48 protein-coding genes and 2 pseudogenes are annotated in these 52,299 nt (G+C 69.0%); 21 read left to right on the forward strand and 29 right to left on the reverse strand.

Features of this window, described 5'->3' with window-relative positions; genetic code table 11:
- Positions 1-232: pseudogene (locus A5659_RS06765) on the forward strand (DNA mismatch repair protein MutT); the annotation flags it as partial.
- Here A5659_RS06765 and A5659_RS06770 read toward each other — a convergent pair.
- Entirely contained in the window at positions 204-878 is a 675-nt protein-coding gene (locus A5659_RS06770; protein ID WP_082975938.1) for an NUDIX hydrolase, read from the reverse strand. The pseudogene A5659_RS06765 and the gene A5659_RS06770 overlap by 29 nt on opposite strands.
- 140 nt (positions 879-1,018) lie before the next feature.
- Here A5659_RS06770 and glnX point away from each other — a divergent pair, with 140 nt between their 5' ends.
- Genes glnX through A5659_RS06785 form a run of 3 tightly spaced genes read left to right on the forward strand, consistent with a single transcriptional unit; the run spans position 1,019 to position 5,609 of the window.
- The gene (glnX, locus tag A5659_RS06775) at positions 1,019-2,338 is read left to right on the forward strand and encodes a protein kinase G-activating protein GlnX (protein ID WP_066872410.1); all 1,320 of its coding nucleotides are present in this window, start codon (positions 1,019-1,021) and stop codon (positions 2,336-2,338) included.
- Positions 2,338-3,315, forward strand: coding sequence for a glutamate ABC transporter substrate-binding protein (locus A5659_RS06780; protein ID WP_067139438.1), 978 nt, complete (start codon positions 2,338-2,340; stop codon positions 3,313-3,315). The genes glnX and A5659_RS06780 overlap by 1 nt, the downstream gene beginning before the upstream one ends.
- Complete coding sequence (locus A5659_RS06785) at positions 3,315-5,609, forward strand: serine/threonine-protein kinase PknG (RefSeq protein WP_067179967.1); 2,295 nt, start codon at positions 3,315-3,317, stop codon at positions 5,607-5,609. The genes A5659_RS06780 and A5659_RS06785 overlap by 1 nt, the downstream gene beginning before the upstream one ends.
- A 155-nt stretch (positions 5,610-5,764) precedes the next feature.
- Here A5659_RS06785 and A5659_RS06790 read toward each other — a convergent pair whose 3' ends face one another.
- The 4 genes from A5659_RS06790 to fgd form a co-directional block, all read right to left on the reverse strand.
- Positions 5,765-6,613: an endonuclease domain-containing protein gene (locus A5659_RS06790; RefSeq protein WP_067179971.1), complete on the reverse strand. Its 849-nt coding sequence runs from the start codon at positions 6,611-6,613 to the stop codon at positions 5,765-5,767.
- A gap of 76 nt (positions 6,614-6,689) precedes the next feature.
- Positions 6,690-7,853 (reverse strand): acetate kinase, encoded by a 1,164-nt coding sequence (locus tag A5659_RS06795; protein ID WP_156748879.1) that lies wholly within the window; start codon positions 7,851-7,853, stop codon positions 6,690-6,692.
- Positions 7,850-9,916, reverse strand: a complete 2,067-nt coding sequence (gene pta, locus A5659_RS06800) for a phosphate acetyltransferase (RefSeq protein ID WP_067179974.1) — start codon at positions 9,914-9,916, stop codon at positions 7,850-7,852. Before pta ends, A5659_RS06795 begins: the two co-directional genes overlap by 4 nt.
- Positions 9,917-9,942: 26 nt before the next feature.
- Positions 9,943-10,953, reverse strand: coding sequence for a glucose-6-phosphate dehydrogenase (coenzyme-F420) (fgd, locus tag A5659_RS06805; RefSeq protein WP_007768513.1), 1,011 nt, complete (start codon positions 10,951-10,953; stop codon positions 9,943-9,945).
- Between the two features lie 119 nt (positions 10,954-11,072).
- Here fgd and A5659_RS06810 point away from each other — a divergent pair, with 119 nt between their 5' ends.
- Positions 11,073-11,819 (forward strand): MBL fold metallo-hydrolase, encoded by a 747-nt coding sequence (locus tag A5659_RS06810; RefSeq protein ID WP_066872395.1) that lies wholly within the window; start codon positions 11,073-11,075, stop codon positions 11,817-11,819.
- Between the two features lie 181 nt (positions 11,820-12,000).
- On the opposite strand, the gene A5659_RS06815 is transcribed toward A5659_RS06810, so the two are convergent.
- Genes A5659_RS06815 through A5659_RS06825 form a run of 3 tightly spaced genes read right to left on the reverse strand, consistent with a single transcriptional unit; the run spans position 12,001 to position 13,771 of the window.
- Positions 12,001-12,504, reverse strand: coding sequence for a GNAT family N-acetyltransferase (locus A5659_RS06815; protein ID WP_066872543.1), 504 nt, complete (start codon positions 12,502-12,504; stop codon positions 12,001-12,003).
- Between the two features lie 6 nt (positions 12,505-12,510).
- A complete protein-coding gene (locus tag A5659_RS06820; protein ID WP_067179977.1) occupies positions 12,511-13,392 on the reverse strand; it encodes an SAM-dependent methyltransferase in 882 nt (293 codons plus the stop codon).
- A 7-nt stretch (positions 13,393-13,399) separates the two neighbouring features.
- Positions 13,400-13,771 (reverse strand): DUF3054 domain-containing protein, encoded by a 372-nt coding sequence (locus A5659_RS06825; protein ID WP_067179979.1) that lies wholly within the window; start codon positions 13,769-13,771, stop codon positions 13,400-13,402.
- A 137-nt stretch (positions 13,772-13,908) separates the two neighbouring features.
- Here A5659_RS06825 and A5659_RS06830 point away from each other — a divergent pair, with 137 nt between their 5' ends.
- From A5659_RS06830 to A5659_RS06850, 5 genes are all read left to right on the forward strand, one after another.
- Positions 13,909-15,093 carry an acyl-CoA dehydrogenase gene (locus A5659_RS06830; protein WP_067140420.1) on the forward strand — a complete coding sequence of 395 codons (1,185 nt, stop codon included), beginning with the start codon at positions 13,909-13,911 and terminating at the stop codon, positions 15,091-15,093.
- Positions 15,094-15,103: 10 nt separating this feature from the next.
- A complete protein-coding gene (locus tag A5659_RS06835; protein ID WP_066872384.1) occupies positions 15,104-16,252 on the forward strand; it encodes an acyl-CoA dehydrogenase family protein in 1,149 nt (382 codons plus the stop codon).
- Positions 16,252-16,923 (forward strand): TetR/AcrR family transcriptional regulator, encoded by a 672-nt coding sequence (locus A5659_RS06840; RefSeq protein ID WP_067179982.1) that lies wholly within the window; start codon positions 16,252-16,254, stop codon positions 16,921-16,923. Before A5659_RS06835 ends, A5659_RS06840 begins: the two co-directional genes overlap by 1 nt.
- Entirely contained in the window at positions 16,920-17,546 is a 627-nt protein-coding gene (locus tag A5659_RS06845) for a hypothetical protein (protein ID WP_066872379.1), read from the forward strand. The genes A5659_RS06840 and A5659_RS06845 overlap by 4 nt, the downstream gene beginning before the upstream one ends.
- 868 nt (positions 17,547-18,414) lie before the next feature.
- A complete protein-coding gene (locus A5659_RS06850) occupies positions 18,415-19,794 on the forward strand; it encodes an NAD(P)/FAD-dependent oxidoreductase (protein ID WP_067179985.1) in 1,380 nt (459 codons plus the stop codon).
- On the opposite strand, the gene A5659_RS06855 is transcribed toward A5659_RS06850, so the two are convergent.
- The 6 genes from A5659_RS06855 to A5659_RS06880 form a co-directional block, all read right to left on the reverse strand.
- Entirely contained in the window at positions 19,791-21,017 is a 1,227-nt protein-coding gene (locus A5659_RS06855; protein ID WP_067179988.1) for an O-succinylhomoserine sulfhydrylase, read from the reverse strand. The genes A5659_RS06850 and A5659_RS06855 overlap by 4 nt on opposite strands.
- A gap of 17 nt (positions 21,018-21,034) precedes the next feature.
- Positions 21,035-21,475, reverse strand: a complete 441-nt coding sequence (locus A5659_RS06860; RefSeq protein ID WP_066879951.1) for a rhodanese-like domain-containing protein — start codon at positions 21,473-21,475, stop codon at positions 21,035-21,037.
- A gap of 172 nt (positions 21,476-21,647) precedes the next feature.
- Positions 21,648-22,904, reverse strand: coding sequence for a formate-dependent phosphoribosylglycinamide formyltransferase (gene purT / locus A5659_RS06865; RefSeq protein ID WP_067179991.1), 1,257 nt, complete (start codon positions 22,902-22,904; stop codon positions 21,648-21,650).
- A 97-nt stretch (positions 22,905-23,001) separates the two neighbouring features.
- Entirely contained in the window at positions 23,002-23,649 is a 648-nt protein-coding gene (locus tag A5659_RS06870; protein ID WP_066872365.1) for a PaaI family thioesterase, read from the reverse strand.
- Positions 23,646-24,944 carry an adenylosuccinate synthase gene (locus A5659_RS06875; protein ID WP_067179994.1) on the reverse strand — a complete coding sequence of 433 codons (1,299 nt, stop codon included), beginning with the start codon at positions 24,942-24,944 and terminating at the stop codon, positions 23,646-23,648. The genes A5659_RS06870 and A5659_RS06875 overlap by 4 nt, the downstream gene beginning before the upstream one ends.
- Positions 24,945-25,047: 103 nt before the next feature.
- Positions 25,048-25,956, reverse strand: a complete 909-nt coding sequence (locus A5659_RS06880; RefSeq protein WP_369829362.1) for a histidine phosphatase family protein — start codon at positions 25,954-25,956, stop codon at positions 25,048-25,050.
- Positions 25,957-26,364: 408 nt separating this feature from the next.
- On the opposite strand from A5659_RS06880, the gene A5659_RS06885 reads away from it, so the two are divergent.
- Genes A5659_RS06885 through A5659_RS06895 form a run of 3 tightly spaced genes read left to right on the forward strand, consistent with a single transcriptional unit; the run spans position 26,365 to position 28,672 of the window.
- Positions 26,365-26,943 (forward strand): peptidase M50, encoded by a 579-nt coding sequence (locus A5659_RS06885; RefSeq protein ID WP_231997760.1) that lies wholly within the window; start codon positions 26,365-26,367, stop codon positions 26,941-26,943.
- Between the two features lie 9 nt (positions 26,944-26,952).
- Positions 26,953-27,735, forward strand: a complete 783-nt coding sequence (locus A5659_RS06890; RefSeq protein WP_066872353.1) for a site-2 protease family protein — start codon at positions 26,953-26,955, stop codon at positions 27,733-27,735.
- Positions 27,736-27,775: 40 nt separating this feature from the next.
- Positions 27,776-28,672 carry a cation diffusion facilitator family transporter gene (locus A5659_RS06895; RefSeq protein WP_066879941.1) on the forward strand — a complete coding sequence of 299 codons (897 nt, stop codon included), beginning with the start codon at positions 27,776-27,778 and terminating at the stop codon, positions 28,670-28,672.
- Between the two features lie 4 nt (positions 28,673-28,676).
- On the opposite strand, the gene A5659_RS06900 is transcribed toward A5659_RS06895, so the two are convergent.
- Positions 28,677-29,090: a DUF3151 domain-containing protein gene (locus tag A5659_RS06900; protein ID WP_066872538.1), complete on the reverse strand. Its 414-nt coding sequence runs from the start codon at positions 29,088-29,090 to the stop codon at positions 28,677-28,679.
- A 120-nt stretch (positions 29,091-29,210) separates the two neighbouring features.
- On the opposite strand from A5659_RS06900, the gene A5659_RS06905 reads away from it, so the two are divergent.
- Positions 29,211-30,080 carry a hypothetical protein gene (locus A5659_RS06905; RefSeq protein ID WP_066872347.1) on the forward strand — a complete coding sequence of 290 codons (870 nt, stop codon included), beginning with the start codon at positions 29,211-29,213 and terminating at the stop codon, positions 30,078-30,080.
- A gap of 76 nt (positions 30,081-30,156) precedes the next feature.
- Here the strand turns inward: A5659_RS06905 and fbaA are convergent, their stop codons facing one another.
- Positions 30,157-31,191, reverse strand: a complete 1,035-nt coding sequence (gene fbaA / locus A5659_RS06910; RefSeq protein WP_067179999.1) for a class II fructose-bisphosphate aldolase — start codon at positions 31,189-31,191, stop codon at positions 30,157-30,159.
- Between the two features lie 141 nt (positions 31,192-31,332).
- Between fbaA and A5659_RS06915 the strand changes: the two genes are divergently transcribed.
- Positions 31,333-32,025 (forward strand): DedA family protein, encoded by a 693-nt coding sequence (locus A5659_RS06915; RefSeq protein ID WP_066872341.1) that lies wholly within the window; start codon positions 31,333-31,335, stop codon positions 32,023-32,025.
- Positions 32,026-32,046: 21 nt separating this feature from the next.
- Here A5659_RS06915 and A5659_RS28885 read toward each other — a convergent pair whose 3' ends face one another.
- From A5659_RS28885 to clpB, 8 genes are all read right to left on the reverse strand, one after another.
- Positions 32,047-33,399: a 3-oxoacid CoA-transferase gene (locus A5659_RS28885; RefSeq protein ID WP_066872339.1), complete on the reverse strand. Its 1,353-nt coding sequence runs from the start codon at positions 33,397-33,399 to the stop codon at positions 32,047-32,049.
- Positions 33,396-34,529, reverse strand: coding sequence for a glycoside hydrolase family 76 protein (locus A5659_RS06925; protein ID WP_066872336.1), 1,134 nt, complete (start codon positions 34,527-34,529; stop codon positions 33,396-33,398). Before A5659_RS06925 ends, A5659_RS28885 begins: the two co-directional genes overlap by 4 nt.
- A gap of 50 nt (positions 34,530-34,579) precedes the next feature.
- Positions 34,580-35,227, reverse strand: coding sequence for an RNA methyltransferase (locus A5659_RS06930; RefSeq protein WP_066872333.1), 648 nt, complete (start codon positions 35,225-35,227; stop codon positions 34,580-34,582).
- The gene (locus A5659_RS06935; RefSeq protein WP_067140393.1) at positions 35,224-36,138 is read right to left on the reverse strand and encodes a hypothetical protein; all 915 of its coding nucleotides are present in this window, start codon (positions 36,136-36,138) and stop codon (positions 35,224-35,226) included. Before A5659_RS06935 ends, A5659_RS06930 begins: the two co-directional genes overlap by 4 nt.
- A 36-nt stretch (positions 36,139-36,174) precedes the next feature.
- Positions 36,175-36,714, reverse strand: coding sequence for an orotate phosphoribosyltransferase (pyrE, locus tag A5659_RS06940; RefSeq protein ID WP_066872534.1), 540 nt, complete (start codon positions 36,712-36,714; stop codon positions 36,175-36,177).
- Complete coding sequence (locus A5659_RS06945; RefSeq protein ID WP_067180020.1) at positions 36,701-37,477, reverse strand: SDR family oxidoreductase; 777 nt, start codon at positions 37,475-37,477, stop codon at positions 36,701-36,703. Before A5659_RS06945 ends, pyrE begins: the two co-directional genes overlap by 14 nt.
- A gap of 57 nt (positions 37,478-37,534) precedes the next feature.
- Positions 37,535-38,416 (reverse strand): trehalose monomycolate transport factor TtfA, encoded by an 882-nt coding sequence (gene ttfA, locus A5659_RS06950; RefSeq protein ID WP_066879922.1) that lies wholly within the window; start codon positions 38,414-38,416, stop codon positions 37,535-37,537.
- A 155-nt stretch (positions 38,417-38,571) separates the two neighbouring features.
- Complete coding sequence (clpB, locus tag A5659_RS06955; RefSeq protein WP_066872325.1) at positions 38,572-41,118, reverse strand: ATP-dependent chaperone ClpB; 2,547 nt, start codon at positions 41,116-41,118, stop codon at positions 38,572-38,574.
- 123 nt (positions 41,119-41,241) lie between these two features.
- Between clpB and A5659_RS06960 the strand changes: the two genes are divergently transcribed.
- Genes A5659_RS06960 through A5659_RS06970 form a run of 3 tightly spaced genes read left to right on the forward strand, consistent with a single transcriptional unit; the run spans position 41,242 to position 43,798 of the window.
- The gene (locus A5659_RS06960; RefSeq protein ID WP_197497942.1) at positions 41,242-41,679 is read left to right on the forward strand and encodes a DUF3060 domain-containing protein; all 438 of its coding nucleotides are present in this window, start codon (positions 41,242-41,244) and stop codon (positions 41,677-41,679) included.
- Positions 41,680-41,711: 32 nt separating this feature from the next.
- Entirely contained in the window at positions 41,712-42,884 is a 1,173-nt protein-coding gene (locus tag A5659_RS06965) for an FAD-binding oxidoreductase (RefSeq protein WP_067180002.1), read from the forward strand.
- 2 nt (positions 42,885-42,886) lie between these two features.
- Positions 42,887-43,798: an aldose 1-epimerase gene (locus tag A5659_RS06970; RefSeq protein WP_067180005.1), complete on the forward strand. Its 912-nt coding sequence runs from the start codon at positions 42,887-42,889 to the stop codon at positions 43,796-43,798.
- A 135-nt stretch (positions 43,799-43,933) separates the two neighbouring features.
- On the opposite strand, the gene A5659_RS06975 is transcribed toward A5659_RS06970, so the two are convergent.
- The 5 genes from A5659_RS06975 to A5659_RS06995 form a co-directional block, all read right to left on the reverse strand.
- A complete protein-coding gene (locus A5659_RS06975; RefSeq protein ID WP_066872316.1) occupies positions 43,934-44,329 on the reverse strand; it encodes a heat shock protein transcriptional repressor HspR in 396 nt (131 codons plus the stop codon).
- Positions 44,329-45,507, reverse strand: a complete 1,179-nt coding sequence (gene dnaJ / locus A5659_RS06980) for a molecular chaperone DnaJ (protein WP_066872313.1) — start codon at positions 45,505-45,507, stop codon at positions 44,329-44,331. The genes A5659_RS06975 and dnaJ overlap by 1 nt, the downstream gene beginning before the upstream one ends.
- Positions 45,508-45,553: 46 nt before the next feature.
- The gene (gene grpE, locus A5659_RS06985) at positions 45,554-46,189 is read right to left on the reverse strand and encodes a nucleotide exchange factor GrpE (protein ID WP_066872309.1); all 636 of its coding nucleotides are present in this window, start codon (positions 46,187-46,189) and stop codon (positions 45,554-45,556) included.
- Positions 46,186-48,048, reverse strand: a complete 1,863-nt coding sequence (gene dnaK / locus A5659_RS06990) for a molecular chaperone DnaK (protein WP_066872307.1) — start codon at positions 48,046-48,048, stop codon at positions 46,186-46,188. Before dnaK ends, grpE begins: the two co-directional genes overlap by 4 nt.
- A gap of 130 nt (positions 48,049-48,178) precedes the next feature.
- Positions 48,179-49,120: a LysR family transcriptional regulator gene (locus A5659_RS06995; protein ID WP_067180008.1), complete on the reverse strand. Its 942-nt coding sequence runs from the start codon at positions 49,118-49,120 to the stop codon at positions 48,179-48,181.
- An 87-nt stretch (positions 49,121-49,207) separates the two neighbouring features.
- On the opposite strand from A5659_RS06995, the gene A5659_RS07000 reads away from it, so the two are divergent.
- The 3 genes and pseudogenes from A5659_RS07000 to A5659_RS07010 all read left to right on the forward strand — a co-directional run.
- Positions 49,208-50,692: an aldehyde dehydrogenase gene (locus A5659_RS07000; RefSeq protein ID WP_067180011.1), complete on the forward strand. Its 1,485-nt coding sequence runs from the start codon at positions 49,208-49,210 to the stop codon at positions 50,690-50,692.
- 5 nt (positions 50,693-50,697) lie between these two features.
- On the forward strand, positions 50,698-51,648 hold the full coding sequence (locus tag A5659_RS07005) for an amidohydrolase family protein (RefSeq protein WP_067180014.1): 951 nt from the start codon (positions 50,698-50,700) through the stop codon (positions 51,646-51,648).
- A 134-nt stretch (positions 51,649-51,782) separates the two neighbouring features.
- Positions 51,783-52,133 (forward strand): annotated as a pseudogene (locus A5659_RS07010) (hypothetical protein); the annotation flags it as partial.
- Positions 52,134-52,299 lie beyond the last annotated feature (166 nt).

Raw genomic sequence — 52,299 nt, forward strand, 5'->3', positions numbered from 1 at the left:
GGCCGACCTGCCGCTGCACCCGGGCTTCGCGGCCAGCTGGCAGCGGCTGCGCACCGCGCCGGCGGTGCTGCCGCTGGGCGACGGCGACGAGCGACGGCGATACCTGCCGCGCACGATCGAGATCGAGACCGGCGTCTTCGTCTGGTGCATGCCCGGGCCCCCGTCGGAGGCCGACCAGGCGCCCTCGCAGCTGGCCCGCCGGATCAGCGCGCTGCTGCCAGCGCCGAACTGAGCCGCGTGGCCGCGGCCCGCGGGTCGGCGGCCGCGGTGATCGCACGCACCACCACGATGCGCCGGGCGCCGGCGTCGAGCACCTCGGGCAGCCGGCGCTCGTCGATGCCGCCGATGGCGAACCACGGCTTGTCGGTTCCCAGCCCGGCGGCCACCTTCACCAGCGGCAGCACCGCCGGCGCGGTGCGCAGCCGCTGCCAGCTGGCCGCGAAGCCCGGGTGCAGCGGCAGGTCGGCCACCTCGTTTTCGGCGACCCAGCGCATCTCGGCGCTTTCCCGGTTGGGCACGGTGTGCAGCAACTCGTCGGCGTCGGCGATCACGGTGGTGTAGCTCCACTGCGTGCCGGCGATGCCGGCGACCTCGGCCGTGACCACCGTGGCGCGCACCGCCAGCCGGTCGCCGAGCAGCCCGGCCTCCTCGTTCGCCTCGCGGACCGCCGTCTCCTCCGGCGTTTCGTGGCTGTCCCGGGCGCCGCCCGGCAGTCCCCAGGTGCCGCCCTGATGGCTCCACACGGCGCGATGCTGCAGCAGCACCGCGGGCGTACCGTCGGACTGCGGGGCCCGCAGCAGCAAACCCGCCGCGCCGTACCGGCCCCAGTAATGGGCGCCGCTGTCGGAGATCACCCAACCGTCACCGTCGCCCTGCACCGATTCAGGATATGCAGACTTGGTTGGGGCGTCGCCAATTGCGTCTGCCTCCACCCATCCACCCGAACATGCTCTTAGACTTCGCTTATAGAGGTCCGTGCAGCGAAATCGAGTGGCCGAGAGATGAGGGCTGATCAAACGTGACGGTTGAGCTGGCACACCCGTCGACCGAGCCGCAGGGATCGCGGTCGCCGGCCGAACCGGCTCATCCCCGCTGGTGGTTCATCTCCACGACGCCGGGACGCATCTTGACCATCGGCATCGTGCTGGCCGCGCTCGGCGGCATCAGCGCCTTCGCCACCTCGACCACCATCAACCACCGGCAGCAGGTGCTGACCACGGTACTCAACCACACCGAGCCGCTGTCGTTCGCCGCCGGCCGGCTCTACACCACCCTGTCGGTGGCCGACGCCGCGGCGGCGACCGCGTTCATCGCCGAGGCGGAACCACAGCCGGTGCGCCAGCGCTATGAGCAGGCCATCACCGACGCGTCCGTCGCCGTGACCCGGGCCTCGAGCGGGCTCACCGACGAACCGCTGGTGCAGCTGTTGGGCCGGATCAACGCCGAGCTGGCCGTCTACACCGGCCTGATAGAAATCGCCCGGACCAACAACCGGGAGGGCAATCCCGTCGGCTCGTCGTACCTGTCGGAGGCTTCGGGCCTGATGCAGTCGACGATCCTGCCCGACGCGGCGCGGCTGTATCAGGCGACGTCGGAGCGGGTGGACGCGGAAACCACCGCGTCGACGCAGATCCCGGCCCCGGTGATCATGGTGGTCGGCGCCACCGTGATCTTCGGCGCGTTCTCGCACCGCTGGCTGGCGCGGCGCACCCGCCGCCGAATCAACCCGGGGCTGGTGGTGGGCGCACTCGCTATTCTCGTCATGGTGGTTTGGGTTGGAACTGCGCTGACCATTTCTACGACGGCCAGTCGTAGCGCGAAGGACACTGCCGCGGAATCCCTCAAGACCGTCACCAACGTCGCGATCACCGCCCAGCAGGCGCGCGCCGACGAAACCCTGTCGCTGATCCGCCGCGGCGACGAGGAGAAACGCAAGCAATCCTTCTACCAGCGCATCGATTCCATGCACCGCCAGCTCGACCAGTACATGTCCCGCAGCGACGCCGTCGACAAGCCGGACCTCGAGGGCGCCGACCAGCTGTTGCTGCGCTGGCGGCAGGCCAACGACCGGATCACCTCCTACATCTCGGTGGGTAACTACCGGGCCGCGACGCAGGTGGCGCTGGGCAGCAGCGAGGAAGACTCCACCCCCGCGTTCGACAAGCTGGAAGACGAGCTGGTCAAGGCCATGGATCAGGGCCGCATCACGCTGCGCAACGACGTCATCAACGCGCGCAGCGGACTGTCCGGCGCCCAGGTGGGTGGCGTGGTGCTCAGCCTCGGCGCCGCCATCGCGGTGGCGCTGGGCCTGTGGCCGAGGCTGAAAGAGTATCGATGATGCTCGGCCTGCGGATGCTTCGCCGGGCGGGCGCCGCGACCGCCGCGGTGGTGGTGCTGGCGGGTTGCGGGCACACGGAGTCGTTGCGGGTGGCCAGCGTGCCGACGTTGCCGCCGCCGACACCGGTCGGCATGGAGCAGTTGCCGCCGCAGCCGCCGCTGCCGCCCGACGGCCCGAACCAGAACTGCGACCTGACCGCCAGCCTGCGGCCCTTCCCCACCAAGGCGGAGGCCGACGCCGCCGTCGCCGACATCCGCGCCCGCGGCCGGCTGATCGTCGGCCTCGACATCGGCAGCAACCTGTTCAGCTTCCGCGATCCGATCACCGGCGAGATCACCGGTTTCGACGTCGACATCGCCGGCGAGATCGCGCGCGACATCTTCGGGGCGCCCTCGCACGTCGAGTACCGGATCCTGTCGTCGGACGAGCGGGTCACCGCGCTGCAGAACTCCGAGGTCGACATCGTGGTGAAGACCATGACCATCACCTGCGACCGGCGCAAGCTGGTGAACTTCTCGACCGTCTACCTCGACGCCAACCAGCGCATCCTGGCCCCGCGCGACTCGTCGATCGTCAAGGTCTCCGACCTGTCCGGCAAGCGCGTCTGCGTCGCCAAGGGCACGACGTCGCTGCACCGCATCCAGCAGATCGATCCGCCGCCGGTCGTGGTGTCGGTGGTCAACTGGGCCGACTGCCTGGTGGCGATGCAGCAGCGCGAGATCGACGCGGTCAGCACGGATGACTCGATCCTGGCCGGGCTGGTCGAAGAGGATCCGTATCTGCACATCGTCGGGCCCAACATGGCCACCCAGCCCTATGGCATCGGGGTCAACCTGAACAACACCGGACTGGTGCGGTTCGTCAACGGAACCCTGGAACGGATCCGCCGGGACGGTACGTGGAACACGTTGTACCGCAAGTGGTTGACGGTGCTGGGTCCCGCGCCGGCCCCGCCCACGCCGAGGTATCTGGACTGATGGCCGAGCCGGACAAGCAAACCGAGCAGCCGGAATCCGACCCGGAAGACGTGGCGGACGTGGCGCCGGGCACCCAGCCGGCCGACGTCCAGACCGGCGCGGCGACCGGGCGGCTGCAGGCCACCCAGGCGCTGTTCCGTCCCGATTTCGACGACGACGACGATGACGACGACTTTCCGCACATCTCGCTGGGCGCCCTGGACACCGATCCGCAGGACCGCTTGACGGTCGCGACGCGATCGCTGCCCGCGGTCCGCCAGCTCGGCGGCGGCCTGGTCGAGATCCCGCGCGGACGCGACATCGACCCGCTCGAAGCCCTGATGACCAATCCGGTGGTGCCGGAATCCAAGCGCTTCTGCTGGAACTGCGGAAAACCGGTGGGCCGGTCCAGCAAGAAAGCCAAGGGCACGTCGGAGGGCTGGTGCCCGTCCTGCGGCAGCCCGTATTCCTTTCTGCCGCAACTTAATCCCGGCGACATCGTCGCGGGCCAGTACGAGGTCAAGGGCTGCATCGCCCACGGCGGTCTGGGGTGGGTCTATCTGGCGGTCGACCACAACGTCAACGACCGGCCGGTGGTGCTGAAGGGTCTGGTGCACTCCGGCGACGCGGAGGCCCAGGCGATCGCGATGGCCGAACGACAGTTCCTCGCCGAGGTGGTCCACCCGCAGATCGTGCAGATCTTCAACTTCGTCGAGCACAAGGATCAGCACAACAATCCGGTCGGCCTCATCGTCATGGAGTACGTCGGTGGGCAGCCGCTCAAGCACGGCAAGGGTGAGAAGCTGCCCGTCGCCGAGGCCGTCGCCTACCTGCTGGAGATCCTGCCCGCGCTGAGCTATCTGCACTCCATCGGCCTGGTCTACAACGACCTGAAGCCGGAGAACATCATGCGCACCGAGGAGCAGCTCAAGCTGATCGACCTGGGCGCGGTGTCGCGGATCAATTCGTTCGGATACCTCTACGGCACACCGGGATTCCAGGCCCCCGAGATCGTGCGGACCGGGCCGACGGTGGCCACCGACATCTACACGGTGGGCCGCACACTGGCCGCGCTGACGCTGAATTTGCAGACGCGCAACGGCCGCTACGTCGACGGCCTGCCCGAGGACGACCCGGTGTTGACCACCTACGACTCCTTCCGCCGGTTGTTGCGCCGCGCCACCTCCCCCGACCCGCGGCGCCGGTTCGGCAGCACCGAGGAGATGTCGGCGCAGCTGATGGGAGTGCTGCGGGAGGTGGTCGCCCACGACACCGGCATCCCGCGGCCCGGCCTGTCGACGATCTTCTCCCCCAGCCGCTCGACGTTCGGGGTGGACCTGCTGGTCGCGCACACCGACGTGTACCTGGACGGCCAGGTTCACTCGGAGAAGCTGACCGCCCGCGAAATCGTTACGGCACTGCAGGTTCCGCTGGTCGATCCGGCCGACGTCGCCGCCCCGGTCCTGCAGGCGACGGTGTTGTCCCAGCCGGTGCAGACGCTCGATTCGTTGCGCGCGGCCCGGCACGGCACGCTGGACGCCGACGGCGTGGAGGTGTCCGAGTCGGTGGAGCTGCCGCTGATGGAGGTCCGCGCGCTGCTGGACCTGGGCGACGTGGCCAAGGCCACCCGCAAGCTCGACGACCTGGCCGAGCGGGTGGGCTGGCAATGGCGGCTGGTGTGGTACAAGGCCGTCGCCGAGCTGCTCACCGGCGACTACGACTCGGCCACAACGCATTTCACCGAAGTGCTGGACACCTTCCCCGGCGAGCTGGCGCCCAAGCTGGCGCTGGCCGCCACCGCCGAGCTGGCCGGCGACGTCGACGACCACAAGTTCTACGAGACGGTGTGGAAGACCAACGACGGGGTGATCTCGGCGGCGTTCGGGTTGGCCAGATCACTGTCCGCCGAAGGGGATCGGGCCGCCGCGGTGCGCACGCTGGACGAGGTGCCCGCCACCTCCCGGCACTTCACCACCGCGCGGCTGACCAGCGCGGTGACGCTGCTATCCGGCCGCACCAAGAGCGAGATCACCGAGGAGGACATCCGCGACGCGGCGCGGCGGGTGGAGGCGCTGCCGCCCACCGAGCCCCGCGTGCTGCAGATCCGCGCCCTGGTGCTCGGCTGCGCGATGGACTGGCTGGAGGACAACAAGGCCAGCACCAACCACATCTTGGGCTTCCCGTTCACCGAGCACGGGCTGCGGCTCGGCGTCGAGGCGGCGCTGCGCAACCTGGCCCGCGTCGCCCCCACCCAGCGGCACCGCTACGCGCTGGTGGACATGGCGAACCGGGTTCGCCCCACCAGCACGTTCTAGCGGTTCGCGTTAGGCGCGACTCGGGGCCCGGTTGGGCGCCCGTTTGGGCGCGGCATCCGGCCCGCGTCCCGTCGAGTGTGAATCGTGGGCGTTGAGTGTGAACCCTGGGCGGCGACACGCCGACAAACCACACCGTAGTTTCACACTGAAAGCCGCTATTTCACAGTCGATTTCGTCAACGCTGCACGCACCCGGTGGATGATCGCGGCGGGCCGGTCCTCCGCGACGACCCGGACGACGATCCACCCCAGCCGCTCCAGCGTTTCGATCCGGCGAATGTCCTTGACGTACTGGCGTCGGTCGGTGCGGTGTTGGTCGCCGTCATACTCGACGCCGACCATGGCGTCCGGCCAGCCCAGGTCCAGGTAGGCGATCGGCAGGCCGTCGGCCCCCAGCGCCGGGATCTGGGTCTGCGGCCGCGGCAGTCCCGCGTCGATGAGCAACAGCCGCAGGTAGCTTTCCCGGGGCGACTGTGCGCCCGCGTCGACCAGCTCGAGCGCGGCCTCTAACGCCCGCAGCCCGGGCGAGCGAGGGTGCGCCATCGCGACCCGCAGCACGTCGTCGACCTTGAAACCCGTTGCGCGCGCGAGGGCGTCGAGCCGCACCACGGCGGACCGCACCGCGCCCCGCCGCCCGATGTCGAAGGCGGTTCGCTCCGGTGTGGTGACGGGCAGACCGTCCTGGCGCTGAGTCTCACCGGCATACAGCGTTTCCCGATGCGTCAACACGCCGTTCGGGGGACGGGTGTTGGGATGGATCAGCTCAACAGGCACGCCGTCGGGGATCCATTCGGCGCCGTGCAGCGCCGCCGCGGCCGCTCCCGCGATGACCGCCCTGCGGCCCGACCACAGCCAGGCCGCGCGGATGCGCACCCGCAGCGACGGCTCCACGTGTGCGGGCACGTACACGTTCGGAAACACCGCGCGGTAGGCCGCCCGCAGCTGGTGGCGACTCAGCCTTCCCGACGCCAGCTCCTCGCTGCCGATAAACGGCACTTGCCTCATGCCGCGAACCATCTCACGCCGAACGCGGTCCGCGGGCGCGTCTGTGCACAGGCCCCGAGCGCACGGTATCGGCTACTTACCCGCCTAACACGCTCACGCAGTCGCGGGCGATGGCCAGTTCTTCGTTGGTCGGGATCACCAGCACCGCGATCGGTGAGTCGTCGGCCGAGATCTGGCGCGCCCCCTTGCCGCCGCCGAGATTACGGCGCTGGTCGAGCACGATGCCTAGTTCTTCCATGCCGGCCATCGCGTCGCGGCGCACCGCGGCGTCGTTCTCGCCGATCCCGGCGGTGAAGCTGATGACGTCGGTGTGCCCCAGCACCGCCAGGTAGGCGCCGACGTACTTGCGCAGCCGGTGGGTGAACACGCTGTAGGCCAATTGCGCTGCCTGGTCACCGGATTCGATCATGGTCCGCAGCCGGCGAAAGTCGCGCTGACCGGACAGGCCCAGCACGCCCGACCGCTGGTTGAGCATGGACTCGATGTCGTCGACGCCCATGTCGGCCGTGTGCGACAGGTAGCCGACGACGCTGGGATCGATATCGCCGCTGCGGGTACCCATCACCAGCCCCTCCAACGGGGTCAGCCCCATCGAGGTGTCCAACGGCCGGGAACCGGCGATCGCCGAGGCGGAGCAACCGTTACCCAAATGCAGCACGATCTGTTTCAGGTCGCCGACGGGCCGCTCCAGGAAGGCGGCGGCCTGCTCGCTGACGTAGCGGTGCGACGTGCCGTGGAACCCGTATCGGCGGATCTGATACCGCTGAGCGAGGTCGCGGTCGATCGCGTAGGTGGCTGCCGCCGGCGGCAGGTCGTGGAAGAATCCGGTGTCGAAGACCGCGATGTGGGCGATGTCGGGCAGCAGTTTGCGCGCGACCTCGATCCCCTTGAGCGCGGGCGGATTGTGCAGCGGGGCCAACTCCGACAACTCGTGCAGCCGGCCGATCACCGCGTCGTCCAGCAGCGTGGGCTGATAAAAGGCGTTGCCGCCGTGCACCACTCGGTGCCCCACCGCGACGATGCCGCTCGTCTTCAGGTCGATACCGTCATCGGCCAACGCGTCGAACGCGTGGCGCAGCGCGGCGTCATGATCGGGAACCGACGACGATTCCTCTCCGATCCGCTCCACCAGGCCCGTCGCCTTGGCGGCGCCCGAATCCGGGTCGACCACTTGGTATTTCAGCGACGACGAGCCGGAGTTGATCACCAGCACCAGGCGGGAGCCACTCGTTTCCGTCACGGCCGCCCCTGCGCCTGGATCGCGGTGATGGCCACGGTGTTGACGATATCTTCGACCAGCGCGCCCCGCGACAGATCGTTCACCGGCTTGCGCAGGCCCTGCAGCACCGGCCCGATGGCGAGCGCGCCGGCACTGCGCTGCACCGCTTTGTAGGTGTTGTTGCCGGTATTGAGGTCGGGGAAGATCAGCACCGTGGCCCGGCCGGCCACCGGCGAGTCCCGCAATTTGGTGGCCGCGACCGACGGTTCGATCGCGGCGTCGTATTGAATAGGCCCCTCCACCGGCAGGTGGGGGTCGCGTTTGCGCACCAATTCCGTTGCCGTCCTGACCTTGTCGACGTCCGCACCGGTGCCGGAGTCGCCGGTCGAGTAGGACAGCATCGCCACCCGCGGTTCGATGCCGAACTGGGCGGCGGTGCGTGCCGAGGAGATGGCGATGTCGGCCAGCTGCTCGGGCGTCGGGTTCGGGATGATCGCGCAGTCACCGTAGGCCAGCACCCGATCCGGCAGGCACATCAGGAAGATGCTGGACACCGTCGAGACGTCCGGGACCGTCTTGATGATCTCGAATGCCGGCCGAACGGTGTGCGCCGTGGTGTGCGCGGCGCCGGACACCATGCCGTCGACATGGGAGTTCTGCACCAGCATGGTGCCGAAATACGTGGCGTCGCGCATGGCCTCGCGGGCCTGCTCGACCGTGACACCCTTGGCCTTGCGCAACTGCGCGTACTGGTCGGCGAACTCGTCGCGCAGCGGGCTACTGCGCGGATCGATCACGGTCGCGTCGCCCAGGTCCACCCCGAGTTCTCCCGCGCGCTGGCGGATTTGGGCTTCGTCGCCCAGGATGGTCAGGTCGGCGACGCGGCGCTGCAGCACCCGGCCCGCCGACTGCAGAATGCGGTCGTCGTCGCCTTCGGGTAGCACGATGTGCTTGCGGTCCGCGCGTGCCTGCAGCGTCAGCTGGTGAATGAACATCTGCGGCGTGACCACGGTGGGAATCGGAATCGCAAGCTGGGCAAGCAGATCGGGGACGTCGACGTGGCTGTCCATCAACTCCAGCGCGGTGTCGATCTTGCGCTGCGAGGTCGCGGTGACCCGGCCCCGGGCCGACGCCGCCGCGCTGGCGGTGTCGTAGGTGCCCAGCGCGGTGGCGACGATGGGCAGGCGCAGCCGAAGCCCGGCGACCAGGTCGGCGATGGACGGATGCAGTTGGAAACCGCCGTTGAGCACGATGCATGACAGCGACGGAAAGCCTTCGGCCGCATGGGCACTGGCCACGGCGAGTACTACGTCCGAGCGGTCGCCGGGGGTGATGACCGCCATGCCGTCGCGCAGGCGTTCCAGGACGTGGTCGGCGGTCATCCCGGCGACCAGCACGCCGGTGACCTCGCGTTCGCGCAGTGACTCTTCGCCGCTGACCGGCGCCCCGCCGACCGCCTTTTCCAGCTCGGCCACCGTCGGCGCGGACAGCAGCGGCGCGTCGGGCAGCACGTAGCTGCGCTGGGCGAATTTGCGCAGGGCCTGCGCGACCTCGGTCAGCTCGGCCGGCTCACAGCGGTTGGCCACCACGGCGGCGGTGTGGGCGTGCTGAGCGTCCAGCTCGGCCAGGCAGACCTCGACAACGCTGGCGACCTCGGCGGCCGTGCGCCCCTTGCCACTGACCGTCAGCAACAGCGGCGCACCGAGATTGACCGCGATGCGCGCGTTGGTCGAAAGCTCCGCGGGCCGGGTCACGTCGGTGTAGTCGCTGCCGACGATCACCACCACGTCGCACGCCTCGGCCACCGCGTGGTAGGCGTCGACGATGGCGGCGATGGCCGCGTCACCGTCGGCGTGCAGCTGCGCATAGGTGACGCCGACGCATTGCTCGTAGGTCAGACCCGCGGTGGTCCGCGACAGCAACAATTCCAGGATGTAGTCGCGGTCCTCGCCGTCGTCGGAGCGCGTAATCGGGCGGAACACACCGACTTTGGCGACCGTGGCGGTCAACCGGTGCAGCAGCCCCAGCGCGATCGTCGACTTGCCGGTCTCCGGCTCGGGGGCCGCGATATAGATCGCTGTCACTGGACGGGCACGGCGCCGCAGACCGCTTAGGCCAGCCGCCGCAACCGCGGCGCCAAGTCCTTCTCGAAGAGCTCCAGGAACCGGCGCTGGTCATGGCCGGGCGCGTGGAACACCAGGTGGTTGAGGCCCCATTTCACGTACTGGCCGACCTTTTCGACCGCCTCGTCGGGATCCGACGCCACGATCCAGCGCTTGGCCACCTGCTCGATCGGCAGCTCGTCGGCGGCCTTCTCCATTTCCAGCGGGTCGTGAATGCTGGTCTTCTGCTCGGCCGTCAGCGACAGCGGCGCCCAGAACCGGGTGTTCTCCAGCGCCTTGTCCGGGTCGGTGTCGTAGGAGATCTTGATTTCGATCATCCGGTCGATGTCGTCGGGATTCTTGCCGGCCGCCTCCGCACCCTCCTTCATGGCCGGCATCAGCTTGTCCTTGTACAGCTCCTCGCCCTTGCCGGAGGTGCAGATGAAGCCGTCGCCGGCGCGGCCCGCGTACTTGGCCACCTGGGGACCGCCCGCGGCGATGTAGATCGGGATGCCACCCTCGGGCACGTCGTAGATGGAGGCGCCCTTGGTGTGGTAGTACTCGCCCTCGAAGTCCACCCGGTCGCCCAGCCACAGCTCGCGCATCAGCCGCACCGATTCGCGCAGCCGGGCATAGCGTTCCTTGAACTCCGGCCACTCGCCCTCGTAACCGGTGGCGATCTCGTTGAGCGACTCGCCGGTGCCGACGCCCAGGAAAATGCGGTCCGGGTACAGGCATCCCATCGTGGCGAACGCTTGCGCGATGACGGCGGGGTTGTAGCGGAAGGTCGGGGTGAGCACCGAGGTGCCCAGCACCAGCCTCTTGGTGCGCTCGCCGACGGCGGTCATCCAGGCCAGCGAGAAGGGCGCGTGTCCGCCCTCGTGCCGCCACGGCTGGAAGTGGTCACTGACGGTTGCGCTGTCCATGCCGTGCCCCTCGGCGGCGACAGCGAGTTCGACGAGCTCGCGCGGTGCAAATTGTTCAGCGGACGCTTTGTATCCGAGTTTCAGTTCAGCCACTCGTTCTTTCTACTCCTGTGCTGACGGTCGCGACCCGCTACGCCCGGCTTCGCCGCGCTTGCGATCGCTCCTGTGCTGACGGTCGCGACCCGCTGCGCCCGGCTTCTACACTCGCGGGCATGGGATCGGCGCCAACCCTCGTCCAAGTGACCGACACGGTCTACCTCGCCCGGGGCGAGGCCGTTAACTGGACGCTGGTCGTCGACGGCACCGGCGTGCTGCTGATCGACGCCGGATATCCCGGCGACCGCGAGGACGTGCTGTCGTCGCTGCGGGAGCTGAGCTACGGCCCCGGTGACGTGCGGGCCGTCCTGCTCACGCACGCCCACATCGACCACCTGGGTTCGGCGATCTGGCTCGCCAACGAATACGGCACCGCCGTGTACTGCCACGCCGAGGAAGTGGGCCACGCCAAACGCGAATACCTGGAACAGGCGTCGGTTTTCGATGTGGCCCTGCGCATTTGGCGGCCGCGCTGGGCGGCGTGGGGCCTGCACGTGTTGCGCAGCGGCGGCCTGATCCGCGACGGCATCCCCTCCACCCGGCCGCTGACCGCCGAGGTGGCCGCCGGGCTGCCGGGGCACCCGCGGCCGGTGTTCACCCCCGGGCACACCAGCGGGCACTGCTCGTACGTGGTGGACGGGGTGCTGGTCAGCGGCGACGCGCTGATCACCGGGCACCCACTGCTGCGTCGGGGTGGGCCGCAGCTGCTGCCCGCGGTGTTCAGCCACAGCCAGCAGAACTCGCTGCGCAGCCTGGACGCGCTGGCCCTGCTGGACACCGAGGTGCTGCTACCCGGTCACGGCGACGTGTGGCGCGGCCCGATCCGGGAAGCGACTGCGCGCGCCATCTCGCTGGCTCAGTAGTGGAGAGGCGTTGTGCCGGTTGCTAAATCGATCGCATCGGGCTTTGATCGTGAATCCTGGGTCTTCAGTGTGAACCTACGGCGGGTGTTGTCGGCGTGTCGCCGCCAAGGATTCACACTGAAAACCGACGATTCACACTCGACCGGCGAGGGCGAGGACCGGCGCGGGCGCCGAACTCAACTCAAGCCAGCCACTTCTCGAAGGCGATCGGAATGAACGGGCCCCACGACGGCAGCGGATCCGGTGTTATCCGGGTGTATCCCGTCGCGTCATAGAGCGCCTCGGCCTCCGGCTGCCGGTTCCCGGTGATCAGGTAGAGCCGCCGATACCCACGCGCCAGGGTTTCGGCCTCCAGCGCCGCCAGCAGCGCCTTGGCGTAACCGCGGCGCCGGTGCCTGGCGTCGGTCCAAATCCGCTTGAGCTCGGCGGTCTCGGCGTCGTACCGGCGAAACGCGCCGCCCGTCACCGGCTCGCCGTCCACCACGCCGATCAGCAGTCCGCCATCCGGCGGCGCCAACTCGGCCTCCGGCACGGGCAGCCAGGTCAGGTGGGTGCTCGGCGTCCCGCCGTACCGTTGCGCATACTCGACGGCCAGTTCGGCCAGCAGCGGTTGCGCCAGCGGGTCGTCGTGAGTGGCCGACACGAACCGCAGTCGGCCGCGGGGCGTGGTTGATTCCGGCATCACCAAGGCTCAAACGCGTGTCGCGGTGACGTATTCCGGGATGAACTCCGAGTCGCCGGCTCCGGCGCTTCGCCGCCTGCCCAGGCCCAGCGCACCCAGCAGTTCGGTGAGGCCGCGCCCGGCGGTCTCCCAGCCATTGGACGCCAAATACTCTGGCACGTAATGGTATTCGCCCGGATAGGTCAGGCTGGCCAGGTCGACGTCCAGACCGCGCTGTCGCCAGCCGTCGACGAATGCACGCTCGGCCCCGAGCTGCAACGGATTCCAGGTGGGCATGTGATCGGCGGTGAACCGGCTACCGGCGGCGCTCGAGGCGGTGACGGCGTCGAGCACATGGTTCTGCTCGTCGGGCGGCAGGTAGCCGACGAGCAGTTGCTCGGCGACCCAGACCGTGGGCTGGGCGGCGTCGAACCCGACCCGGCGCAGCGCCGCCGGCCAATCCTGGCGCAGCTCGATGCCGACCGCACAGCGGTGGGTGGCCAATGCGGCGTCCAGCCCGCGCAGCACCTCGGCTTTGAAGTCGAGCACCTGCGGCCGATCGATCTCGTAGACCGTGGTGCCCTTGGGCCACCACAGCCGGTACGGCCGGGTGTCGAGGCCCGACGCCAGGATGACCACCTGCCGGATGCCCGCCCGGCCGGCGTCGGCCAGGAATTCGTCCACGAACCGCGTGTGCGCCGCCAGCGCGTCCATCAGCGCCGTCATGGCCGGGTCGTCGCCCTCGTCGGCCGCGAACACGTGATCGGTGATCGCGCGGGTGAGGTAGTCGATCCCGACGGCGCACAACAGCGGCTCGGCGAAGGGATCGTTCAGCAGGCCCTGGTGGGTGGCCACCGCCCGCGCGGCCGCGGCGAAAGTTGCGGTCACCGCCACGTCAACCGTCTGCGCCATGGTCGCCTCAGACGCCGGAGCGCCGCCGCAGGGCCAGCCCGGCGGCCACTCGCCAGCCCAACAACAACAGCGCGGTGACCGTCGTCGCCACCACCACGAAACTCACCGCCACGCCCGCGAAGGTCGCCTTGCGCAACAGCATGCCGACGAGCACCGTGCACAGCCACACGACGACCCCGGTCGGCGCCACCGCGGTCGGCCGGCGCCACGCGCGGGAGACGAGCCACCCGACGACGGTGCCGGTGAGAAACGGCCACGCCGTCACGGCGACGCCGGTGATGTTGAGACCTTCGTCGTGGCTGCGGCGACCCACGGCGCAGAACACCAGCACGCCGATGACATCCACCGCGAGCCAGGCCGGCCGCCGGAGCCTAAGCATGCAGCGAGACTACCGGGACGTCGCATGATCCTTGACCGCGCAGCCGCGGTGAACTTAAATTCGTCAGCAATGAATCCCCATTCACTCCGCCGGTCCGGCGGTGGTAACCGGCGGCCCGACGGTGGCAGGCTGAGGACATGAGCACTCAGACACCGCCCGCCTTCGACCGCGACGACCCGCTCGGCCTCGACGCCTCGCTATCCAGCGACGAGCTGGCGGTGCGCGACACCGTCAGGGAATTCTGCGCCGAGAACGTGCTGCCGCACGTGGCGGAGTGGTTCGAGATCGGCGACCTCCCGGTGCGCGAACTGGCCAAGGGCTTCGGTCAGCTCGGGCTGCTGGGCATGCACCTGGAGGGGTACGGCTGCGGCGGCGCCTCGGCCGTGCACTACGGGCTGGCGTGCGTGGAGCTGGAGGCCGCCGACTCCGGTCTTCGGTCGATGGTCTCGGTGCAGGGTTCACTGGCCATGTTCGCGATCTGGAATTTCGGGTCCGAGGAGCAGAAGCAGGAATGGCTGCCCGGCATGGCCACCGGTGAGCTGCTCGGTTGCTTCGGGTTGACCGAACCCGACGTCGGCTCCGACCCCGCCGCGATGAAAACTCGGGCGCGCCAAGACGGTTCGGACTGGGTGCTCAACGGCCGCAAGCTGTGGATCACCAACGGCTCGGTGGCCGACGTCGCGGTGGTGTGGGCCACCACCGACGATGGGATTCGCGGCTTCATCGTGCCCACCAAGACACCGGGCTTTTCCGCCAACACGATTCATCACAAGCTGTCGCTGCGGGCCTCGATTACCAGCGAGTTGGTGCTCGACGACGTGCGGGTGCCCGCCGAGGCGATGTTGCCCGAGGCCAAGGGGCTGCGCGGGCCGCTGTCCTGTCTGTCCGAGGCCCGTTACGGAATCATCTGGGGCTCCATGGGAGCGGCGCGCTCGGCGTGGCAGGCCGCATTGGATTACGCCACGCAGCGCACCCAGTTCGGCCGGCCCATCGCCGGATTTCAGCTGACCCAGGCCAAGCTCGTCGACATGGCGGTCGAGCTGCACAAGGGCCAGCTGCTCTCGCTGCACCTCGGCCGCCTCAAGGACAGCGTGGGCCTGCGCCCCGAGCAGGTCAGCTTCGGCAAACTCAACAACACCCGCGAAGCGATCAAGATCTGCCGGACCGCACGAACCATATTGGGCGGCAACGGGATATCGCTGGAATACCCCGTGATCCGGCACATGGTGAACCTGGAATCGGTGCTGACCTACGAGGGCACACCGGAGATGCACCAGCTCGTCCTCGGCCAGGCGTTCACCGGCAGCGACGCCTTCCGCTGACGACAGACCCATGGCCGCACGCCTCGAGTACACGTCCGAGCATCACCAGTTCCGGGAATTGGTACGCGATTTCGTGCACCGGACGGTCGTGCCCAATCACGAGAAGTGGGAACGGGACGGCCAGTGGGATCGCGCGCTGTTCATCGAAGCCGGAAAGCTCGGACTGCTGGGCTTTTCCGTACCCGAGCGCCTCGGCGGCCCGGGCGTGGCCGACTTCCGCTACAACGCGATCGTCATCGACGAGTTGCAGCGGGCGGGCGCGGCCGCCGAGGCCATCGCCTTCACGCTGCAAAACGACGTGGTGCTGCCCTACCTCACCGACCTGACCACCCCAGAACAGCAACGGCGCTGGTTGCCCGGCGTGGTCACCGGCGAGACGGTGCTCGCCATCGCGATGACCGAGCCCGGCACCGGCAGCGACCTGGCCGGGATCCGCACGACGGCGGTGCCCGACGGTGACGACTACGTCGTCAACGGCGCCAAGACCTTCATCTCCAACGGGCAGATCGGCGACCTCTTCGTCGTCGCGGTGCGCACCTCGCCGGACCGTCACCACGGCCTGTCGCTGCTGGTCGTCGACCCCACCACACCGGGGTTCTCCCGCGGCCGCAACCTGGAGAAGATCGGCCTGCACGCCCAGGACACCAGCGAGCTCACCTTCACCGACATGCGGGTGCCCAGGGCCAATCTGCTCGAGGACGAGGGCAAGGGCTTCTACCAGCTGATGAAGAACCTGCCCCAGGAGCGGCTCGCGCTCGGGGTGGGGGCGGTGGCCGCAGCGGAAGGCATCCTCGCCCAGACGCTGGACTACGTGCGGGACCGCACCGCGTTCGGCTCACCGATCGCCAGCTTCCAGAACAGCCAATTCGTCCTCGCCGAACTGGCCACCGAAATCGACATCGCCCGCACCTATCTCGACGACTGCCTGGCCCAGCACCTGGCCGGCGAGCTGACCGCCGCGCGCGCCGCGCGGCTCAAGTGGTGGACCACCGACCTGCAGGTGCGCACCGCCGACCGCTGCCTGCAGTTGCACGGCGGCTACGGCTACATGCGCGAATACGGCGTGGCGCGCGCCTTCGTCGACGCCCGCATCCAAACCATCTACGGCGGCACCAACGAGATCATGAAGACGATCATCGCCAAGGACCTGGGCATCTGATGGCCGTCGACTACAGCGAGCTGCCCGTCGAGGAGGCGGTGCGCGCGGCCCGGGCCGACTCGCGACGCCGCCAGGTGCTCGACGCCGCGGTCAAGGTCATGGGCCGCAACGGGTTTCACCAGATGTCCATGCAGGACCTGGCGCGCGAGGCCAAGGTCTCCGTCGGCCTGATCTACAAGTACTTCGGCGGCAAGGAGGACCTGCTGCTCGCGACGATCGTGCGGATCCTCGACGCGTTCCGCGACCAACTGGCACCGGTCATCGCGGCCGCCGGCGACGACGTCGTCGACCAGCTGACCGCGGGCGTGCGCCGCTATATCGAGATCGTCGACGAGAACCTCGACGGCGTGGTGCTGACCTACCGGGAGAGCCGCACCCTCGGGGGACCAGGTCGCACGCAGATCAAGGACCTCGAAATCGCCACCGCCGCACCGCTGCGCACGGTGATCGAGGCCGGCATCGCCCGGGGCGCCTTCCGCGACGTCGACGTCGATCTCACCGTGTTCGACGTCATGCTGCTCGCCCGCGGCTGGGCGCTCAAGCACTGGCATTTCGGGACGAATTACAGCCTCGATGAGTACATCGCGCTGCAGACGCGCCACCTGCTGACCGGACTGATTGCCGACGACCGCCGCGCCGACTACGCGGACGTGCTGAAATACAAGTCATGAAACTCACCGCGCGCCGGCTTCGCAGCACGATCGCGCTGCTGACCCTGGGCGCCGCCACCGGCCTGCCCGCGGCGGGCGCCGATCCCGCCGCGGCCCTGCCGGCGATGACCTCCAGCGGCAGCGGGCCGATCATCGGCGGCGGCTCGACGGCCGGGCAGGGAATCTCCCAGCAGCTCTTCAGCTTTGGCAAGCCTGACGTGGTGCAGGAGGTGGACGGCTCGGACGCGGCGCAGTTCATCAACGCCGCGGCCGGGGTCGCCAACCAGCAGCTGGCGGGCCCCTTCTCGCTGCTGCGCCGGGCGTTGACCTGCCAGACCAACAATGCCGGATTCGGCGCACGCGCCTACCGGCGCAACGACGGGCAGTGGGGAGGCGCGATGTTGGTCGCGGCCAAGAGCGCCACACCCAACGTCGACGGCCTGATCGCCTGTGCCAAGACCAACTGGCGCAGGTCGGCGGCGGGCGGTGAAGCCGCGATGTGCAACAACGGCTGGACCACGCCCACGTCATACGAAAGCCGCCGTGGCGAGACGTATTACATCCTGCTGGCCGGCACCGCCGCCGACTTCTGCAGCGACCTCAACGCCAAGTACAAGACCGACGCCAACGCGTGGCCGTTCTAGGCCGACGCGGGTGCCGCCGCCCGGCGGTGAAACCAATTGTCGGCCCGACGGTTTCGCCGCGACCCGGACACCGCCGGTTTGGGCGCACTTTTGAATTCATGTCCAGTGTGCGCGCACCGGCCCCGAGCAGCGGTTGAATAGCGCTCCAATATAGCCTCGCCGGGATAGCGGCGCAGAATATTTCTATTTCTCACCGCCGCCGGATTTTGCTGAAATTCCATTGCCGCCAAGGCGGCCGCATACCGCCCGTGACGCCGAATCATCCGTTTGACGAATCGTGCCGCAATATTCACGAAATCCGTTATCTGGGAGTCATTGACGACGTATGCTCCTCAGCATCGGGCATCAGGAAATTCTCTCCCGACGAAGGGGGTTCTTATGTCACGTCGCACTAGCAAAATCGTCCTCGCCTTGGTCCTCGCTCTCGCAGCACCGATGGCGTCGGCTTGCACGGTTCCGTTAACCGTCGACTGCTCGCCAGCCGTCTGCACGCTGTAGCAGCAGTACCGAAAAGCCACAAAGCAATTTGTGGCTTTTCGTTCGCACAACACTTCGCATAGCGAAGACCAACGGGTGACCGGCCGGGGCCGCGACACGGGTCGCTGGCTCGGCGCGACTCCGGCCGGGATCCTGCACCGCACAAAGCATTTCGGGTAGGTGTGCGGCGCCTTGACGCGCGTCGACACCCGGAGGTTCTCCAGACCCGTTGCCTTGCAACGGGTCTGGTCATGCGGCGCCCGCCGGTCTGGTGTGGCTGTCGTGCGCGGCGCTGCCGTTCCATCGGATGCTCGCCTTTCTGCGGGGTGGCGTCGTACGGTGGACATGCGCTGGGAAGATCGACACCCAGGCCCACGCAGAAGGGACAGGCATGTCGCGCCATCGTGTCGTCATCATCGGAAGCGGCTTCGGCGGACTGTCCGCGGCCAAGGCGCTCAAGCGCGCCGACGTCGACATCACCGTGATCTCGAAGACCACCACGCATCTTTTTCAGCCGCTGCTGTATCAGGTGGCCACCGGCATCCTGTCCGAGGGCGACATCGCGCCGACCACCAGGCTGATCCTGCGCCGCCAGCGCAACGTCCGGGTGCTGTGGGGCGAAGTCTCGGCCATCGACCTCACCGCCAGGACGGTCACATCCCACCTGATGGGCATGGAGACGGTGACGCCCTACGACAGCCTGATCGTGGCCGCCGGCGCACAGCAGTCCTACTTCGGCCACGACGAATACGCCGCCTTCGCGCCCGGGATGAAGAGCATCGACGACGCCCTGGAGTTGCGCGGCCGCATCCTGGGCGCCTTCGAAGCGGCCGAGGTCGCCACGGATCCGGCCGAGCGCAAACGCCGCCTGACCTTCGTGGTGGTCGGGGCCGGGCCCACCGGGGTGGAACTGGCTGGCGAGATCGTGCAGCTGGCCGAGCGCACCCTGGCCGGGGCCTTCCGGACCATCACCCCCAGCGAATGCCGCGTCATCCTGCTGGACGCGGCGCCCGCGGTGCTGCCGCCGATGGGGCCGAAACTCGGCCTCAAGGCGCAACGCCGGCTGGAGAAGATGGACGTCGAGGTGCAGCTGAACGCGATGGTGACCGCGGTCGACTACATGGGCATCACGGTCAAGGAGCAGGACGGCGGCGAGCGCCGCATCGAATGCGCGTGCAAGGTGTGGGCGGCGGGGGTGCAGGCCAGCTCCCTGGGCGCGATGCTCGCCGAGCAGTCCAGCGGAACCGAAACCGACCGCGCCGGAAGGGTGATCGTCGAACCCGACCTCACCGTCAAGGGCCACCCGTACGTCTTTGTCGTCGGCGACCTGATGTCGGTGCCGGGCGTCCCCGGCATGGCGCAGGGCGCCATCCAGGGCGCCAAATACGCGGCGACCGTCATCAAGCGCGCGGTCAAGGACGACGACGACCCCGCCGAACGCAAGCCGTTCAAGTACGTCAACAAGGGCAGCATGGCGCTGATCTCGCGCTACAGCGCCGTCGCGCAGGTCGGCAAGGTGGAGTTCGCCGGGTTCATCGCCTGGCTGGCATGGCTGGTGCTGCACCTGTACTACCTGATCGGCCACCGCAACCGCATCGCCGCCATGTTCGCCTGGGGCATCTCGTTCCTCGGCCGTACCCGCGGCCAGATGGCCATCACCAGCCAGATGATTTACGCCCGCCCGGTGGTGGATTGGCTGGAGCGGCAAGCGCAGGACGGGACGCTGGCGGCCGCCGAGCACGTCGACTCCGCCGAAAAACAGGCCGGCTAACTCAGCGCCCGGTCGATGTCGGCGATCAGATCGTCGGTGCCCTCCAGCCCGACGGAGATGCGCACCACGCCGTCGCCGAGCCCGATCGCCGCGCGCCCCTCCGGGCCCATCGCCCGGTGCGTGGTCGTCGCGGGATGCGTCACAAGGGATTTGGCGTCACCGAGGTTGTTCGAGATGTCGATCAGCGCCAGCTTGTCCAGCACCTCGAACGCCCGCTGCTTGGCCACGCTGTCCGGGCAGTCCAGCGCGAAGGTGATCACCGTTCCGCCGCCGGACATCTGGCGCTTCGCCAAGTCGTATTGCGGGTGCGAGGACAGATACGGGTAGCGCACCCAACTCACGGCCGGATGGCTCTCCAGGAATTCGGCGATCCGCAACGCCGACGAATTGCTGTGTTCCACCCGGACCGCCAGCGTCTCAAGCCCTTTCACCAATACCCAGGCGTTGAACGCGCTCATCGCCGGGCCGGTGTGCCGCATCAGCTTCTGCACCGGGCCGTCGATGTACTCCTTGTCGCCCAGGATGGCCCCGCCGAGCACCCGGCCCTGGCCGTCGATGTGCTTGGTGCCGGAATACACCACCACGTCGACGCCGAGCGGAATGCCCTGCTGCAGAAGTGGTGTGGCAAAAACATTGTCCAGCACCACCTTTGCGCCCGCGGCGTGGGCAAGCTCGCACACCGCGGTGATATCCACCAGTGACTGCATCGGATTCGACGGCGTCTCGAAGAACACCGCCGTGGTGGGCACCGACAATGCCTGCTCCCACTGCGCCAGGTCGTCACCGTCGACGAAGACGGTTTCGACCCCCCACCGCGGCAGGATCTCGTTGCACACCACGAAACAGGAACCGAACAGGCTGCGCGATGCCACCAGCCGGTCCCCCGCCCCCAGCAACGCCCCCAGCGAGGTGAACACCGCCGCCATGCCGCTCGCGGTGGCGAAGGCCGCGGGCGCCCCTTCCAACAGGCGCAGCCGCTCCTCGAACATCGACACGGTCGGGTTGCCGTAGCGCGAGTAGACGAAGTGATCCACCTCGCCGGTGAACGACTGCTCCGCCACCGCCGCGGACTCGTAGACATAGCCCGACGTCAGATACATCGCCTCGGCGGTCTCGTCGAAACCCGAACGCAACAGCCCGCCGCGCACGCCGATGGTCGCCTGGCTGACTCCGTCGGGCAGCGCCGCGGGCGTGCGAATGGAGCCGTCGTCGGCCGGTTTCATCGCCGTTTCAGCCCTGTTCAGCCCTGTTTCCAAGGCAATCCGATGGCCCGCCAACCGGTTTCGCCCCGGTGACCGTTGGCGTCGAGTTGACCCTCGAAGCCGTCCAGGATGTTGTAGGCCGGTGTGATGCCCAGCTCGGTGGCCACCTCGGCGGCGCCGATGGAGCGATTTCCCGAGCGACACAGGAACAGCACCGGGCGTTCCGCGTCGGCCTGCGCCGACGCAACCTGCTCGCGCAGTTGCTCGGCGAAATTCTCGTTGCGCCGTCCGTCGGACGAATTCCACTCCAGGAACAACACCTCGCGGCCGAGGCTGGACAGATCGGGCACACCGACGAATCGCCATTCGGCGTCGGTGCGCACGTCGACCAGCACGGCGTTGGGGTTGTCGCTGAGCAGCTTCCATGCCTCCAGCGGCGTGATGTCGCCCGCGTAGGAGTGTGCGCGCTCTGTGCTCATGCTCGTATCCCTCGTTCTTCGTACGCGTTGTCAGCCACACTATCCGCGCCCGGGCGCTCAAGCCCCGGCCGGATTCCCCCGGACCCACAGCGATTACCTGACCTGAGATGGTATCGAGGCCTTACGCGGTACCCGCTTGGCGGCGGTGGATTCGCGCGAAGTACCGGCCCGCTCAGGCGGGTGACTGCGGCGCGGCCAGCCGGCCGGCGACCTGGCCGGCGCGCTCCCGCGCGGCCGTCACCTCGGGCGCGGTGGCCAGGGCCCGGTAACCGCGTCCGAGGACACGCAGATCGCTTTCGGGCACGCTCAGCGCGCCGCTGAGCGCGGCGGGGTCATGGGAGTCGGCCGGCTCGATCGCGCGGGTGGCGGCCGGCGACACCATCATGGTGTCCACCGGCAGGCCCAAGACCGTGCGGGCCTGCAGCTCGAACGCGGACAGGCGCTGGCTGCGCAGCGTCACCCAGGCGCTATCGGTCGGGTGTGCGGTGACGTCGACGAAGTACACCTCGTCGCCGTTGATCATCAGTTCGACCGCGAAGACGCCGCGGCCGCCCAGTGCCTTGACGATCCGCGCGGCGATCGACCTCGCGGCGTCGGTCGCCGCAGCGCTCAACTTCTGCGGCTGCCAGGATTCCAGCACCTGCCCGCCGGAGCCGCGATGACCGATGGGCGAACAGAATTCGATCGACGAGCCCGCCGGGCCTTCGCTGCGCACCGCCAGCAGCGTCACGTAGAACTCCACTTCGACCACGGTTTCGGCCAGCACCCGGGACTGGCCGGGGCCCGCATGACCGCCCACCGCCCGCTGCCAGGCGGGGCCGAGGTCCTCGCGGCGCGCCGCCACCGACTGGCCCGACCCGCTGGGCCCGGCCACCGGCTTGACCAACAGCGGATATCCCGCGTGCGCGCCCACCGCCTCGAGTTCGCCCAACGACCCGACGAACCAGAACGGCGCGGTGGGCAGCCCCAGCTCGTCGGCGGCCAACCGGCGCAGGCCCTCGCGGTCCGCGCTCAGGCGCACGGCGCGAGCGCTGGGCACCAGCACGGGGTGCTCGGCACCGGATCCGGTGGCGATCCGGTCGAGGGCCTCGGCGGCGACGGTGTCGGTCGCGGTCACCACGAAGTCGGGTTGCAGCCGTTGCAGCGCCGCGGACAGCTCGGCGGCGTCGCTGAGCGGCAGCACCAGCGCCTGATCGGACACGCCCTGGGCGGGCGCGTGCGGGCGCGCGTCGACGGCGATCACCCGCGCCCCAAGACGCCCCAGGTCGATCGCCAACTCCCGGCCGATCTCGCCGGCACCCAGCAGCACCACCGTGGGCCTGCCGTCGGCGGGCGCCGCGGGCGGGGCTTCGGCGCGCGCCGGCGCTTGCTGGGGCACCACGAGCGCCGTCGTCTCGTCGTCCCGTCCGTCGGTCAGGCCGTCAGTCACGGCTCAAGGATAGGTCGGTTCCTGTGGTGCGCCGGTCGAGCCGCCCGCTGACGATGCGGCCCCCGTAGCGGGGCGCTGAGGAAGCGGGCCACCTAGCCTAGGGCTGGCCTGGGAGTAACTGCACCATCAGGCCGTTGGCCTCGGCCAGCAGCGCGCCGTCGGTGTCGACCAATTCCGCCGACACGAACGCCTTGCGCCCCTCGGTGCCGGTGACCCGTCCGCGGACCACCAGCGGCACATCGATCGGGGTGATCTTGCGGTAGTCCACATGCAGGAACGCCGTGCGGCTGATCGGGCGGTTCGAGGCGTGCGAGACCATCCCGAACATGTGGTCAAACAGCAGCGGCAGCACGCCGCCGTGCACCGCGTAGTTGCCACCGACGTGAAACCGGGTGAAGCGGCCCTGCATCTCGCAGCCGTCGGGCTCGTATCGCGTCAGCGTCCACGGCGGCAACAACAGGCTGCCCATGCCGGGCAGGTCGGGGGTGCGCCCGGCGGGCGCCTGTCCCTCCACGGCGGCCTGGAACGGACCGAGCAGCTCGGTCAGCGCCGTGACACGGTCGGCCGCGTCGTCCCATACGTCGTCGTCGGGGTCGGCCGACACCGCGAGGTCCTGCAAGCGCCGCATGGCCGCCACGAACCGCCCGAAGCCCGGGCCCGGGCTGGCCACCCCGTATTCCGGGAAGCCGCCGTGGTGTTCGTATTCGGGGTCGAGGTCTTTGGGATCCTGGGCCGCATCCGTCACGGGCGGGCTGCCAGCACGTCGCGGCGCACGATGGTCTGTTCGCGCCCGGGGCCCACGCCGATGCACGAAATGTGCGCTCCGGCAAGCTCTTCCAGTCGCAGTACGTAGTCGCGCGCCTTGGCAGGCAGATCGTCGAATTCCCTGGCGTGCGAGATGTCCTCCCACCAACCGGGCAACTCCTCGTAAACGGGCTCGGCGCGCGCCAAATCGCTTTGCGTCATCGGCATCTCGTGGATGCGTGCCCCGTCGATCCGGTAGCCCACACACACCGGAACCGTCTCCAGGCTGGACAGCACGTCGAGCTTGGTCAGAAAGAAGTCGGTGATGCCGTTGACCCGGGTGGCGTAGCGGGCGATGACGGCGTCGAACCAGCCGCAGCGCCGGCGCCGTCCGGTGGTGACGCCGAATTCACCGCCCGTCTTCGACAGGTACTCGCCGTACTCGTCGAACAGCTCGGTGGGGAACGGGCCCGAACCCACCCGGGTGGTGTAGGCCTTGAGGATCCCCAGCACGGCGGTGATCCGGGTGGGCCCGATGCCCGACCCCACGGCGGCGCCGCCGGCCGTCGGATTCGACGACGTCACATAGGGATAGGTGCCGTGGTCGACGTCGAGCAGGGTGCCCTGCGAGCCTTCCAGCAGGACCGCTTCGCCGGCCTCCAGCGCGGTGTTGAGCAGCAGCCGGGTGTCGGCGATGCGCTGGCGGAAACCCTCGGCCTGCTCCAGCAGGGCTTCGACCACCTGGTGCGGGTCGAGCGCCTTGCGGTTGTAGATCTTGACCAGGATCTGGTTTTTCAGCTCCAGCGCGGCTTCGACCTTGTGCGTCAGCACCTCCCGGTCGAGCACGTCGGCGACCCGGATGCCGATGCGGGCGATCTTGTCCTGGTAGCAGGGCCCGATGCCGCGGCCGGTGGTGCCGATCTTCTTGTTGCCCATGTAGCGCTCGGTGACCTTGTCGATGGCGACGTGGTAGGGCAACAGCAGGTGCGCGTCGGCGGAGATGAGCAGTTTGGAGGTGTCGACGCCGCGGTCCTCGAGGCCCTTGAGCTCGTCCAGCAGGACGCCGGGGTCGACCACCACCCCGTTGCCGATGACGTTGGTGACGCCGGGGGTGAGCACCCCCGACGGGATCAGGTGCAGCGCGAAATTCTCGCCGGTGGGCAAGACGACGGTGTGTCCGGCGTTGTTGCCGCCCTGGTAGCGCACCACCCACTGCACTCGCCCACCGAGCAAATCGGTGGCCTTCCCTTTGCCCTCGTCGCCCCATTGGGCGCCGATGAGGACGATTGCCGGCATGACACGCTCCCACCTGATCTCGCCTGCGTATTGTGGTCCAGCCGGTGACCCACCCTAGCCTGGCGGCCGCGCGGGCCGCCGGTGGCCGACTGAGCCGGGCAAATCAGCTTAAGCCAGGAGACGCCGCGACCGGCGCACTTGCCGTCGCGGGCGGTTTGGTCGCGCATACGCCGGTCCTGGTCGACGGGTCCAACATCAGGCACAGGCCGTTGGCGCCCCGAGCGTTCTTGGTGCCCGACCAACCCGCGTGCACCGGTTTCCCGTTCCAGCTGATCAGCGTCCAGCCATCGCGGGGGCTGCCCTGGATCACGACGATGCCCGTGTTGGGCAGCGGATCGAAAAGCAGGAGCAACGGATCGGGGTTTCTGACGGTCATCATCGTCCCGACGCCGATGGCGAATTCGCTGGAGAACGCCACCTCGGTGATCCTGCCGTTCGCGGCGCGGACCGGGTTGGCGACCGCACTGGCATACATCGTCTGGAGCACGTCGTTGAAGCCGCCCGCGTTGGTCGCGGCATTGCCGTACACGGTTTGCAGCGCGCCGTTGAAACGCCTGCGGAACTCGTACCCGTTGGCGTCGGTGGATCCGGGGGCCAGCATCGGCACGATCCGCAGCCCGAGCATCCACGCGACCGGTGCCAGCAGGTAGGCCAGTCCGCCGAGGCTGACCTGCGGCTGGCCGTTGAAGGCGCCGGCGTCGATCTCGTTGAGCCCCGGCAACGCCTGCACATTCATCCCCAACGCGGCAGCCAACGGCGCCGCGGTCTGCTGCGTCCTGATCAACTGCGACGCGAAGATCGCGGCGACCGGGCCCTTCGCCGCGAGCACGCCGGCGACGGTCTGAGCCTGCTGCTGACCAAGCGCGGTGAGCGACGCTCCGGGCGGCGCGGTGTCGATCAGGGCCGCCGCATTGGCCGTCGACTGCCCATGCCGCACCAGGTCGATAACGATCGATTCGTCGGCCGAGGCCTTCGCAGATCCGTTGCACAGCAGGACGATTGAAAGCCACACGGCGCCGACGCGGCGGAGCTGCCCCGTCAGCAACGGAGGCGGGTGGGGCCGGCACCCGCCGCGACCAATGCGGTTCGCGCGGTTGACAAGACGACGGTAAATCGGCGAATGGTAGTTCTCCGTTCCCTCAACCACTCGTGGCGGGATTCCGCGCAACGTCGGCCCTGTGGCAGGAGTAAAGTATCCGGTTGTTTACCGGCAGCGTTGCAACAACTTTCGTAGTCGACACCATGTTGTGACTGTGTCGTTATGACGAGCACTTGCGGCGTCGCAGTGCGCATCTGGCCAGAGATGTTGGGAGCCAATGACATTGACTAGTGCGTGATTGGATGGACTGTGACGCAAGGAGATCGGGGCGCCGCGGTCCTGGTGTTCGGCGGACGGCCCCTCTACCGACCACTGCGGGACATGCACACCCACCGGGTCACCGGCGAAACCGACGTCGACGCCGCCATCGGCCCGTATCGGCGGCTGGTCGTGCTGGGCGGCGACGCCGAGCTGGCCGCTGTGCTGACCCGGCTGTTGCGTGCCGAGCGCCTCGACATCGAGGTGGCCTACGTGCCGCGCCGGCGCACCCGCGCGACCCGGATCTATCGCCTGCCGGCCGGGCGCCGGGCGGCGCGCCGCGCCGGGCGTGGTGTGCCGCGGCGGGTGCCGCTGATCCGCGACGAGACCGGGTCGGTGATCGTCGGGCGGGCCGGCTGGGTGCCGCCGGATGACGCACGGTCCATCCATGGCGAGGCGGTGGTCGACGACACCACGCTGTTCGACGGGGACGTCGCCGGGGTGTGGATCGAGCCGACGCTGGCCATGCCGGGGCTGCGCGCGGCGATCGTCGGCCGGCCGTGGCGCCACTGGGTCACCGGCCGCGCGGCCCAACTGGGCAGCACGGGCGTCGCCGTGCTGCGCGACGGTGTCTTCGCGCCCCGCACCGCGCGGCGATCGGCGTTCTACCGCCACATCGAAGGCTGGCTGCTGGTCCGCTAGTTTCGATCGGTGAGCTTCCCTGCCTCCCAACACGAATCGGTACGGCCCAGCCCGATCTTTCTAGGCCTGCTCGGGCTGACGGCCGGCGGCGGCGCGCTGGCCTGGTCGGCCGGGGCCAGCGCGCGGCCGCTGGCCTACGCCGGGGTCTTCGTCTTCGTCATCGCCGGCTGGCTGGTGTCGCTGTGCCTGCACGAATTCGGTCACGCGCTGACCGCCTGGCGGTTCGGCGATCACGATGACTCCGTGCGCGGGTACCTGACCCTGGACCCGCGCCGCTACGCCCATCCCGGGTTGTCGCTGGCGCTACCCATGGTCGTCATCCTGCTGGGCGGAATCGGCCTGCCCGGCGCGGCGGTCTACGTGCGGACCTGGTTCATGACGCCGGCCCGGCGCACCCTGGTCAGCCTTGCCGGCCCGGCGGCCAACCTCGCGCTCGCGGTGCTGCTGCTGGTGGTGACGCGGTTGTTCTTCGACCCAAGGCACGTCGTGCTGTGGTCCGGCGTGGCCTTCCTCGCGTTCCTTCAGCTCACGGCCGTGCTGCTCAACCTGCTGCCCATCCCGGGCCTGGACGGATACGACGCCCTGGAGCCGCACCTGAGCCGCGACACCCAGCGGGCGCTGGCGCCGGCCAAGCAGTGGGGCTTCGTCATCTTGCTGTTCCTGCTGCTGGCCCCCGTGCTCAACCAGTGGTTCTTCGGGCTGGTGCTGTCGCTGTTCGACCTGTCCGGTGTGCCGGACGTGCTGGTGGGCTGGGGCAACGCGCTGACCCGGTTCTGGAGCCGCTGGTTCTGACCCTTGCCATATATGCGCTATTGCGCATATATTTCGCGCCATGGGCGCAGGCCACAACCACACCCCGGCCGAGACGGACGACGCTCGGGTGATCCCGCGCATGGTCGCGGCCGCCGCGATCCTGGCGGCGTTCTTCGTGGTGGAGCTGGCCACCTCGTTGCTGATCAACTCGATCGCGCTGCTGGCCGACGCCGGCCACATGCTGACCGACGTCGTCGCGGTGTTCATGGGGCTGGCCGCGGTCACGCTGGCCCGCCGCGGCAGCTCGTCACCCGCCCGCACCTACGGCTGGCATCGCGCCGAGGTGTTCACCGCCGTCGCCAACGCGGCGCTGCTGATCGGCGTCGCGGTGTTCATCCTCTACGAGGCCATCCGGCGGCTCAGCGAAGCTCCGACCGTACCCGGCGTGCCGATGATCGTGGTCGCGCTGGCGGGGCTGGCCGCCAATCTCGTCGTCGCGCTGCTGTTGCGTTCGCACTCGTCGGGCAGCCTGGCGGTCAAGGGCGCCTACATGGAGGTGGTCGCCGACACCGTGGGCAGCCTGGGCGTGCTGATCGCCGGTGTGGTGACGGTGACGACGCACTGGCCCTACGCCGACGTGGTGGTGGCCGTGCTGGTCGCGCTGTGGGTGCTGCCCCGCGCCGTCGCGCTGGCCCGCGACGCGCTGCGGATCCTCTCCGAATCGTCGCCTACCCACATCGACGTCGAGGAACTGCGCGCCGCGCTCGAGGCCGTCGACGGCGTGATCGACGTGCACGACCTGCACGTGTGGACGCTCTCCCCCGGCAAGGACATGTGCACCGCACACCTGATCAGCGCCGGCGACTCGGCCCGGGTTCTGCACGACGCGCGCGCCGTGCTGTCGGCTCGCGGGCTCGAGCACGCCACCGTGCAGATCGACTGCCCCGACGACAGCGATTGTTCGGACAGCTTCTAAGGCGTCACAGCCCCAGCGCCGGGCGCGCCTCGGGGTCGCAATCGTCGAGCAGGTCCAGGCAGCGCGAGTATTCGTCGGTTTCGCCGATGGTGTCGGCGGCGCGCGCCAGGGCCGCCACACACCGCAGGAAGCCGCGGTTGGGTTCGTGCGAATAGGGCACTGGGCCGAAGCCCTTCCAGCCGTTTCTGCGCAGCTGGTCCAGGCCGCGGTGGTAGCCGGTGCGGGCGTAGGCGTAGGCGGTGATGGCCTGGTCGTCGGCCAGCGCCTGCTCGGCCAGTGCCGCCCAGGCCACCGACGCGGTCGGATGCGCGGCGGCGACGATGCCCGCCTTTTCACCGGCGAGCAGTTCCGCCTCGGCATCGGCATCTCCGGGCAGCAGGATCGGGTCGGGCCCTAGAAGATCTCCCATCGGCGTCATGGCTCTATTCTGCAGCTCGCTCGTTTTGCCCGCGTGACGCACCTCGGCCATCGCCGCGAGCCGGGTACTCGGTCGCTAAGCTCTGCAACTACCCCACGAAGCGGGAGGACAGTAGTACTCATGCCCAACCCATCCGAACCCGACCGCGGCGGCGCGCCGAAACGGCCCGGGTTCGACCCACGCGATTCGCGCACCGAACCGAGCGACGAATGGGGGGCCGAGTCCGGCTTCGACACCGGAGAAGACGCCACCGAGAGCGTCCCCATGGTCCCCACCGACTCCGAGACGGAGACCGTGGTGATCAACAGGCCCGACCCGCAGAGCGGCCCCGAAGAAATCGCGGATGGGCCGCAGCGCGAACGGCGCTTCACCGCGCCCGGCTTCGACGCCAAAGAGACCGCGATCATCAACACCACCGCCGAACCCGCCACCGAGGTGTTCGCGACGCCGCCGGGAGACGCCACCACGCAGTTCGGCGCACCGCCCAAAGCCGCTGTCCCGCAATCGATTCCGCCGCGGTTCGGGGGGAAGCTGCGCACCTCGCGGCAGTTCAACTGGGGCTGGATACTGGCGCTGGTGGTGATCGTGCTGGCGCTGGCGGCGATCGCGATCCTGGGCACGGTGCTGCTGACCCGCGGCAAGCACGCCGGCGTCTCGCAGGAAGACCAGGTTCGTCACACCATCCAGAATTTCGACGTCGCGATCCAGCGCGGTGACCTGACCACGCTGCGCACCATCACCTGCGGCACCACCCGCGACGGCTACGCCGACTACGACGAGCACGCGTGGGACGAGACCTACCGACGGGTGTCGGCGGCCAAGCAGTATCCGGTGATCGCCAGCATCGACCAGGTGGTGGTCAACGGCCAGCACGCCGAGGCGAACGTCACCACGTTCATGGCCTATGACCCGCAGCTGCGCTCGACCCGCAGCCTGGATCTGCAGTACCGCGACGACCAATGGAAGGTCTGCCAGTCCGCCAGCGGCTAGCTTTTTCCGCCGTCTCGTGCCGAACGCCCGGCCAGCCGGGCAACCGGTGCCGAGCGCCCGGGCAACCGGGGAGCGGCTAGGCGCCCACCGACTTTCCGGCGCAATGCAGGTCGGTGCAGGCCTGCACCACCCGCTCGGACATCGACGCCTCGGCCTTCTTGAGGTAGCTGCGGGGGTCGTAGACCTTTTTGACGCCGACCTCGCCGTCGACCTTGAGCACGCCGTCATAGTTGGCGAACATGTGACCGGCGATCGGGCGGGTGAACGCGTACTGGGTGTCGGTGTCGACGTTCATCTTCACCACGCCGTAGCGCAGCGCCTCCTCGATCTCCGACGTCAGCGACCCGGACCCGCCGTGGAAGACGAAGTCGAACGGCTTGGCCTCGGCGGGCAGTCCCAGCCTGGCCGCAGCCACCTTCTGGCCCTGCGCCAGGATGTCGGGGCGCAGCTTGACGTTGCCGGGCTTGTAGACCCCGTGGACGTTGCCGAAGGTGGCGGCGAGCAGGTACTTGCCGTGCTCGCCGTGGCCCAGCGCGTCGATGGTCTTCTCGAAGTCGTCGGGGGTGGTGTAGAGCTTGTCGTTGATCTCATTGGCGACGCCGTCCTCTTCGCCGCCCACCACGCCGATCTCGATCTCGAGGATGATCTTGGCGGCCGCCGCGTCCTTGAGCAGGTCGCGCGCGATCACCAGGTTCTCGTCGATCGGCACGGCCGAGCCGTCCCACATGTGCGACCCGAACAGCGGGTCTTTGCCCGCCGCGACCCGTTCGGCCGAGATGGCCAGCAGCGGGCGGACATAGGTGTCCAGCTTGTCCTTGGGGCAATGGTCGGTGTGCAGCGCAACGTTGACCGGATATCTGTCGGCGATGCAGCGGGTGAACTCGGCCAGCGCCACCGCACCGGCCACCATGTCCTTGACACCCAGCCCCGAGGCGAATTCCGCACCGCCGGTGGAGAATTGGATGATTCCGTCGCTGCCGGCGTCGGCGAAGCCTTTGAGGGCCGCGTTCACCGTCTCCGACGACGTGCAGTTGATCGCCGGGAAGGCATAGGCATCCTCCTTGGCGCGTCGCAGCATCTCGGCGTAGACCTCGGGCGTGGCGATGGGCATCAGACACCTCCTGACGGCTGGTCCTACCCAACCACGGATGCGTGGTCGACAGCTACCCGGCGAAGCGCGGCGCGGGTTAGTACGGGCCTTAAGGTCCGGTCCGTGCGGGCCGGGGTCGTTTCGCCGGTATGTTGAGGAATCATGAGCACCGCCGTGACGGCCCTGCCCGACATCTTCGACCCCATGTACTGGTTGGGCGCCAACGGCGTCTTCGGTTCGGCGGTGCTGCCCGGCATCCTGATCATCGTCTTCATCGAGACCGGGCTGCTGTTTCCGCTGTTGCCGGGCGAGTCGCTCCTGTTCACCGGCGGCCTGCTGGCGGCGCACCCCAATCCGCCGGCCAGCATCTGGGTGCTGGCCCCCGCCGTCGCCACCGTGGCGATCCTCGGCGACCAGACCGGGTATTTCATCGGCCGGCGCATCGGCCCGGCGCTGTTCAAGAAGGAAGACTCGCGGTTCTTCAAGAAGCACCATGTGACCGAGTCGCACGCGTTCTTCGAGAAGTACGGCCCCTGGGCGATCATCCTGGCCCGGTTCGCGCCGTTCATCCGGACGTTCACACCGGTGGTCGCCGGGGTGTCCTACATGCGCTACCCGGTGTTTTTGGGCTTCGACATCGTCGGCGGCATCCTCTGGGGCGGCGGCGTGACGCTGGCCGGCTACTTTCTGGGCAACGTGCCGTTCGTGCACCACAACCTGCAGAAGATCCTGCTGGCCATCCTGCTCGTCTCGCTGATGCCGGCGTTCGTCGCCGCCTGGCGCAGCTATCGGGGACGCCGCCACGCGCACAGCGCCGAGGACCGCGAACCCGAGCGGCTGCCGGCGGCCGAATAGCCGGCCACCGCCGGCGCGGGATCAGAGCGCGACTTTGAAGTCGCAGCCCGTCTTGGCGCGGACGTCCTCGACCGTGACGCCGGGCTGCAATTCGGTGAGCACCAGCCCCTGTCCCGGTTCGACGTCGAAGACGCACAGGTTGGTGATGATCATGTCGACCACGTTCTTGCCGGTGAGCGGCAGCGTGCACTGGCTGAGGATCTTCGGGCTGCCGTCTTTGGCGGTGTGATCCATCAGCACGATCACGCGCTTGACCCCGGACACCAAATCCATTGCGCCGCCTGGGCCTTTGACCATCTTGCCGGGCACCATCCAGTTGGCCAGGTCGCCGTTTTCGGCGACCTCGAGCGCGCCCAGGATGGACAGGTCGATGTGGCCGCCGCGGATCATCGCGAAGGAATCGGCGCTCGAGAAGAAGCTCGACCCGGGCAGGCTGGTGATGGTCTGCTTGCCCGCGTTGATCAGATCGGGGTCGACGGTGTCCTCGCTCGGGTAGGCCCCGATGCCGAGCAGGCCGTTCTCCGATTGCAGGGTGACCTTGATGCCGTCGGGAATGAAGTTGGCCACCAACGTCGGGATGCCGATGCCCAGGTTGACGTAGAAGCCGTCGCGCAGTTCCTGGGCGGCGCGCTGGGCCATTCGCTCGCGAAGGGGGCTGTCGCTTTTCAGCGCGGCGCCGCCGCTGGTGGTGCGGAACTCGATGCGCTTCTCGTAGCCGGTGCCCTCGATGATGCGGTCGACGTAGATGCCCGGGGTGTGGATCAGGTCGGGGTCCAGCTCGCCGACCTCGACCAGCTCCTCGACCTCGGCCACCGTGACCGCGCCGCAGGTGGCGATCATCGGGTTGAAGTTGCGCGCCGTCTTGCGGTACACGAGATTGCCGGCGGTGTCGCCCTTCCACGCCTTGACGATCGCGACGTCGGCCCGGATGCCTTCTTCCAGAACGTATTCGATGCCGTCGAAGACCCGGGTGTCCTTGCCCTCGGCGAGGTTGGTGCCGAAGGCCGTGCGGGTGTAAAAGCCGGGGATGCCCGCGCCGCCGGCGCGCAACTTCTCGGCCAGCGTGCCCTGCGGCGTCAGCACCAGGTCCAGCTCGCCGGCCAGCACCTGGCGTTCGAATTCCTTGTTCTCGCCGACGTAGGAGGCGATCACCTTCTTCACCTGGCGTCCCTTGAGCAGCAGTCCCATGCCGAAATCGTCTACGCCGGCGTTGTTTCCGACGATGGTGAGGTCCTTTATGCCGCTGTCGACCAGGGCCTGGATCAGCTTCTCCGGAATGCCGCACAGACCGAATCCGCCAGCGGCGATGGTGATGCCGTCCTTCAGCAGGCCGTGCAGAGCCGACTCTGCATCGTGGTGAACCTTATTGCTCACAGGGTGCTCCCGTTCTTCGACTCGGCGGAGACGTTACAGGCGGCCTCCATGAGCATCCACCCCGACAGCTGCACCGACAGGTCCCGCTCGGCGACCTCGGAGGCCATCACCGCGCCCTCGACGAATTCCGCTTCTTTGCCGCCCGCCGTGGGCAGCTGGGCGTCGCGGTCCCAGAACGGGCCGAACACCGGCAGCCCGTCCACCGTCTGCCTGTTGTCCCAGGCCGCCTTCGCGCTGGCCAGCACGATCCGCCGGGCGGTGTCGCGCGCCAGCGCGTCGTCGGCCGACTCCCCCGGCAGCGTGGTGGCCACCAGCGCCAGGTAGCGGGCGGTCACCCCGGCGAACAGACCGCCGTCCCCGCCGCCGGCCCCGGCCAGCACGCCCGCCGGCGCCATGTGTTCGTCCACCGCCGCGACCAGCCGGTGCACCCGGGCGGCGTGACGCTGCCTGACCTCGACCGCGGTGCGGGCGGCCAGCTCGGTCTCCAGCCCGAGCACCACGCCCTGGCAGTAGGTGTACTGCGCGCGCACCAGCGAACCGTCCTTGACGCCGTCGAACACCAGGTGGGTCTCCGGGTCGATCAACGTCTGGTCGATCCAATTCCCCATCTGCTCAGCGCGTTTCAGGTGGTCGCCGTAACGCGCGAGGAAAATCCCGGCCGGGCCGTTGGCCGGGGCGTTGAAGAACTGGTCGGACTTGCGCCAGGGGATCCCGCCGCCGTCCTCGGGCGCCCAGGCCTTGACGAACTGCGCGGCGAGCTTGGGCAGGGCGCGGCGGCGCTGCACGCCGGCGATCCGGGCGGCGCGTTCGAGCGCCAGCGCCAGCCAGGCCATGTCGTCGTAGTAGCTGTTGACCCAGGAGAAGTTGTTGCGCAGCCGGTGCGAGCGGACCTGCCGGTTGATCTCGGTGTGGCGGTGCGGCTGCGGATCCCGCTGCTGGGCGTCGACCAGGCAATCGAGCAGATGCGCCTGCCACCAGTAGTGCCAGGTGCCGAACCAGCGGTCGCGCCGCGTCGCCGGCCAGGCGACCACCCCCAGCTGCGTCGCGGGAAGTCCCCAGAGGCGTTTCAGGTGTCGTTGCGTGACAGCGGCTTCGCTGCTGGCCGCGCGGTTGACCCAGAGCTGATCCATACCTGTCGATCCTGCCGCACCCGGTTGACTGTGCGCGTACGGCGTCCGGGCTACCAGGCCTGGGACAGATCGGCGTGCTGCTTGACCCAGGCGTGCATGGCGATGCCGGCGGCGACGCCGGCGTTGATGCTGCGCGTGGAGCCGAACTGCGCGATCGACACCGTCAGCGTTGCGCCCGTGCGGGTGTCGTCGGTGATGCCGGGGCCCTCCTGACCGAACACCAGCAGGCACTCGCGTGGCAGCGTGGCCTCCTCCAGGCGCGCGGCGCCCGGCACGTTGTCGACGGCCACCACCGTCAGGCCGGCGTCGGCCGCGAAGGCGAGCAGCTCGGCGGTGCTGTCGTGATGGCACAACCGCTGATAGCGATCGGTGACCATGGCGCCCCGGCGATTCCATCGCCGCCGCCCCACGATGTGCACGGTGTGCACCGCGAAGGCGTTGGCGGTGCGCACCACCGAACCGATATTGGCGTCGTGGCCGAAGTTCTCGATCGCGACGTGCAGGGGATGCCGGCGCCGGTCGATGTCGGCGATGATCGCCTCGCGCGTCCAGTACCGGTAGGCGTCGACGACGTTGCGAGTGTCGCCCTCGCGCAACAGGATTGGGTCATAGCGCGGGTCTTCGGGGAGCTCGCCCCGCCACGGGCCGACGCCAGCGGGCGGGGTCGCGGACCATTCGGTGGGCCCAGGTCCGCTCATCGCTGCGTCCACACCCCGGCGTGCGTGCCGTCGATGGCCAGCGTCGCGTACAGCAGCGCGTCGTTGATCTCGCCCTGGGTGCACAGCGACGCGTTGACGTGCACTGCATCCAACGACGCGTCGGGCAGGATCAGCACCGACGACCCGTAGGTCGAGCAGGCCGGGTTCAGTCCCGGGGCGGGCAGGGTCGGCGAGGCCAGCAGCATCATCGGCCCGCCGCGCTTGACGGACTCGTCGCGGTAGCGGGCCGCGACGGCGGTGGCCTCCAACCCCAACAGCATGTAGCCGTTGCCGGTGAACGCTCCCGGATCACCCAGCTGCATCTTGGTCACCGGCTTGCCGTCGGCGCGCCATGCCGACAGGCTGGCGGTCTTGACCGCCAACCCGCCGCTGTCGTTGGGGTTGGTGGGCAGCAGCCCCACCGGGAAGGCGACCGGGTAGGCCGACGAGCTGTCCGGGATCCGGTCGCGCGGCGAGTAGCCGTAGACGCCGCGCACCTGGCTTCGATCCTTCAGCGGCCCAAGGCAAACCGTGCCGGTAAGCCGGTCGCGGGACGCCGAGAGCGGCGCGGGGACGTCGCGCACATTGGTGGTCTTCGCTTGGAAGGATTTGTCACAGCTGCCCAGGCCCGCGGTCTCGAGGGGGTGGGCCAGCGCGCCGTAGAGCCCGAAGCGGATGTCCTCGGCTTTGGCGTGCGGGTCCTTGGCCGAGGCCGGGCTGGCGTCGACGTCGACCAGCACGTAGTCGCCGTCCCAGCGCAGATTCGACACCGACATGTTCCAGCCCAGCAGCGCCAGCGATTCACCGAGCCGCGCGCCCTGGGCGCCGTAGGGACGCACCGGCTGGCTGGAGGACGAGCAGCCGGCCAGGCAGGCCACCACGCACGCGAGCATCGCGAGGGCGCTACGCATGATTCAGCGGCTCGGGCTACGAAGATCAGCCGGCAACTAGCTCAGCCCCAGATCGGCGAGCCCGAGCACGCTTCGATAGGGCAGCCCCTCGGCCTCGATGGCCTCGGCGGCGCCGGTGGCGCGGTCCACCACCGTGGCCACCCCCACCACGTCGCCACCCGCCTCCTGTACGGCGCGCACCGCGGTCAGCGCCGAGTTGCCGGTGGTGCTGGTGTCCTCGACGACCAGCACCCGCTTGCCGGATACCTCGGAGCCTTCGATAAGGCGTTGCAGCCCATGGGTTTTCGCCGACTTGCGCACCACGAAGGCGTCGATCGGCCGGCCCGGCGCGTGCATGACGGCGGTGGCCACCGGGTCGGCGCCCAGCGTCAGGCCGCCGACGACGGCGTAGTCCCAGTCGCTGGTCAGGTCGCGCATCAGCGTGCCGATCAATGCCGAGGCGCGGTGGTGCAGGGTGGCCCGGCGCAGGTCGACGTAGTAGTCGGCCTCCTTGCCGGAGGACAGCGTGACCCGCCCGTGCACCACCGACAGGCGCCGCACCAGCTCCGCCAGCTCTTCGAGGTCAGGTCCGGCCACGGCCACTCCCGATTCGTTTGGTGACGGCCCGCATCAGGGTCCGCGGCAGCAGGCGCTCGGCGGCGATGATCGCCTTGTACTGCAGGCCCGGAATGCTGATCACCTTGCCGCGGGCGATATCGGCCAGGCTCTGGCTGACCACATCGTCGACCTCGAGCCACATGAACGACGGCGACTTGGCCATGTCGATCCCAGCGCGGTCGTGAAATTCGGTGTGCACGTAGCCCGGGCACACGGCGTGCACGGACACCCCGGTGCCCTGCAGGCCCACCGACAGGCCCTCGCTGAACGAGATCACCCACGCCTTGGACGCCGAATACGTCGACCCGCGCCCGGGCACCAGCCCGGCGATGCTGGCGATGTTGACGACGGTGCCCGCGCCGGCCGCCAGCATGGCGGGCAGCGCGGCGCGGGTCAGGTGCATGACCGCGGTGACGTTGACGTCGAGCTGGGACTGCAGCAGCGCGGGGTCGGCGGACCAGAAGTCGCCGGAGGTGCCGAAGCCGGCATTGTTGACCAGGACGCGCACTCCCCCGGCCGCGAGCCGGTCACAGACGCGCTGACGGCCGGCCGTATCGGCCAGGTCGGCGGGCAGAATCTCGACGGAACCGGAGTGTTGCTGCAGTTCCTCGGACAGTCCGGTCAGGCGGTCGACATCGCGGGCGACCAGGACCAGGTCGTAGCCGTCGCTGGCATAGCGTCGCGCGAACCCGGCGCCGATTCCGGACGTAGGCCCGGTGATCAGGGCGACGGGGCGAGGCATGAGCGACATCCTAATGACGTCGGCAGCACCGGCCTTGCGACCACCCGGGGCCCGCCGTCAGCGCTGATAGTTGCTGGCCTGCTGGCCGTTGCGCCCGGACGGCGGTGGGCGGCGGATGGTCTCCGAACGCCCGTCGGCCGGCTGGGGCTGGTCGCGGCGCAGCGGCTCGGCGGCGCGGCGACCCGACGGCGAGTCGGGGCCGAGCAGCCCCGCCACGTCCTGCTGCGCGCGCCGGGGCGGCAGCTCCGCGCGGCCCGCGGGCGCCAGCGGCCGGCTGGGTGAGGCGTTGCGCAGTCCGGACGGCGGCCCGGCCTCCTGCGGGGCCTCCTCCGGCAGCGGCGGCAGTACCCGCAACAGGTCGTTGAACTGGCGCACGGTGCGCAGGCCCTCGTCCCACTCGGTGCGCGTGCTGGTGATCGGCAAGGCCACCAGCGTCCAGTTCTGCTCGTTCCACATGATCTCGGCGCTGTCCGGTGCGGTGTGCGCGAAGGTGACCATCCGGCGGTCGCAGGCCCGGCGGGCGGCGTCGAGGTTGGTGGAGTACACCATCCGCGGCCCGATCGCTCCCAACAGCCAAATGTCGCTCTCCCGTGGCTCTTTGAGCCCCTTGAGGCGCAGGTCCACCACCACGTTGGTGCCCACCTTGCGGTGCAGCGCGATGACGGTGGCGACCTCTTCGAGATCGAAGATGTAGACGGCCTCACCGCGAATCTGGCCCAGCACCACGTTCTGGGCGGCGACGTCGCCCACCGTCGACATCACGCCGCGCTTCCAGCGCTTGAGGATGTCGGTCGATTCAGGCTCGTAGTCGAATCCGTGCGATCGCGCCCACGACTTGCGGCGCCTGCTGCGCCCGCGCCGCCGATCGATGTCGACGTACAGCAACACCCCCGCACCGACAAAGCACAGCGCGGAGAGCGTGAACCAGAGGGGGACCATCCAAAACAGGGTATCTGCTATTGGCCCGGAACACAGAAGGCGACCAGGTCACAACCCAATCACAGCTGCGCCCGCCCGGGCGCATAAGCGCCGAACGTCGACTTGTTGCGGCGGTTGGTGCGAAATACCCGCAACAAGTCGACGCCTCTGCGCGCTTAGCCCAGAATCAGCGAGTCACCGTCGGGGCTGACGTTCACCGGAACGGTGTCGCCGTCGTGCACGTCGCCGGCCAGCAACATCTTGGCCAGCTGGTCACCGATGGCCTGCTGCACCAGCCGGCGCAACGGCCGCGCGCCGTAGACCGGGTCGAATCCGCGATGGGCCAGCCACTGCTTGGCCGGCAGCGACACCTCGAGCGTGAGGCGACGCTGCGCCAGCCGCTTCTGCAGCTGGGCCAGCTGGATGTCGACGATCGACACCAGCTCGCCGGGCTCGAGGCCATCGAAGATGATGACGTCGTCGAGCCGGTTGATGAACTCCGGCTTGAACGCCGAGCGCACCGCGGCCATCACCTGCTCCTCGCTGCCACCCGATCCCAGGTTGGACGTCAGGATCAGGATGGTGTTGCGGAAGTCGACGGTGCGGCCTTGCCCGTCGGTCAGCCGGCCCTCGTCGAGCACCTGCAGCAGCACGTCGAACACGTCCGGGTGGGCCTTTTCGATCTCGTCGAACAGGATCACCGTGTAGGGACGCCGCCGCACCGCCTCGGTCAGCTGACCGCCCTGGTCGTAGCCGATGTATCCCGGCGGGGCACCGACCAGCCGCGCGACGGAATGCTTCTCGCCGTACTCGCTCATGTCGATGCGCACCATGGCGCGTTCGTCGTCGAACAGGAACTCCGCCAGCGCCTTGGCCAGCTCGGTCTTACCGACACCGGTCGGCCCGAGGAACATGAACGAGCCGGTGGGCCGGTTGGGGTCGGCGACGCCGGCCCGGGAACGCCGTACGGCATCGGAGACGGCCGTCACGGCCCTCTTCTGCCCGATGACGCGCTTGCCCAGCTCCTCCTCCATGCGCAGCAGCTTGGCGGTCTCGCCCTCGAGCATGCGTCCGGCCGGGATTCCGGTCCACGCGGACACCACCTCGGCGATGTCGTCGGGGCCGACCTCCTCCTTGAGCATCACGTTCTCGCGGGCCTCGGCCTGCGGCAGCGCGGCGTCGAGTTTCTTCTCCACCTCCGGGATGCGCCCGTAGCGCAGCTCGGCGGCCTTGGCCAGGTCGCCGTCGCGCTCGGCGCGCTCGGACTCCCCGCGCAACGTGTCCAGCTGCTCCTTGAGCTCACGGACCACGTCGATGGCGTTCTTCTCGTTCTGCCAGCGGGTGGTGAGCTCGGACAGCTTCTCCTTCTGGTCGGCCAGCTCGGAGCGCAGCTTCTCCAGCCGCTCCTTGGACGCCTCGTCCTCCTCCTTGGCCAGCGCCATCTCCTCGATCTCGAGGCGGCGCACCAAGCGCTCGACCTCGTCGATCTCGACGGGCCGGGAGTCGATCTCCATCTTCAGCCGGCTGGCGGCCTCGTCGACCAGGTCGATGGCCTTGTCCGGCAGGAACCGCGCGGTGATGTAGCGGTCGGACAGCGTCGCCGCGGCGACCAGCGCCGAGTCGGTGATGCGCACGCCGTGGTGCACCTCGTAGCGGTCCTTCAGCCCGCGCAGGATGCCGACGGTGTCCTCCACCGAGGGCTCGCCGACCAGCACCTGCTGGAAGCGGCGCTCCAGCGCGGCGTCCTTCTCGATGTACTTGCGGTACTCGTCGAGCGTGGTGGCGCCGACCAGCCGCAGCTCGCCGCGGGCCAGCATCGGCTTGATCATGTTGCCGGCGTCCATCGCGCCCTCGCCGGTCGCGCCGGCGCCGACGATGGTGTGCAGCTCGTCGATGAAGGTGATGATCTGCCCGGCGGAGTTCTTGATGTCGTCGAGGACGGCCTTGAGCCGTTCCTCGAACTCGCCGCGGTACTTCGCGCCGGCCACCATCGAGCCCAGGTCCAGGCTGATGACGGTCTTGTCGCGCAGGCTCTCGGGCACGTCGCCGGCGACGATGCGCTGGGCCAGGCCCTCCACGATCGCGGTCTTGCCGACGCCGGGCTCGCCGATCAGCACCGGGTTGTTCTTGGTGCGCCGACTCAGCACCTGCACGACGCGGCGAATCTCGTTGTCCCGCCCGATAACCGGGTCGAGTTTGCCGTCGCGGGCGCGGGCCGTCAGGTCGGTGGAGTACTTCTCCAGCGCCTGGTAGGTCGCCTCGGGCTCCGGGCTGGTGACCCGGGCGCTGCCGCGCACCTTGACGAAGCCCTCGCGCAGGGCCTGCGGCGAGGCGCCGTGTCCGGTCAGCAGCTTGGCGACGTCGGAATCCCCGGTGGCCAGGCCCACCAGCAGGTGCTCGGTGGACACGTATTCGTCGTCCATCTCGGTCGCGAGCTGCTGGGCGGTGGTGATCGCGGCCAGCGATTCACGGGACAACTGCGGCTGCGAGTTGGCCCCGCTGGCCTGGGGCAGCCGGTCCAGCAGGCGCTGGGCCTCGGTGCGGATGGTGGCGGGCTCGACGCCGACAGCCTCCAGCAGCGGACCGGCGATGCCGTCGGCCTGCGTCAACAGCGCCATCAGCAGATGGGCGGGCCGGATCTCCGGGTTACCCGCCGCCGAGGCGGCCTGGAGTGCCGAAGTCAGTGCCGCTTGGGTCTTGGTTGTCGGGTTGAAAGAGTCCACGACACCTCCGTTCGTCGGTAGGGAAAATGCTTCTCGGCTTGTTCAACGCCGTCAAGGTTGAGTCTGTTCCGCTCAAGTCTAACGAGTTTTGAGCACTGCGGCGTAGGGGGTACCCCCGTAGCGATGACGCAGACGATGCAACCCCCCGACCAGGCCGACGCCGACCCGGAGACACGGCCGCGCCGGAGCGCCGGCGTGTGGCTGGCCGCCGTGGCCGCCGCCCTGGCGTTCGCCGGCCTGCTGGCGGTCGGGTTCCACACCGATCTCAGCGGCGGTAGCCCGTCGGCGGTCCCGCAGGCCGGGACGCTGCAGGTCAGCGGGACGGGCATGACGAAGACGCTGCCCTGCCACGCCGGTTATTTGTCGGTGAGCGGGCAGCAGAACACCGTCACCCTCACCGGGCACTGCACCAGCGTCAGCGTCTCCGGCAGCGGCAACCACGTCGCGGTCGACAGCACCGACGCGGTCAGCGCGTCGGGGAACGACAACGTCGTTCTCTACCACTGGGGTTCACCCAAGATCGCCAACGTCGGGACGGCCAACGTCGTCCGACAGGGCTGACCCGGCGGCGGCCGAGCCTACAATCGGGGCCCGTGAGCCTGGAGGACGCCGAAGCGCTGCGGGTGCTGCGTGACGCCTTCGCGCCCGCGGACTCGGCCGGTGACTCCGCGCTCGTCCATCGCTTCTACACCCAGTGGTTCGCCCTCGACGGCTCGGTGCGTGATCTGTTCCCGCCCGAAATGGCCGCCCAGCGGCTCGCTTTCGGGCGCGCGCTGCACTGGGTGTTCGGCGAGCTGGTCGCCCGGCGCGCGCAGGAGCCGGTGGCTTTTCTGGCCCAGCTCGGCCGCGACCATCGCAAATACGGTGTGCTGCCGGCCCATTACGAGACCCTGCGGCGCGCGCTGCTCTCGACGCTGCGCGCGCACGTCGGTGCGGCGTGGACCGACGCCGTGGAGGCGGCGGCCCGGCAGTCGCTGAACCTGATCACCGGGGTGATGAGCGGCGCCGCGGACGCCGAGGAGGGCCCCGCCTGGTGGGACGGCACCGTCATCGAACACATGCGGGTGTCGCGCGATCTCGCGGTCGTGCGGCTGCAACTCGACCAGCCGATGCACTACCACCCCGGCCAGTACGTCGACGTCCACGTGCCGCAGTGTCCGCACCGGTGGCGGTATTTGAGTCCCGCCATTCCGGCCGACCCGGGCGGCGGCATCGAGTTCCACGTCCGCCTGGTTCCCGGCGGCCTGGTCAGCACCGCGATCGTCGGCGAAACCCGCATCGGCGACCGGTGGCGGCTGTCCAGCCCGCACGGCGGCCTGCGGGTCGACCGCGAGGGCGGCGACGTGCTGATGGTCGCCGGCAGCACGGGCCTGGCGCCGCTGCGGGCGCTGATCATGGACCTGTCCCGGTTCGCGGTGAACCCGCGCATCCATCTGTTCTTCGGCGCCCGGTACCGTTGCGAACTCTACGATCTGCCGACCCTGTGGCAGGTCGCCTCGCACAATCCGTGGCTGTCGGTGTCTCCCGTCTCGGAGTACAACAGCGACCCGTCCTGGGCCGCGGGCTATCCCGACGTCACGCCGCCGCGCGGCCTGCACGTGCATCAGATCGGGCGGCTGCCCGACGTGGTGACCAAGTACGGCGGCTGGGGTGACCGGCAGATCCTGGTCTGCGGGGGGCCGGCGATGGTCAGCGCCACCAAGGATGCCCTGATCGCCAAAGGCGCTCCGCCCGAACGCATTCAGCATGACCCGCTATGGAGGTAGCCATGCACGTCGTCACTCTGCGCGATCCGTCGTCGCCGCTGGTCGCGCAGTTCGTTCCCGAGGCGGGGATGATCGGCACGTCGCTGCGCGACGCCGGTGTGGAGCTGCTGGGCCAGCGCCGCGGCCTGGACGCCTACGTCTCCGACGGCAAGACGATGGGGATCCCGATCCTGTACCCGTGGGCAAATCGGTTGGGCGAGAACACCTATACCGCCCAGGACGTCACCGTGACCTTGACCCCGGGAGAAAACGGCGTGCGCGCCGACCCCAACGGGCTACCCATCCACGGCGTCCTGGCCGCCTACCCGGGTTGGCGGGTGACCGCCGAGACCGCCAACGAGCTGACCGCCGAACTGGATTTCGGGGCCGATCCCCGATTGCTGGCCAGCTTCCCGTATCCGCACGTGCTGACGGTCGCGGTGCGGCTGGCCGACCGGACGCTGACGGTTCGGACCACGGTGGACGCGACCGGGGATCGGGCCGTGCCGCTGTGCTTCGGGTTTCATCCCTACCTGCAACTGCCCGACGCCCCGCGGGCCGACTGGGTCATCGAGACACCGCCGTTGCGGCATCTGGGCCTCGACGGCACCGGGCTGCCCACCGGCGCTTCCGAGCCGCAGCCGGCCCGGCGAGAGGCATTGGGCGACAACACGTTCGACGACGCCTACGACGGGGTGGCCGACGGCGCAGTGTTCGCGGTGTCCGGCGGCGGTCGGCGCATCGAGGTGCATTTCGAGCAGGGCTATCCGGCGGCGCAGATTTTTGCGCCGGCGCCCGACGACCCCACGAAGACGATCGTGTGCTTCGAGCCGATGACCGCACCGACCGACGCGCTGCGCCGGGGCGGCTACCGCTGCGCGCTACCGGGCGAGCGGGCCGTCACGCAATTTTCGATCCGGGTGGGCTCGCCGTGACCACTCGGGTCACTGCCGCTGTCTGGTGGTCATCAGGTGAATGTGAAAGCGCTAGCAGATGTGCTAGCGCTTTTGCGAAGGTCGTATGCGTGTCGGAGACAGACCCCTTGGGGCGCAAGGGAAAGCGACCGAAAGTCAGCGTCCCCGGCGCGGCTGCCACACCACCAGCGCGGTGCTCTTGGGCACCACCGCCACGTCGCGGCGCTGGCTGGCGCGGACCTGCGAAAGCTCCTCGGTCAACTCCTTGACCCGGGCCTGCAGCGCCTCGACCTGATTAGTCAGCTCGATGATCCGCTTGATGCCGGCGAGGTTGACGCCCTCGTCCTGCGACAGGCGCTGCACCTCGCGCAGCAGGTCAACGTCGTGCTCCGAATACCGCCGTCCCCCACCGGAAGTCCGGCGCGGGCTGACCAGCCCGAGGCGGTCGTAGGTGCGCAGCGTTTGGGCGTGCATGCCGGCCAGCTCGGCGGCCACCGAGATCATGAAGGTCCGGGCGTCCTCTTTTCGTGAATTGCTCGAGCCCTTGGCCATCAGCGATTGCCTGCCCATCCGGCCCGGGGGTCGAAGCCGCTGGCGCGCTCGGCGGCGGCGTACGCCTCCAGCGCCTCCTGGGCGGCCCCCTCCAAATTCGGTGGTACAGCGACCTTTACGGTCACCAGTAAGTCGCCGTTGCCGCCGCTGCGCTTGGGAACGCCACGCCCGCGCACCCGCAGGATGCGGCCGTCGGCGGTGCCCTTGGGCACCCGGACACCGACCTTGCCGTCCAGGGTGGGCACCGAAATGGTTGAGCCCAAAGCCAACTCGGTGAAGCTGACCGGCACCGTCACCGTCAGGTCGTCGCCGTCGCGGCCGAACACCTTGTCCGGGCGCACATGCACCGTCACGTACAGGTCACCCGAGGGCGCACCGCGCAACCCCGCCTCACCCTGGCCGGGCAGCCGGATGCGCTGCCCGTCCTCGACGCCCGGCGGGATCCGCACGTTGATGGTGCGGGTCCGGGTGGTGACGCCGGTGCCCTTGCACTCGTCGCAGGGGTGCTCGATGATCGAGCCGCTGCCCCGGCAATCGGTGCAGGGCTCGGAGAATCCGAACGCGCCCTGGTTGCGGTTGATCACGCCGGAACCGTTGCAGGTGGGACACACCTTCGGGCTGGTGCCCGGCCGCGCGCCACTGCCATGGCAGTTGGTGCACGGCGCCGGGCTGGTCAGCCGCAGCGGCATCGCCACGCCCTTGGCGGCCTCGACGAAATCCAGCTGGGTTTCCGTCTCGAGGTCGTTGCCGCGGCGGGGCCGGCTGGGCCGGGCACCCGAACCGCGCCCGAACAGCCCGCCGAACAGGTCACCGATGTTGGTGCCGCCGCTTCGGCCGGCCGCGTCGAACAAATCGTTGAGGTTGAACTCGGCGCCATCACCACCGACGTTGAAGCCCCCGAACCCGCCGCTGTCGAACCGGCGCCCGCCGAATCCACCGCCGGCGAACAGCCTTCGGGTTTCGTCGTATTCCTTGCGCTTGGCCGGATCCGACAAGACGTTGTGCGCCTCGGAGACCGCTTTGAAGCGTTCACCGGCGGCCGGGTTGTCGGGGTTCGCGTCCGGGTGCAGATCGCGCGCCAACTTGCGGTAGGCGCGTTTGATCTCTTCTGGGCTGGCGTCAGAGGAGACGCCCAGCTCCTTATAGAAGTCCTTTTCGACCCATTCACGCTGGGCCATGTCGCGTCACCCCCTCACCTTTCTTCTGTTGTGTTGATTGTCTGCCTTATTCACCGGACGCGTCGGCGTTGTCGTCCGTGTCGGCCGGTTCGCTTTCGGCGGACTCGGGTGCGGCAGCCGCTCCATCCTCGTCGGCGACCGTGTCGACGACACCGACCAGGGCGTGACGCAGCACCTGATCACCCAGCTTGTAACCCTGCCGCATGACGGTGCCGATCACCGGCCGGGACCCGTCGCCCTCGTGCTGCACCGCTTCGTGCAGCACCGGGTCGAAGTCCTCGCCCTCCTCGCCGAACGCCGTCAGGCCAAGGCCGTTCAGCGCGCTTTCCAGCTTGTCGGCGACCGACTTCAGCGGTCCGGACTCCAGATCGCCGTGCTTGCGGGCGCGGTCGAGATCGTCGAGCACGCCCAGCAATTGGTTGACGACGGCGGCCTTGGCCCGGTCCGCCGCGGCCTGCTGATCGCGCAGCGCCCGCTTGCGGTAGTTGGCGAAGTCGGCCTGCACCCGTTGCAGATCGGCGGTGAGCTCGGCGACTTTGCCATCGGCTTGCTGCGCCGGTTCGCCGGCCGGCGCCCCTCCCGGCGTGTCGCCGGGAGGGGCCTGCCGCACTTCACCGGTCTCAGGGTCGATTCGCCGCTTGTCGGTGATCGTCACCTGTTCGTGTGGATTGCTTTCCGTCACTTGGACTCCCGGTCATCGTCGACCACCTCCGCGTCCACGACGTCGTCAGCGGAGCCAGACCCGTCGCCCGCCGCGCCCCCACCGGCCTGCTCGCCGGCGGCCTGCGTGGCCTCGTAGATCGCCTGTCCGAGCGCCTGTGACTCCTGGCCCAGCTTCTCCATCGCCGCCTTGATCGCGGCGATGTCGGTGCCGCCCAGGGCGGTCTTGGCCTCGGCGATCGCGGCGTCGACCTTGGACAGCGTGTCCTCGGGGACCTTCGAGCCGCCCTCGGCCTCGCGCTGGTCCTTGACGAACTTCTCCGTCTGGTAGACCAGCGATTCGGCCTGGTTGCGAACGTCGGCCTCTTCGCGACGCTGACGGTCCTCCTCGGCGTGCGCCTCGGCGTCCTTGATCATCCGGTCGATCTCCTCCTTGGACAGGCCGGAGCCCTCCTGGATCTTGATCGTGTTCTCCTTGCCGGTGCCCTTGTCCTTGGCCGTGACGTGCACGATGCCGTTGGCGTCGATGTCGAAGGTGACCTCGATCTGCGGGACGCCGCGCGGAGCCGGCGGGATACCGGTCAGCTCGAAGGAGCCGAGCAGCTTGTTGTGCGAAGCGATTTCGCGCTCACCCTGGTAGACCTGGATCTGCACCGACGGCTGGTTGTCGTCGGCCGTGGTGAAGGTCTCCGACCGCTTGGTGGGGATCGTGGTGTTGCGTTCGATGAGCTTGGTCATCACGCCGCCCTTGGTCTCGATGCCCAGGCTCAGCGGCGTAACGTCAAGCAGCAGAACGTCTTTCACCTCACCCTTCAAAACCCCGGCCTGAAGAGCCGCTCCCACCGCTACAACTTCATCGGGGTTGACGCCCTTGTTGGGCTCCTTGCCACCGGTGAGTTCCTTGACCAGGTCGGTCACCGCGGGCATCCGGGTGGAACCACCCACCAGGACCACGTGGTCGATCTCGGACACCGAGATGCCGGCGTCCTTGATCACGGACTGGAAGGGCTTACGGGTGCGGTCCAGCAGATCCTGTGTGATGCGCTGGAATTCGGCGCGGGTCAGCTGCTCGTCGAGGAACAGCGGGTTCTTGTCCGCGTCGACGGTGATGTAGGGCAGGTTGATCGAGGTGCTCTGCGAACTCGAGAGCTCGATCTTGGCCTTCTCGGCGGCCTCACGCAGCCGCTGCATCGCCATCTTGTCCTTGGTCAGGTCAATTCCGCTGGTGCCCTTGAACTTATCGACCAGCCATTCGACGACGCGGTCATCCCAGTCGTCCCCACCGAGGTGGTTGTCACCACTGGTGGCGCGGACCTCGACCACACCCTCGCCGATCTCGAGCAGCGAGACGTCGAACGTACCGCCACCGAGGTCGAAGACCAGGATGGTCTGTTCCTTCTCGCCCTTGTCCAGGCCGTAGGCCAGCGCCGCCGCGGTCGGCTCGTTGACGATCCGCAGGACGTTGAGGCCGGCGATCTGGCCGGCTTCCTTGGTGGCCTGACGCTGGGCGTCGTTGAAGTACGCCGGCACGGTGACGACCGCGTCGGTGACGTCCTCACCCAGGTACGCCTCGGCGTCGCGCTTCAGCTTCATCAGCACGCGGGCGCTGATCTCCTGAGCGGTGTACTTCTTGTCGTCGATCTCGATGGACCAGTCGGTGCCCATGTGCCGCTTGACCGAACGGATGGTGCGGTCGACGTTGGTGACCGCCTGGTTCTTGGCGGGCTGGCCGACGAGCACCTCCCCGTTGCGCGCGAACGCGACGATGGACGGCGTGGTCCGCGAACCCTCGGAGTTGGCGACGACGACCGGGTCACCGCCCTCGAGGACTGCGACGACGGAGTTGGTGGTCCCGAGGTCGATACCGACCGCACGAGCCATAGTGATTCCTCCTGAATATGTAGAGCTTGTCTGGTGCCACTATGCTGAGTGAACCCCGCTCAAGCCTGCCCCTGGGGCGGTGGGCTGTCAACCCAGTATTGAGTGTGGTTCGCTCAACTTGTCGATAATGCTAACGGCGGTCGGTCCCGGCTTGTTCCCGGGTCGCCAAAGAATTCTGGGCGCCGCCGGCAACCTCCGCTATCAGCGCCAGCAGTGCCCGGGTGGCCGCGCTGGCCTGCCGGTTCGCCGAGGTCGCGACGTAGAGCCGCCACTGCAGGTCGTGCCCGGTGATCCGGACGCTCACCAAACCCGAGCTGTCGATGCCCTCGAGGATGGACCAACTCAGAAAACCGATCCCCAGCCCCTTGCGGATGCAGACCGCCGCCGTGCCGATGTCGGCGACCTCCACCGCGACGGTCCGCTCGACCCCGGCGGCCGCGAACGCGGTGTCCACCACGGCGCGGTTCCCATAGCCCGGCGGCCCGTCGACGAAGGGCATGCCCGCGAGCTCGGCCAGCGAAACCGCCTTGCGCCGGGCCAGCGGGTGGCCCTCGGGGACGACCAGCAGCAGCGGCACCGAGGCCACCAGCCGGGTGTGCAGGTCGGCCGGGGGCGGTCCGGTGAAAACCAGGAAGGCGACGTCGAGATCCCCGTCGCGCAATTGGGCCGCCAGCCCGGCCGACCCGGAGCTGGCCGCGCGCAGGTGGACCACGACGTCGGGATGACGGGCGTGCAGTTCGGCCAGCACGGTCGGCACGTCGATGACGCTCACCGACGTCAACGTCCCCACCGTGACGGTGCCGCGCACCGTGCCCCGGGCGGCGCTCACCGCGTCCTTGGCCGCGCGGGCGGCGTCCAAAGTGGTCCGGGCGTGGGGTCGCAGCGCTTCGCCGGCGGGGCTCAGCGCCACGCCGGCGGGGCCCCGGACGAACAACTCGGCGCCCAGTTCGCGCTCGAGCGCCTTGATGGTGGCCGACACTCCCGATTGCACGACGTGCAGCCGCTGGGCCGCCCCGGTGAAGCTTCGACTGTCCGCCACGGCCAGGAAGTACTCGAGGTGACGAAGCTCCACACCAGCGATTATCACCGCCGGTGATGAGAACCATCAGAAGATATCGTTGGTGCTGATCAAACCGCGGGGCATACCGTGACAATGCCCATGGATCAGCAAGCCCCCACCACGATCCGCACCCCCTGGTCGTCGGCGTCGCCCGACGACCGCTTCATCGTGGAGAACCCCGCCACCGGACAGGTCGTCACCGTCGTGCACGGGGCCGGCACCGCGGAGGTGGATCGGGCCGTGCGGACCGCGCACGCGGCGCACCTGCACTGGAAGCTTCGTCCGGCCCGCGAACGCGGCCGCTACCTGCGGCAGATCGCCGACGTCATTCGCGAACACGCCGACGAGATCGCCGCCCTCGAGTCGCGAGAGATGGGCAAGCCGATCAGCCAGGCCCGCAGCTTCGACGTGGAAGCCGCGATCGGGATCTTCGACTACTTCGCCGGCATGGTCGAGGTGCTGCCCAGCCAGGCACGCGACTACGGGCCGGTGTTCGACGTGACCACGCTGGAGCCCTACGGCGTGATCGCCGGCATCGTGCCCTTCAACTGGCCGCCGATCCACACCGCCGGCAAGGCCGCTCCCGCGCTGGCCGTCGGGAACGCCGTCGTGCTGAAACCGCCTGAGCAGACGCCCTCGGTGGTGCTGCGACTGGTCGAGCTGATCCAGTCGGTGCTGCCCGACCCGGTGGTGCACGCCGTGCCCGGCGGCGGCGAGGTGGGCGCCGCGCTGGCCGAGCATCAACTGGTGGGCAAGATCTCCTTCACCGGGTCCCCGCTCACCGGTTCGGCGGTGCTGCGCACCGCGGCCGGCAACCTCACGCCGGCGTTGATGGAACTGGGCGGCAAGAACCCGCTGCTGGTGTTCGACGATGCCAACCTGCACGAGGCGCTGTTGGCCGCCATCGACGGCGGCTTCTTCAACCAGGGCGAAGCATGCACCGCATCGTCGCGAATCCTGGTGCAGGACCACGTCTATGCCGAGTTCGAGGAGAAGCTGTGCGCCGCCGTGCGTCGGCTGCGGGTGGGCGACGGCGCCGATACCGCCACCGACGTGGGGCCGCTCGTCACCCGGGCGCAGCGCAAGCAGGTCCTGGAGTACCTCGACATCGGCGTCGCCGAAGGCGCCCGCATCGCCGCCCAGGCACCGCTGCCGCAGGATCCGCGGCTCGCGGACGGCTTCTACGTCGCGCCGACCGTGCTGACCGGCGTCACGCCGGACATGCGGGTGGCCCAGGAGGAGATCTTCGGTCCGGTGGTCGCCCTGATCCGGTTCAGCGACGAGGCCGAGGCGGTGCGGATCGCCAACGGCACCCCCTACGGGCTGGTCGCCGCGGTGTTCACCGCCGACGGCGACCGGGCGCTGCGGGTGAGCCGGCAGATCCGGGCCGGAGCCGTCTTCGTCAACAACTACGCGCGGGTGGCCATCGGCAGCGGATTCGGCGGCGTGGGCCACAGCGGGTTCGGCCGCGAGCACGCCCAGGAGACGCTGGCCGAGTACGGCTACACCAAAACCATCCGCCTGGCCGCCAACCGTGACGAGTTGCCGTACTGGAGCGGGGCCGCCCGAGTCCTCGAAGGATAACCCAGATGCGTGTCATCGCCCTCGAAGAGCATTACGCCACAACGGAATTCCTGCAGGGCCCGGGCAGCTGGCTGGCGTCGCGAGCCGGCATCGTCGAAGCCGCCAGCGATCTCGGCGACGGCCGCATCGCGGCGATGGACGAGGCCGGGGTGGACCTGGCCGTGCTGTCGCTGGCCGCGCCCGGGGTGGAGCAGCTGGATCCGAACGAGGCGGTGCGGCTGGCCCGGGATTGCAACGACCAGCTCGCGGCGGCGGTGCAGCGCTACCCCGACCGCTTGGCGGGCTTTGCCACCGTGCCCACCAGCGCACCCGACCAGGCGGCCGAGGAACTCGAGCGCGCGGTGCGCGGGCTGGGCTTCCCCGGCGCGGTGATCAACGGACACAGCCGCGGCCGCTATCTGGACGACCCGTTCTTCGAGCCCGTCCTGGACCGCGCGGCCGCCCTGCAGGCGCCGATCTACCTGCATCCGACCATCCCCCCGGCGGGCGTCATCGAGTCCAGCTACGCGGGTTTCGCCGAGCCCGTCACGTTCGCCCTGGCCACGGTGGGCTGGGGGTGGCACATCAACACCGCCACCCACGCGCTGCGGATGATCCTGGGCGGCGTGTTCGACCGGCACCCGGCGCTGCAGATGATCATCGGGCACATGGGTGAGGCGACGTCGTTCATGCTGCCGCGCTTCGACGCCACGCTGACACCGGAGCTGACCGGTCTGCAGCGTCCCGTCAGCTACTACCTGCGGGAGAACTTCCACTACACGTTCGCCAACTTCAACGACCACGCGACGTACGCGAACCTCGTCGCCCAGGTGGGGATCGACCGCGTGGCCTTCTCCGCCGACTATCCGTTCGGGTCGATGGTCGCCGCCCGCGCGTTTCTGGACAGCCTGCCGCTCACCGACGACGAGCGCGCGGGCATCAGCCACCGCAACGCCGAAAAGCTGTTGGGGCTGTAGGGAAGTCGTGAACCGGTAACGGGTCGATAAATTCGGGCCATCGGCTCTGTATCGATACCTGTGTCAGGGCAGCGGCTTTCGCGTCTCGGTGCGTAACCTGAGTGCCGCTATATGAATCGTCTGGGGAGCGGCGGGTGCGGTTTTCGGAGAATGCGCGGCGAAGCCTGGCCGGTGGTTCGCTGCTGCTCGTAGCCCTGGTGGCCGGCTCGGAGCTGGTCTCCGGCTGCAGTTCGGTCATCGGCGGCCGGCCGGTGGCCTCGCCAGGAGCCGGCCCCACCGAACCGTCCTTCCCCACACCCAGGTCCACGCCGCCGTCGGCCACCGCCGCCCCGGCGCCGGGCCCGTCGGCCGCACCGGCGAACCCGACCACCCCGGCCGGCGCCATCCCGCTGCCGCCCGACCAGAACGGCTACGTCTTCATCGAGACCAAATCCGGCGTGACGCGCTGCCAGATCAACAGAGACACCGTCGGCTGTGAGGCGCCCAGGTTGCCCAGCACCCATTGCACTTTGCCGCCGCTGTTGATGCTGACGCCGTTGGCGTGCTCGCCGTCCTGCAGCGGGGAGTTGGTGAAGGGCGCCTCACAGCCGACGGTGTCTCTGTTGATCTGGCAGCGCGTCACGCCGGATTTGGTCTCGATGAAGACGTAGC

The sequence above is a fragment of the Mycobacterium sp. 1165196.3 genome (assembly GCF_001673415.1).
GTDB classification, from domain to species: Bacteria; Actinomycetota; Actinomycetes; order Mycobacteriales; family Mycobacteriaceae; genus Mycobacterium; species Mycobacterium europaeum_A.

Bases quoted from the DNA above. Each gene is read 5' to 3' on its own strand.
- A5659_RS06970 (WP_067180005.1), top strand. From the start codon at position 42,887: ATGCACGTCGTCACTCTGCGCGATCCGTCGTCGCCGCTGGTCGCGCAG.
- A5659_RS06885 (WP_231997760.1), top strand. From the start codon at position 26,365: ATGCACACCCACCGGGTCACCGGCGAAACCGACGTCGACGCCGCCATC.
- A5659_RS06925 (WP_066872336.1), bottom strand. From the start codon at position 34,529: ATGGATCAGCTCTGGGTCAACCGCGCGGCCAGCAGCGAAGCCGCTGTC.
- fbaA (WP_067179999.1), bottom strand. From the start codon at position 31,191: ATGCCCATCGCCACGCCCGAGGTCTACGCCGAGATGCTGCGACGCGCC.
- A5659_RS06875 (WP_067179994.1), bottom strand. From the start codon at position 24,944: ATGCCGGCAATCGTCCTCATCGGCGCCCAATGGGGCGACGAGGGCAAA.
- A5659_RS06790 (WP_067179971.1), bottom strand. From the start codon at position 6,613: ATGAGGCAAGTGCCGTTTATCGGCAGCGAGGAGCTGGCGTCGGGAAGG.
- A5659_RS06860 (WP_066879951.1), bottom strand. From the start codon at position 21,475: ATGAGCACAGAGCGCGCACACTCCTACGCGGGCGACATCACGCCGCTG.
- A5659_RS07000 (WP_067180011.1), top strand. From the start codon at position 49,208: ATGGATCAGCAAGCCCCCACCACGATCCGCACCCCCTGGTCGTCGGCG.
- A5659_RS06855 (WP_067179988.1), bottom strand. From the start codon at position 21,017: ATGAAACCGGCCGACGACGGCTCCATTCGCACGCCCGCGGCGCTGCCC.
- A5659_RS06830 (WP_067140420.1), top strand. From the start codon at position 13,909: ATGAGCACTCAGACACCGCCCGCCTTCGACCGCGACGACCCGCTCGGC.
- A5659_RS06845 (WP_066872379.1), top strand. From the start codon at position 16,920: ATGAAACTCACCGCGCGCCGGCTTCGCAGCACGATCGCGCTGCTGACC.
- dnaJ (WP_066872313.1), bottom strand. From the start codon at position 45,507: ATGGCCCAGCGTGAATGGGTCGAAAAGGACTTCTATAAGGAGCTGGGC.
- A5659_RS06840 (WP_067179982.1), top strand. From the start codon at position 16,252: ATGGCCGTCGACTACAGCGAGCTGCCCGTCGAGGAGGCGGTGCGCGCG.
- A5659_RS06960 (WP_197497942.1), top strand. From the start codon at position 41,242: ATGACGCAGACGATGCAACCCCCCGACCAGGCCGACGCCGACCCGGAG.
- A5659_RS06945 (WP_067180020.1), bottom strand. From the start codon at position 37,477: ATGCCTCGCCCCGTCGCCCTGATCACCGGGCCTACGTCCGGAATCGGC.
- A5659_RS06915 (WP_066872341.1), top strand. From the start codon at position 31,333: ATGAGCACCGCCGTGACGGCCCTGCCCGACATCTTCGACCCCATGTAC.
- A5659_RS06835 (WP_066872384.1), top strand. From the start codon at position 15,104: ATGGCCGCACGCCTCGAGTACACGTCCGAGCATCACCAGTTCCGGGAA.
- A5659_RS06930 (WP_066872333.1), bottom strand. From the start codon at position 35,227: ATGAGCGGACCTGGGCCCACCGAATGGTCCGCGACCCCGCCCGCTGGC.
- A5659_RS06935 (WP_067140393.1), bottom strand. From the start codon at position 36,138: ATGCGTAGCGCCCTCGCGATGCTCGCGTGCGTGGTGGCCTGCCTGGCC.
- A5659_RS06825 (WP_067179979.1), bottom strand. From the start codon at position 13,771: ATGCTTAGGCTCCGGCGGCCGGCCTGGCTCGCGGTGGATGTCATCGGC.
- A5659_RS06850 (WP_067179985.1), top strand. From the start codon at position 18,415: ATGTCGCGCCATCGTGTCGTCATCATCGGAAGCGGCTTCGGCGGACTG.
- A5659_RS06810 (WP_066872395.1), top strand. From the start codon at position 11,073: ATGGGATCGGCGCCAACCCTCGTCCAAGTGACCGACACGGTCTACCTC.
- A5659_RS06820 (WP_067179977.1), bottom strand. From the start codon at position 13,392: ATGGCGCAGACGGTTGACGTGGCGGTGACCGCAACTTTCGCCGCGGCC.
- A5659_RS06895 (WP_066879941.1), top strand. From the start codon at position 27,776: ATGGGCGCAGGCCACAACCACACCCCGGCCGAGACGGACGACGCTCGG.
- A5659_RS07005 (WP_067180014.1), top strand. From the start codon at position 50,698: ATGCGTGTCATCGCCCTCGAAGAGCATTACGCCACAACGGAATTCCTG.
- dnaK (WP_066872307.1), bottom strand. From the start codon at position 48,048: ATGGCTCGTGCGGTCGGTATCGACCTCGGGACCACCAACTCCGTCGTC.
- A5659_RS06780 (WP_067139438.1), top strand. From the start codon at position 2,338: ATGCTCGGCCTGCGGATGCTTCGCCGGGCGGGCGCCGCGACCGCCGCG.
- A5659_RS06975 (WP_066872316.1), bottom strand. From the start codon at position 44,329: ATGGCCAAGGGCTCGAGCAATTCACGAAAAGAGGACGCCCGGACCTTC.
- ttfA (WP_066879922.1), bottom strand. From the start codon at position 38,416: ATGGTCCCCCTCTGGTTCACGCTCTCCGCGCTGTGCTTTGTCGGTGCG.
- A5659_RS06785 (WP_067179967.1), top strand. From the start codon at position 3,315: ATGGCCGAGCCGGACAAGCAAACCGAGCAGCCGGAATCCGACCCGGAA.
- A5659_RS06905 (WP_066872347.1), top strand. From the start codon at position 29,211: ATGCCCAACCCATCCGAACCCGACCGCGGCGGCGCGCCGAAACGGCCC.
- A5659_RS06900 (WP_066872538.1), bottom strand. From the start codon at position 29,090: ATGACGCCGATGGGAGATCTTCTAGGGCCCGACCCGATCCTGCTGCCC.